General features: G+C 67.1%; 58 protein-coding genes and 2 tRNA genes (2 of these 60 only partly in view). 28 read left to right on the plus strand and 32 right to left on the minus strand.

Features of this window, described 5'->3' with window-relative positions; all coding sequences use genetic code 11:
* The 5 genes from yccS to AC3ITN_RS17940 form a co-directional block, all read left to right on the plus strand.
* Positions 1-277: the 3' end of a YccS family putative transporter gene (gene yccS / locus AC3ITN_RS17920; RefSeq protein ID WP_489391396.1), read on the plus strand. 1,901 nt of this gene lie to the left of the window's left edge; only the last 277 of its 2,178 coding nucleotides appear in the window; its start codon lies off the left edge, out of view; the stop codon is at positions 275-277.
* Between the two features lie 47 nt (positions 278-324).
* On the plus strand, positions 325-2,214 hold the full coding sequence (locus tag AC3ITN_RS17925; protein WP_489391397.1) for an MFS transporter: 1,890 nt from the start codon (positions 325-327) through the stop codon (positions 2,212-2,214).
* Between the two features lie 163 nt (positions 2,215-2,377).
* On the plus strand, positions 2,378-2,668 hold the full coding sequence (locus AC3ITN_RS17930; protein ID WP_489391398.1) for a CD225/dispanin family protein: 291 nt from the start codon (positions 2,378-2,380) through the stop codon (positions 2,666-2,668).
* A gap of 43 nt (positions 2,669-2,711) precedes the next feature.
* Positions 2,712-2,990, plus strand: coding sequence for a CD225/dispanin family protein (locus AC3ITN_RS17935; RefSeq protein WP_313345285.1), 279 nt, complete (start codon positions 2,712-2,714; stop codon positions 2,988-2,990).
* Positions 2,991-3,054: 64 nt separating this feature from the next.
* Complete coding sequence (locus AC3ITN_RS17940) at positions 3,055-3,474, plus strand: DUF2752 domain-containing protein (RefSeq protein WP_489391399.1); 420 nt, start codon at positions 3,055-3,057, stop codon at positions 3,472-3,474.
* On the opposite strand, the gene ampE is transcribed toward AC3ITN_RS17940, so the two are convergent.
* The 5 genes from ampE to AC3ITN_RS17965 all read right to left on the minus strand — a co-directional run bounded on the left by ampE (position 3,471) and on the right by AC3ITN_RS17965 (position 7,114).
* On the minus strand, positions 3,471-4,364 hold the full coding sequence (ampE, locus tag AC3ITN_RS17945; RefSeq protein WP_489391400.1) for a regulatory signaling modulator protein AmpE: 894 nt from the start codon (positions 4,362-4,364) through the stop codon (positions 3,471-3,473). The two genes, AC3ITN_RS17940 and ampE, sit on opposite strands and share 4 nt — an antisense overlap.
* Before the next feature lie 114 nt (positions 4,365-4,478).
* Positions 4,479-5,384 (minus strand): NAD(+) diphosphatase, encoded by a 906-nt coding sequence (nudC, locus tag AC3ITN_RS17950; protein WP_313345292.1) that lies wholly within the window; start codon positions 5,382-5,384, stop codon positions 4,479-4,481.
* Between the two features lie 69 nt (positions 5,385-5,453).
* A complete protein-coding gene (gene erpA, locus AC3ITN_RS17955) occupies positions 5,454-5,843 on the minus strand; it encodes an iron-sulfur cluster insertion protein ErpA (RefSeq protein ID WP_038685803.1) in 390 nt (129 codons plus the stop codon).
* Positions 5,844-5,889: 46 nt separating this feature from the next.
* On the minus strand, positions 5,890-6,357 hold the full coding sequence (locus tag AC3ITN_RS17960; RefSeq protein ID WP_489391401.1) for a bactofilin family protein: 468 nt from the start codon (positions 6,355-6,357) through the stop codon (positions 5,890-5,892).
* Positions 6,358-6,361: 4 nt separating this feature from the next.
* A complete protein-coding gene (locus AC3ITN_RS17965; RefSeq protein WP_489391402.1) occupies positions 6,362-7,114 on the minus strand; it encodes a DUF6776 family protein in 753 nt (250 codons plus the stop codon).
* Between the two features lie 183 nt (positions 7,115-7,297).
* Between AC3ITN_RS17965 and AC3ITN_RS17970 the strand changes: the two genes are divergently transcribed.
* From AC3ITN_RS17970 to AC3ITN_RS17980, 3 genes are all read left to right on the plus strand, one after another.
* Complete coding sequence (locus AC3ITN_RS17970; RefSeq protein WP_313345301.1) at positions 7,298-7,927, plus strand: DUF4126 domain-containing protein; 630 nt, start codon at positions 7,298-7,300, stop codon at positions 7,925-7,927.
* 75 nt (positions 7,928-8,002) lie between these two features.
* Positions 8,003-9,883, plus strand: a complete 1,881-nt coding sequence (locus tag AC3ITN_RS17975; protein WP_489391403.1) for an EAL domain-containing protein — start codon at positions 8,003-8,005, stop codon at positions 9,881-9,883.
* Positions 9,884-9,921: 38 nt separating this feature from the next.
* The gene (locus AC3ITN_RS17980; protein WP_489392966.1) at positions 9,922-12,207 is read left to right on the plus strand and encodes a hybrid sensor histidine kinase/response regulator; all 2,286 of its coding nucleotides are present in this window, start codon (positions 9,922-9,924) and stop codon (positions 12,205-12,207) included.
* A gap of 1 nt (position 12,208) precedes the next feature.
* On the opposite strand, the gene bfr is transcribed toward AC3ITN_RS17980, so the two are convergent.
* The 4 genes from bfr to AC3ITN_RS18000 form a co-directional block, all read right to left on the minus strand.
* Positions 12,209-12,679 (minus strand): bacterioferritin, encoded by a 471-nt coding sequence (bfr, locus tag AC3ITN_RS17985; RefSeq protein ID WP_313345308.1) that lies wholly within the window; start codon positions 12,677-12,679, stop codon positions 12,209-12,211.
* A 393-nt stretch (positions 12,680-13,072) separates the two neighbouring features.
* On the minus strand, positions 13,073-13,282 hold the full coding sequence (locus AC3ITN_RS17990) for a (2Fe-2S)-binding protein (RefSeq protein ID WP_313345311.1): 210 nt from the start codon (positions 13,280-13,282) through the stop codon (positions 13,073-13,075).
* A gap of 181 nt (positions 13,283-13,463) precedes the next feature.
* A tRNA-Gln gene (locus tag AC3ITN_RS17995) sits at positions 13,464-13,537 on the minus strand.
* Between the two features lie 49 nt (positions 13,538-13,586).
* Positions 13,587-13,663, minus strand: a tRNA-Met gene (locus AC3ITN_RS18000).
* A gap of 121 nt (positions 13,664-13,784) precedes the next feature.
* On the opposite strand from AC3ITN_RS18000, the gene AC3ITN_RS18005 reads away from it, so the two are divergent.
* Complete coding sequence (locus tag AC3ITN_RS18005) at positions 13,785-14,420, plus strand: RNA pyrophosphohydrolase (protein WP_313345314.1); 636 nt, start codon at positions 13,785-13,787, stop codon at positions 14,418-14,420.
* Between the two features lie 100 nt (positions 14,421-14,520).
* Here AC3ITN_RS18005 and rpsI read toward each other — a convergent pair whose 3' ends face one another.
* Positions 14,521-14,913 carry a 30S ribosomal protein S9 gene (gene rpsI, locus AC3ITN_RS18010; protein ID WP_017354549.1) on the minus strand — a complete coding sequence of 131 codons (393 nt, stop codon included), beginning with the start codon at positions 14,911-14,913 and terminating at the stop codon, positions 14,521-14,523.
* A gap of 2 nt (positions 14,914-14,915) precedes the next feature.
* Positions 14,916-15,344 (minus strand): 50S ribosomal protein L13, encoded by a 429-nt coding sequence (rplM, locus tag AC3ITN_RS18015; RefSeq protein ID WP_017354548.1) that lies wholly within the window; start codon positions 15,342-15,344, stop codon positions 14,916-14,918.
* A gap of 182 nt (positions 15,345-15,526) precedes the next feature.
* Between rplM and coq7 the strand changes: the two genes are divergently transcribed.
* Positions 15,527-16,171: a 2-polyprenyl-3-methyl-6-methoxy-1,4-benzoquinone monooxygenase gene (gene coq7 / locus AC3ITN_RS18020; protein ID WP_313345317.1), complete on the plus strand. Its 645-nt coding sequence runs from the start codon at positions 15,527-15,529 to the stop codon at positions 16,169-16,171.
* Positions 16,172-16,274: 103 nt separating this feature from the next.
* Here coq7 and AC3ITN_RS18025 read toward each other — a convergent pair whose 3' ends face one another.
* Together AC3ITN_RS18025 and speD are read right to left on the minus strand one after the other, a co-directional pair.
* A complete protein-coding gene (locus tag AC3ITN_RS18025) occupies positions 16,275-16,592 on the minus strand; it encodes a DMT family transporter (protein WP_313345320.1) in 318 nt (105 codons plus the stop codon).
* A gap of 168 nt (positions 16,593-16,760) precedes the next feature.
* Positions 16,761-17,555, minus strand: a complete 795-nt coding sequence (speD, locus tag AC3ITN_RS18030) for an adenosylmethionine decarboxylase (protein ID WP_017354544.1) — start codon at positions 17,553-17,555, stop codon at positions 16,761-16,763.
* Positions 17,556-17,726: 171 nt separating this feature from the next.
* On the opposite strand from speD, the gene crp reads away from it, so the two are divergent.
* Positions 17,727-18,392, plus strand: a complete 666-nt coding sequence (crp, locus tag AC3ITN_RS18035; protein WP_313345323.1) for a cAMP-activated global transcriptional regulator CRP — start codon at positions 17,727-17,729, stop codon at positions 18,390-18,392.
* Positions 18,393-18,599: 207 nt separating this feature from the next.
* Positions 18,600-19,358, plus strand: a complete 759-nt coding sequence (locus AC3ITN_RS18040; protein WP_313345325.1) for a sulfite exporter TauE/SafE family protein — start codon at positions 18,600-18,602, stop codon at positions 19,356-19,358.
* Between the two features lie 168 nt (positions 19,359-19,526).
* Here AC3ITN_RS18040 and AC3ITN_RS18045 read toward each other — a convergent pair whose 3' ends face one another.
* The 7 genes from AC3ITN_RS18045 to AC3ITN_RS18075 form a co-directional block, all read right to left on the minus strand.
* Positions 19,527-20,243 (minus strand): haloacid dehalogenase-like hydrolase, encoded by a 717-nt coding sequence (locus AC3ITN_RS18045; RefSeq protein ID WP_313345327.1) that lies wholly within the window; start codon positions 20,241-20,243, stop codon positions 19,527-19,529.
* Entirely contained in the window at positions 20,240-21,043 is an 804-nt protein-coding gene (gene trpC / locus AC3ITN_RS18050; RefSeq protein WP_313345329.1) for an indole-3-glycerol phosphate synthase TrpC, read from the minus strand. Before trpC ends, AC3ITN_RS18045 begins: the two co-directional genes overlap by 4 nt.
* 64 nt (positions 21,044-21,107) lie before the next feature.
* Entirely contained in the window at positions 21,108-22,145 is a 1,038-nt protein-coding gene (trpD, locus tag AC3ITN_RS18055) for an anthranilate phosphoribosyltransferase (protein WP_489391404.1), read from the minus strand.
* Between the two features lie 33 nt (positions 22,146-22,178).
* Positions 22,179-22,757, minus strand: a complete 579-nt coding sequence (locus AC3ITN_RS18060; RefSeq protein ID WP_489391405.1) for an anthranilate synthase component II — start codon at positions 22,755-22,757, stop codon at positions 22,179-22,181.
* A gap of 2 nt (positions 22,758-22,759) precedes the next feature.
* Positions 22,760-23,554 carry an SIMPL domain-containing protein gene (locus AC3ITN_RS18065; protein ID WP_489392967.1) on the minus strand — a complete coding sequence of 265 codons (795 nt, stop codon included), beginning with the start codon at positions 23,552-23,554 and terminating at the stop codon, positions 22,760-22,762.
* 60 nt (positions 23,555-23,614) lie between these two features.
* Entirely contained in the window at positions 23,615-25,090 is a 1,476-nt protein-coding gene (gene trpE / locus AC3ITN_RS18070) for an anthranilate synthase component I (protein WP_489391406.1), read from the minus strand.
* A gap of 210 nt (positions 25,091-25,300) precedes the next feature.
* Complete coding sequence (locus tag AC3ITN_RS18075; protein ID WP_489391407.1) at positions 25,301-27,703, minus strand: Tle-like phospholipase domain-containing protein; 2,403 nt, start codon at positions 27,701-27,703, stop codon at positions 25,301-25,303.
* 114 nt (positions 27,704-27,817) lie between these two features.
* Here AC3ITN_RS18075 and AC3ITN_RS18080 point away from each other — a divergent pair, with 114 nt between their 5' ends.
* The gene (locus AC3ITN_RS18080) at positions 27,818-28,684 is read left to right on the plus strand and encodes an ankyrin repeat domain-containing protein (RefSeq protein WP_489391408.1); all 867 of its coding nucleotides are present in this window, start codon (positions 27,818-27,820) and stop codon (positions 28,682-28,684) included.
* Positions 28,685-28,754: 70 nt separating this feature from the next.
* Here AC3ITN_RS18080 and yegS read toward each other — a convergent pair whose 3' ends face one another.
* From yegS to AC3ITN_RS18100, 4 genes are all read right to left on the minus strand, one after another.
* A complete protein-coding gene (gene yegS / locus AC3ITN_RS18085; protein ID WP_313345345.1) occupies positions 28,755-29,681 on the minus strand; it encodes a lipid kinase YegS in 927 nt (308 codons plus the stop codon).
* Positions 29,682-29,899: 218 nt separating this feature from the next.
* The gene (locus tag AC3ITN_RS18090; RefSeq protein WP_313345347.1) at positions 29,900-30,391 is read right to left on the minus strand and encodes a GNAT family N-acetyltransferase; all 492 of its coding nucleotides are present in this window, start codon (positions 30,389-30,391) and stop codon (positions 29,900-29,902) included.
* 2 nt (positions 30,392-30,393) lie between these two features.
* Positions 30,394-31,071, minus strand: coding sequence for a ribulose-phosphate 3-epimerase (gene rpe, locus AC3ITN_RS18095; protein ID WP_068854293.1), 678 nt, complete (start codon positions 31,069-31,071; stop codon positions 30,394-30,396).
* A gap of 39 nt (positions 31,072-31,110) precedes the next feature.
* Positions 31,111-31,440, minus strand: a complete 330-nt coding sequence (locus tag AC3ITN_RS18100) for a J domain-containing protein (RefSeq protein WP_313345351.1) — start codon at positions 31,438-31,440, stop codon at positions 31,111-31,113.
* 143 nt (positions 31,441-31,583) lie between these two features.
* Between AC3ITN_RS18100 and AC3ITN_RS18105 the strand changes: the two genes are divergently transcribed.
* The 8 genes from AC3ITN_RS18105 (at position 31,584) to AC3ITN_RS18140 (ending at position 39,620) form a co-directional block, all read left to right on the plus strand.
* A complete protein-coding gene (locus AC3ITN_RS18105; RefSeq protein WP_489391409.1) occupies positions 31,584-32,510 on the plus strand; it encodes a phosphoribosylaminoimidazolesuccinocarboxamide synthase in 927 nt (308 codons plus the stop codon).
* 290 nt (positions 32,511-32,800) lie between these two features.
* Positions 32,801-33,286: an Mpo1 family 2-hydroxy fatty acid dioxygenase gene (locus AC3ITN_RS18110; RefSeq protein ID WP_489391410.1), complete on the plus strand. Its 486-nt coding sequence runs from the start codon at positions 32,801-32,803 to the stop codon at positions 33,284-33,286.
* Positions 33,287-33,661: 375 nt separating this feature from the next.
* Complete coding sequence (locus AC3ITN_RS18115) at positions 33,662-36,490, plus strand: monovalent cation/H+ antiporter subunit A (protein WP_489391411.1); 2,829 nt, start codon at positions 33,662-33,664, stop codon at positions 36,488-36,490.
* Positions 36,490-36,876, plus strand: coding sequence for a Na+/H+ antiporter subunit C (locus tag AC3ITN_RS18120; protein WP_489391412.1), 387 nt, complete (start codon positions 36,490-36,492; stop codon positions 36,874-36,876). The genes AC3ITN_RS18115 and AC3ITN_RS18120 overlap by 1 nt, the downstream gene beginning before the upstream one ends.
* On the plus strand, positions 36,873-38,408 hold the full coding sequence (locus AC3ITN_RS18125; RefSeq protein ID WP_489391413.1) for a monovalent cation/H+ antiporter subunit D: 1,536 nt from the start codon (positions 36,873-36,875) through the stop codon (positions 38,406-38,408). Before AC3ITN_RS18120 ends, AC3ITN_RS18125 begins: the two co-directional genes overlap by 4 nt.
* Positions 38,405-38,911, plus strand: a complete 507-nt coding sequence (locus AC3ITN_RS18130) for a Na+/H+ antiporter subunit E (RefSeq protein WP_489391414.1) — start codon at positions 38,405-38,407, stop codon at positions 38,909-38,911. Before AC3ITN_RS18125 ends, AC3ITN_RS18130 begins: the two co-directional genes overlap by 4 nt.
* Positions 38,908-39,192, plus strand: a complete 285-nt coding sequence (locus AC3ITN_RS18135) for a K+/H+ antiporter subunit F (RefSeq protein ID WP_068854300.1) — start codon at positions 38,908-38,910, stop codon at positions 39,190-39,192. Before AC3ITN_RS18130 ends, AC3ITN_RS18135 begins: the two co-directional genes overlap by 4 nt.
* Positions 39,189-39,620 (plus strand): Na+/H+ antiporter subunit G, encoded by a 432-nt coding sequence (locus tag AC3ITN_RS18140; RefSeq protein WP_313345368.1) that lies wholly within the window; start codon positions 39,189-39,191, stop codon positions 39,618-39,620. Before AC3ITN_RS18135 ends, AC3ITN_RS18140 begins: the two co-directional genes overlap by 4 nt.
* Positions 39,621-39,747: 127 nt before the next feature.
* Here the strand turns inward: AC3ITN_RS18140 and AC3ITN_RS18145 are convergent, their stop codons facing one another.
* Together AC3ITN_RS18145 and AC3ITN_RS18150 are read right to left on the minus strand one after the other, a co-directional pair.
* Positions 39,748-40,698: a sodium:calcium antiporter gene (locus tag AC3ITN_RS18145; protein WP_489391415.1), complete on the minus strand. Its 951-nt coding sequence runs from the start codon at positions 40,696-40,698 to the stop codon at positions 39,748-39,750.
* Between the two features lie 66 nt (positions 40,699-40,764).
* Positions 40,765-41,388, minus strand: coding sequence for a hypothetical protein (locus AC3ITN_RS18150; protein WP_489391416.1), 624 nt, complete (start codon positions 41,386-41,388; stop codon positions 40,765-40,767).
* A gap of 131 nt (positions 41,389-41,519) precedes the next feature.
* Between AC3ITN_RS18150 and AC3ITN_RS18155 the strand changes: the two genes are divergently transcribed.
* A complete protein-coding gene (locus tag AC3ITN_RS18155; RefSeq protein WP_489392968.1) occupies positions 41,520-42,038 on the plus strand; it encodes a hypothetical protein in 519 nt (172 codons plus the stop codon).
* 22 nt (positions 42,039-42,060) lie between these two features.
* On the opposite strand, the gene hmgA is transcribed toward AC3ITN_RS18155, so the two are convergent.
* Positions 42,061-43,362, minus strand: a complete 1,302-nt coding sequence (hmgA, locus tag AC3ITN_RS18160) for a homogentisate 1,2-dioxygenase (protein ID WP_489391417.1) — start codon at positions 43,360-43,362, stop codon at positions 42,061-42,063.
* Between the two features lie 47 nt (positions 43,363-43,409).
* Positions 43,410-44,525, minus strand: a complete 1,116-nt coding sequence (gene hppD, locus AC3ITN_RS18165; RefSeq protein WP_489391418.1) for a 4-hydroxyphenylpyruvate dioxygenase — start codon at positions 44,523-44,525, stop codon at positions 43,410-43,412.
* A 130-nt stretch (positions 44,526-44,655) separates the two neighbouring features.
* On the opposite strand from hppD, the gene AC3ITN_RS18170 reads away from it, so the two are divergent.
* Entirely contained in the window at positions 44,656-45,147 is a 492-nt protein-coding gene (locus tag AC3ITN_RS18170) for a MarR family winged helix-turn-helix transcriptional regulator (RefSeq protein ID WP_313345383.1), read from the plus strand.
* Positions 45,148-45,215: 68 nt separating this feature from the next.
* On the opposite strand, the gene AC3ITN_RS18175 is transcribed toward AC3ITN_RS18170, so the two are convergent.
* Complete coding sequence (locus tag AC3ITN_RS18175; RefSeq protein WP_489391419.1) at positions 45,216-46,346, minus strand: hypothetical protein; 1,131 nt, start codon at positions 46,344-46,346, stop codon at positions 45,216-45,218.
* 229 nt (positions 46,347-46,575) lie between these two features.
* On the opposite strand from AC3ITN_RS18175, the gene AC3ITN_RS18180 reads away from it, so the two are divergent.
* Entirely contained in the window at positions 46,576-46,980 is a 405-nt protein-coding gene (locus tag AC3ITN_RS18180; RefSeq protein ID WP_313345389.1) for a DUF6795 domain-containing protein, read from the plus strand.
* Positions 46,981-47,016: 36 nt separating this feature from the next.
* Here AC3ITN_RS18180 and AC3ITN_RS18185 read toward each other — a convergent pair whose 3' ends face one another.
* The 3 genes from AC3ITN_RS18185 to AC3ITN_RS18195 all read right to left on the minus strand — a co-directional run bounded on the left by AC3ITN_RS18185 (position 47,017) and on the right by AC3ITN_RS18195 (position 50,257).
* Complete coding sequence (locus AC3ITN_RS18185; protein WP_489391420.1) at positions 47,017-47,625, minus strand: thioredoxin family protein; 609 nt, start codon at positions 47,623-47,625, stop codon at positions 47,017-47,019.
* Positions 47,626-47,633: 8 nt separating this feature from the next.
* Complete coding sequence (locus AC3ITN_RS18190) at positions 47,634-49,136, minus strand: peptide MFS transporter (protein WP_313345395.1); 1,503 nt, start codon at positions 49,134-49,136, stop codon at positions 47,634-47,636.
* Positions 49,137-49,378: 242 nt separating this feature from the next.
* The gene (locus tag AC3ITN_RS18195) at positions 49,379-50,257 is read right to left on the minus strand and encodes a tryptophan 2,3-dioxygenase (protein ID WP_313345398.1); all 879 of its coding nucleotides are present in this window, start codon (positions 50,255-50,257) and stop codon (positions 49,379-49,381) included.
* A gap of 333 nt (positions 50,258-50,590) precedes the next feature.
* On the opposite strand from AC3ITN_RS18195, the gene pdhA reads away from it, so the two are divergent.
* The 4 genes in view from pdhA to AC3ITN_RS18215 are tightly spaced (at most 1 nt apart) and all read left to right on the plus strand, a layout consistent with a single transcriptional unit that may run on beyond the window.
* Positions 50,591-51,673 (plus strand): pyruvate dehydrogenase (acetyl-transferring) E1 component subunit alpha, encoded by a 1,083-nt coding sequence (gene pdhA / locus AC3ITN_RS18200; RefSeq protein WP_313345400.1) that lies wholly within the window; start codon positions 50,591-50,593, stop codon positions 51,671-51,673.
* Positions 51,666-52,733, plus strand: coding sequence for an alpha-ketoacid dehydrogenase subunit beta (locus AC3ITN_RS18205; protein WP_313345403.1), 1,068 nt, complete (start codon positions 51,666-51,668; stop codon positions 52,731-52,733). Before pdhA ends, AC3ITN_RS18205 begins: the two co-directional genes overlap by 8 nt.
* Position 52,734: 1 nt before the next feature.
* Positions 52,735-53,088 (plus strand): SH3 domain-containing protein, encoded by a 354-nt coding sequence (locus tag AC3ITN_RS18210; RefSeq protein ID WP_313345406.1) that lies wholly within the window; start codon positions 52,735-52,737, stop codon positions 53,086-53,088.
* Positions 53,085-54,338, plus strand: partial view of a dihydrolipoamide acetyltransferase family protein gene (locus AC3ITN_RS18215; protein WP_489391421.1) — the 5' portion only. It continues 138 nt past the right edge of the window; only the first 1,254 of its 1,392 coding nucleotides appear in the window; its start codon is at positions 53,085-53,087; the stop codon falls past the right edge of the window. The genes AC3ITN_RS18210 and AC3ITN_RS18215 overlap by 4 nt, the downstream gene beginning before the upstream one ends.

Consider the following 54,338-nt stretch of genomic DNA (forward strand, 5'->3'; position numbering starts at 1 on the left):
TGCACAGCTGGACAGCTACGCCCAGGACCCGCTGGCCCGATCCGGTGGCGAACGCGTGCAGCAGGCCATGCAGCAGATCGCCACGGCCCTGGAGCAGCGTGAACCGGTGGCCGAGGATGGCAACGAGGCCGACCGTGCGCTTGCCGAGCAGCTCGAACAGATTCCCGACGACATGCCCCCGAAGCTGCAGCTGATCCGCACCCAGATGGGCCTGATGCTGCGCCTGCTGCCCAAGCTGCGCGCCGCCGCCAATGAAGCCGCGCGTACGTTGGCCTGATCGCCGATTGCCTCATGGTAGGCTGCGCCGGTTCGCAAGGAGTTTCCATGTCCGGCCACAGTCAGTTCGCCCTGCTCCGCCAACGCCGTTTCCTGCCGTTCTTCATCGTCCAGTCGCTGGGCGCGTTCAACGACAACGTGTACCGCCAGGCCATCATCGGCCTGCTGTTCTACCTCGGCGTCAGCCAGGAAGAACAGTCGCTGTACACCACCCTGGCACCGGCGATCTTCATCCTGCCGTACTTCCTGTTCTCCGCCCTGGCCGGGCAGATCGCCGAAAAACTGGAAAAATCGCGCCTGATCGTGATCACCACGACCATGGAGATCGCGATCATGACGCTGGCTGCGGTCGGTTTCCTCACCCAGAGCATGCCGGTCCTGCTGGTGGCGCTGTTCTGCACCGGGCTGCAATCCACCCTGTTCGGGCCGGTCAAGTATTCGGTGCTGCCCTCGGTGCTCAAGCCCGAAGAGCTCACTGGCGGCAACGGCCTGGTCGAGATGGGCACCTCGATGTCGATCCTGACCGGCATGATCAGCGGCGGCATCATCTTCACCCTCGCCGGCAGCTTCGGCCCGGTGGTCGCGGCCACGGCCGTGATCGCGCTGGCGATCGCCGGCAACGTCACCGCGCGCATGATCCCCAAGGTGGATGCCGGCGCGCCGGACCTCAAGATCAACTGGAACCCCATTCCGGAATCGCTGGCCGTGCTGCGCCTGGCCAAGAAGCAGAAGGCCGTGAGCAACGCCATCCTCGGCGTGTCCTGGTTCTGGTTCGTCGGCACCATGCTGACCTCGCAGCTGCCCACCTATGCGGTGGTCAATCTTGGCGGCGAGCCCACGCTGTACATCTTCGCGCTGGCACTGTTCTCGGTCGGCACCGGCGTGGGTTCGCTGCTGTGCGAGAAGCTGTCCGGGCGTACCGTCGAGATCGGGCTGGTGCCGCTGGGCGCGTTCGGCATGACCGCCTTCATGCTGGACCTGTACTTCGCCCGCGCCGGCACAGCGACCAGCGCCGGCCTGAGCGTGGCGGCCTTCGTTGCCGCGCCGGGCAGCGTGCGCATCATCATCGATCTTGTGGGCATCGGCCTGTTCACCGGCTTCTTCGTGGTGCCGCTGTTCGCGCTGATCCAGAGCCGCACGCCCAGATCGGAAATGTCGCGCGTGTTTGCCGCGCTCAACATCCAGAACTCCGGCTTCATCGTGGCCGCGGCAATGATCGCGCTGGCCACGCAGAAGTTCCTGCACTGGACCATCCCGCAGCTGTTCCTGGCACTGGCGATCGCCAATGCGGTGGTGGCGATCTACATCTTCACCATCGTCCCCGAATTCCTGATGCGGTTCCTCAGCTGGGTGATGGTGCGGGCGCTGTACCGCCTGCGCCCGCACGGGATCGAGGCCAACGTGCCCGACGAGGGCGCCGCCCTGATCGTGTGCAACCACGTCAGCTACATGGATGCACTGATCCTGTCGGCGACGATTCCGCGCCCGGTGCGCTTCGTCATGTACTACAAGATCTTCAACATCCCGGTCATGCGCTGGATCTTCCGCACCGCCAAGGCGATCCCGATCGCCGGCGCACGCGAGAACCCGGCGCTGATGCAGGCCGCATTCGATGAGGTGGACAAGGCGCTGGCCGAGGGCGAGCTGGTCTGCATCTTCCCCGAAGGCGCGCTGACCCGCGACGGCGAGATGGCCGCCTTCAAGTCCGGCGTGGAGAAGATTCTCGAGCGCCGCCCCGTTCCGGTGGTGCCGATGGCGCTGCGCGGCATGTGGGCCAGCATGTGGAGCCGGCGCGACAGCCGGCTGGGCCGCATGCGCGTGCCGCGCCGCATGCGTGCGCACATCGAAGTGGTGGCGGGACCCCCGGTTGACGGCGCCACGGCCACCGCCGAGGGTCTGGAAGCCCAGGTACGTGCACTGCGCGGCGACCGCGGCTGAGGCGTCAGCGGGCGCAGCCGTTCGCACCCGCATGGAACAAATCAATCGCCCCGGCCATGTAAACGCATACATCCCGATGCAACATCGGGTAAATTACCCGCCATAGGGGGTGTCACTCGGCTTTTGGCGATGCCGAGGGACAACCAATGGAATGGAGCAGTACGTGAATCACCCGCCGCCGCATTCTCCATCGGCTGTCGTCGTACCGAACCACCTTGTGTGGGCGATCCTGACGACGCTGTTCTGCTGCCTGCCGTTGGGCGTGGTGTCCATCGTGTATGCCTCGCAGGTCGATGGCCGCCGTGCGGCGGGCGACCTGGCAGGCGCATACGAATCGTCGCGCAAGGCAGCGGGGTGGGCGTTGGCATCGGCCCTGGCCGTGCCGGTACTGCTGCTGTTGTGGTTCGGTCTGTTCGGCGGCATTGCCGCGCTGGGCGCTCTTTCCGACCTTTGAAACACCCTTCGTTCAACCCACCCAAGAAAATGGAGCTTCACCCATGAACGCCACTGCCCCGCAAGTCCCCAACAATCTCGTCTGGGCCATCCTGACCACCCTGTTCTGCTGCCTGCCGGCGGGCATCGTGTCGATCGTGTATGCCGCCCAGGTCAACGGCAAGCTGGCCGCCGGTGATATCGCCGGTGCGCAGGAATCCTCGGCCAACGCCAAGAAGTGGGCCATCTGGTCGGCCGGCATCGGTGTCGCTGCCCTGGTGCTGTACATCATCCTGGTCGTGGTGATGGGCGTTGGCGGCGCGATGGGCGGCAGCAGCTACTGATCGCCGCCTGGACGGCCCGGTCCGGTGCCCCTGCGGGGTATCCGGCCCGGGCCGTTCTGCCGTCATGAAGATGCCTTCCCGCCCCCCCCTGGCGCGCTGGGCGCCACTGGCCATCAGTGCCGGCCTGGCCGCCGGCGCGGCTGTGGTGCTGCGCCATGTCAGCCCCTACGCCAGCAACAGCCCGCTGCCGGGCTGCCCGTTGTATGCGCTGACCGGGCTGTACTGCCCTGGCTGCGGCAGCACGCGCTGCCTGTATTCGCTGGTGCACCTGGATTGGGCCGGCGCGATGGCGATGAACCCGCTGCTGGTCATCTCGCTGCCGTTCCTGCTGGTGATGCTGCTCAACAACGCCGGCCTGCGCATGCGTGCGCTGGACCCGGTGATGCGCGTATTGGCCAACCCCACGTTCTGGCTGGTGCTGCTGGTCGGTTATGCCGTCATGCGCAACCTGCCGTGGATGCCGTTTGCGTTGTTGGCGCCTTAAGTCACCCAGCCGGCAATCACCAGCAGTGCCAGCGCGGCCATCCACAGCAGCAGCATGCGCCAGACCAGGCTCATTGCATCGCGGAGCTCCGGCAGGCGCCGCCACACCGGCACCATGCCCGCGTCGCTGTAATCGTGCGCGTCTTCACGCAGTTCCGCACTGACGCTGGCTCGTGCCACCGCGCCAAGAAACACCGTCGATGCCGCCCAGCGATTGCCGTGCGCTTCGCGCCAGGCCTTGTAGGCCGTATCGAAGTTGCCCACCAGCGCCATCGACAATGACATCAGCTGCGCCACCGGCCACTCCAGCCAGGACAGCACCACGCGCGCGCCTGCCACGGCTTCCACACTGGCCAGCGAACGCATCGGGCCGACCGCCAGCAGCGCGAGCAGGCGGTACGCCAGCGCCCCGACCGGGCCCAGCAACAGGAACCAGAACAGCACCGCGAACCAGCGCCGCAGCGCGTTGAGCACGGTCGCCTCCACCAGTGACGGCACATCCTCATGCAGGCTCCCGCCCGCAGACTGCAGGTGCGCAATGGCCACATGGCGGGCCGGCGCATCGTCGGCGTCGATCACCGCCTCCACGTCACGGTCCAGGTCGCGCGGACCCCAGCAGATCACCAGCGTGGCGATGCCCAGCAGCAGGGAGGGAAGCCCAAACAGGCGGTCGTGCAGACCCCACTGCAGCAACGCCAGCAGCAGCACGAACGGCAGCACCGCCAGCACCCAACCCTGGCGCCCGCCCCAAACGCCGTTCTCGGCGGCGTGTGCATCCAGCCACTGCAGCCAGCGGCGGTACACGCCGAACCGGCGCAGCGTCACCGCTGCGGCAGGCGCCACATGGCCCAGGGCCAGGGCGACCAGCACGGCGACGAGGGTGGTGAACATGAATGCCTCCGGCTCGGTTTCTGGCGGCTACTATGCCTTGCGGCCCGGCAATTCCCCGGGCCGTAGGTAATGTATGCCGCCCCGTGTTCAGGCAGCGGCAACACGGCGTACCGCTCAGCCCATCTGGCTGCGGTACCAGTGTTCGATCAGACTGCGTGAAATCGAGATCGGCGGGGACAGGCGGATGCCGATCCCGTCATCGTCGACGTCGCGGGCCAGCGCCGCGCCCACTTCGTCGGCTGTGAACCAGCGCGCGTCCTCCAGCTCACCGTCCACCGTGGGAACATCGTCCTCGGCGGTGGCGCTGAAGCCGAGCATCAACGCACCGGGGAACGGCCACGGCTGGGTGCCCAGGTAACGGCAGGCGCGGACCCGCACCTTGCTCTCTTCGAAGACCTCGCGCACCACGGTCTGTTCCAGCGACTCACCGGGTTCGACGAAGCCGGCCAGCACCGAGTAGCGGCGCGGGGCCCAGTTCGCCTGTCGCCCGAGCAGCAGCCGGCCATTGTTCTCCACCGCCACGATCACCGCCGGATCGACGCGCGGGTAGTGCTCGATGTTGCACTGCCCGCAGCGGCCGATGAAGCCACCCCGGGTGAAGGTCACCGCACCCCCGCAGACACCACAGAAGCGCGTGCGCGATTGCCAGTACGACATGCCGCGTGCATAGCAGAACGCGCTGGCATCGGCGGCCGACCAGGTGCTGGCCGACTCGCGCAGGTCCACGCGCTGCGGGGCGCTGACGTCGATGGCGCCGGATTCAATCGAGAACCACGCCTGCGGGCCACGCAGCCCCAGGAAGATGGCCGTGCCCGGGCCCCCGCCCAGCTGTTCGCCGGTCAAGGCCAGCGGCTGGCCGTCCTCGCCGGCCAGCGCGCGGCCGTCCGGATCAAGGACCAGCACATGCGCCTGCGGCCACAGGTGCAACAACGCCTCGGCGTCATCGCGCAGCGTGTCGGCGCGTTCAAGGGGATCGGTGGTGAAGGCGAAACCGCTCAGCGGCAGGGGAAATCTGGACATCCCCGAAGCCTGCCCACATTCATCGGCAGTAGCAAGCGGCAGCGCCCGTGAGAAACGCCGCCGTGCCGGTTACATGCTGAAACTGCTGCCGCAACCGCAGGTGGTCTTCGCGTTCGGATTGCGGATCACGAACTGCGCACCGGTCAGACTCTCGGTGTAGTCCACCTCGGCACCCATCAGGTACTGCAGGCTGAGCGGATCGACCAGCAGAGTGACCCCGTTGGTGTCCACGGCCAGGTCATCTTCGGCGCGGTTCTCGTCGAACTCGAAGCCGTACTGGAAGCCCGAACAGCCGCCGCCCTGGATATACACGCGCAGCGCAAGCGAGGTACTGGCCTCGTCCTGGATCAGTTCCTTGACCTTGGCCGCAGCGGCCTCGGTGAAATTGAGGGGACGGTCCAGCGACTGGTAGTTCGGCGCGGCGACAGGGGCGCCGGGCAGGGAAACAAGCGTGCTCATGCCCCCAGCATGGGGGTGCATGGGCACGCTTTCAAGCGTCGGGCGTTCAGGCCATGGCGTCGGCAAGCTTCTTGCGCGCGTTGCCGTCCTTGCCGTCCTTGCCGCTGGGGGCGGCATCCTCGGCCGGCGGCGGCAGCGCCATCTGGGCCGCGCCGTGGATCAGGCGGCCGGTCAGCTGGGCGCCGGCGTTCATCTCCACCACCTGGTAGTGGATGTTGCCGCTGACCCGCGCGGTCGGGGTCAGTTCAACCCGCTCCGTCGCATGCACATCGCCGTCCAGGCGACCACTGATGACCACCACCTGGGCGCGGATCTCTCCCTCGATCGCCCCCTGCTCGGCAAGGGTCAGGGTGGCATTGGCCGCGCCTTCCTGGGCAATCACCTTGCCCAGGATCGTGCCTTCCACGTACAGGCCGCCGCTGAATTCCACGTCGCCCCGGATCACCACCTGCGCGCCAATGAGCGCGTCCACGACCAGATGACCGTCGCGATTGGATTTATTGCTGCCAAACATGGGCTTACTCCCCTTCTTTTGCCGTTGCTGCAGCCGGTGCTCCGGCCTGCTTCCAATCGAATACCTGGGTGGCGCCCCCCGCACCGGATCCCAGCGTGACCCGCACACGTTGCGGGGTGAAGTCCTTGGGCAGCATGACGCTGCCGGTGAGCTGCTGGAAGTACCGGAAGGAATACTCCTGGCCCGGCACCTTGGTGCGCTGGTGCAGCTCGTCCCAGCTGACCGAAGTCAACTTGCCACCTTTGACGCCCTCGACCGTGAAGCGCATCTGGCCTTGGCTGATTGCCCCCCGGTTGAGGTTCTGGGTCAGCACCACGGCGTACTGCCAGGTGCCGCCGGCTTCCGGCGAGAACTCGATGGAATGGGTGTTCAGGCCCTTGCGCTGGCTGGTTGCCCCCACCAGCCGCTCATAGAAGGCCACGTCGGCGCGCAGGCCGGCGATCTCCTCGTCGCGCTCGCTCAGCGAACTCTGCACCTCGTTGTTGGCGGCGCGGCTGATGCGGTCGGAGGCCTGCAGGGTGGCCTGCCGCTGCTGCAGCTCGACCACCTGCTTCTGCAGGGTGTCGCCGCGCGCTTCGGCCGCGTCCAGCTCACGACCGACGTCGCCGCCGGGGCTGCCCAGCCAACGGCCCAGCAGCACGGCCAGGACCAGCGTGACCAGCCACACGCCGCCCAGGATCAGCAGGCGGCGGCGATCGGGCGCGGCCGGCGTGCCGGGACGGCGGATCTGGATCCGGGAAGGTGTCGGGTTGTTCATGGCGATTTCCGCGGCAGCGTCCTCTGGACGATACCGACACGGCCCTGTCGGAACGAGCGACTGGCTAGTGTAAGTCAGGGTTGGCACATTTTTCGCCCCGGGGGGCCTGCCGGGCAGTAGCGTTCATCGACGCCATCCCCGATAGTGTGGGCCTGTGCACACTTTGTCGCCGGAGCGCCTGCCATGACCGAGGCCCACCTGTTCGTGATTGGCATCCTGCTGGCCTGGCTGGCGGGCATCCGCGTGTACCTCACCGTGTTCGGGGTCGGCCTGGCCGGGCTGCTGGGCTGGGTCGAGCTGCCGCCCGCGCTGCAGGCCACCGAGTCCTGGTGGGTGCTGGGCACCTCGGCGGCGCTGGCCATCACCGAATTCTTTGCCGACAAGATTCCCGGGGTGGACTCGGCCTGGGACCTGGTCCAGACCCTGGCCCGGGTGCCGGCTGGCGCCTTCCTGGCGGCGGCCACGCTGTCCCCCAACGGTGAGCTCAGCGGCACCGCGCTGGCCGCCGGCGCCGGGGTGGCGCTGGCCAGCCACGGATTGAAGTCCGGTACCCGTGCCCTGCTCAACACGTCGCCCGAACCCGCCAGCAACTGGGTGGCCTCGGCCGCAGAGGACACCGTGGTGGTAGGCGGCCTGGCGCTGGCGCTGGCGCACCCCTGGATCGCGCTGGTGCTGGTGGTGGCCTGCAGCCTGGTCGGCGCGCTGGTGGTCTGGCTGGTCTGGCGCACGCTGTGGAAAGGCATGCGCTGGTTGTTGCGGCAGCCGGCGGGCAAGGCGGGAGCCCTGCCCGACCGCGATGCCTTGCCACCGTAACGCCGTAAAGGCAGTGCGGGTCACGACCAACGGTCGCGACCTGCCGCATAATTGCGCCGCAGACTGGGAGTACTGATGGCCGTTCACGACAACGCTGTTGCATCCGCCCGCGCCACCCGCGCCGAGACCCCGCCCGCCGACCACTGGCAGCGTTGGGTCGATCCGACTGCGCCCGTTGCCGCGGCGGCGCCCAGCAATGTGGTGCCGCTCAATACGGCTGCGGCGGTCGCCGCCCCCATGCCCATGCCGCCACAGCTGCCCCCGGCGCAGTGGCAGGACGACGCCGCGCCGCTGCCGCTGGGCAGTGACGCGCCGTACCGCGTGCTGATCGTCGAGGATGACCGCTCACAGGCACTGTTCGCGCAGAGCGTGCTGCATGGCGCCGGCATGGAAGCGATCGTGCACAGCGAAGCCGAGGGCGTGCAGCAGGTCATCAACGAACACCGCCCCGACCTGATCCTGATGGACCTGCACCTGCCCGGCCTGGATGGCATGCGCCTGACTGCGCTGATCCGCCAGCAGCCGGGCCAGCAACTGCTGCCGATTGTCTTCCTCAGCGGCGATCCGGACCCGGAGCGTCAGTTCGAGGTGCTCGACAGCGGCGCCGACGATTTCCTGAGCAAGCCGATCCGCCCACGCCACCTGATCGCGGCGGTGTCCAACCGGATCCGTCGCGCCCGCGCCCAGGCGGCTACCCAGCAGGGTGCGCACGGCGCGCCGGCCATGAACAACCCCGAGACCGGCCTGCCCACCCGCCACCACGTGATGCAGCAGCTGACCGCGTCGCTGGCGCACCGCGACCACGGCGGCCTGTTCTTCATCGAAGTGGCGAGCGCGCTTGGCCTGCGCGAACGCTACGGGTATGCCGCGTTTGAACGGCTGATGGTCCAGGCCGCGCAGCGCCTGGCCGAGACCGCGCATCCCCACCTGCTGGCGCGGTTGAACGACAACAGCTTCCTGGTGCTGGCCCGCGGCGTCGACGAGGAGTCGCTGGACGCGGTCGCGCACAACCTGCGCGACCAGCTGTCGGCGCGCGCCTTCGTGATCCGCGATGAGGAATCGGTGCACCTGCGCGGCGTGGTGGGCCATGCCCGGCTGTCGGGCGGGTTCGGCGATGCCGGCACGGCGTTGGAGGCGGTTGAGCGCACCACGTTGCAGGCGCGCCTGCTGTCCTCCGGCGTGGCCGCGCACGTGCATCGCGAAGAGGTTGCCGCGCAGGAACACCTGGCGCTGCTGGAAGGACAGCTGGAGCCGGCCTACCAGCCGATCGTCGCCGTGGCCGGTGGCAACACCGCGCAGTACCAGGTGCTGCTGCGCCTGCGCCAGGCCGATGGCAGCGTGCTCAACGCAGGCCAGGTCATTCCTGCGGCCGAAGCCGCCGGGCGCATCGCCGACCTCGACCAGCAGGTCCTGGACCACGCCCTCGGCCTGCTCGACCTGTACCAGCACGCCACCCAGCCGCTGAGTCTGTTCGTGTCGCAGTCGCTGCGCACGCTGGCCCGCGATGCCTTTGCCGACTGGCTGCTGGAAACCCTGCAGCAGCGCGGCCTCCCGGGCAGCGCGCTGGTCATCGATGTGCGCCTGCCGGACGCGCTGATCCACACCGTCACCCTGCAGCAGTTCTGCACGCGCATGAGCGCGGCGGGCGTCCGCTTCTGCCTGAGCCAGTTCGAACCGGGGGCCGAGGCCAATGCACTGCTCGGTCAGCTGCCGCTGGCGTTCGTGCGCATGGCCGCGCGCTTCTCCAGCAGCCACGCCAACCAGCAGACCCGCGATGAGCTGCGCGGCGCGATCGACGCGGCACACCGCGCGGGCGCGCTCATCATCGGCCAACAGATCGAGGATCCGCAGGCGGCGGCCGCGATGTGGATGGGCGGCGTGGACTTCATCCAAGGCAACATGGTGCAGTCCGCCGGGAGCGAACTGAACTTCGACTTCCACACCGCGGTGCTCTGAACATGGCGGCCCACGGACGGGTTCCCTTCACGCTGTGGCTGGCGGCGATCACGGCCGCGCTTGCGGCCACCTCCAGCGCCATGGCACTGGCCGGCGCCAACGGTCCGTGGACCGCCATTGCCGTCGGCACCGCTACGGTCGGGGTGGTCGCCACCCTCGTCGGCGTGAGCCGCTGGCGCGAGCAGCAGGCCCGCCTGGCCCTGCTGCAACGACGCAGCGAAGCGCTGGCCGGCGAACGCGACCACCTGCAACGCGCGGTGCAGCAACAGGACATGCTGGAACAGGAGCTGCTGCAGGCCAAGCAGGCCGCCGAGGCCGCTGCCCTGGCCAAGGGCGAGTTCCTGGCCACGATGAGCCACGAGATCCGCACCCCGCTCAACGGCATCCTGCCGATGCTCGACCTGATCGCGGGCGGCCAGCTCGGCACCGACCAGCGGCAGATGCTGCAGACCGCCACGGTCAGTTCGCAGCAGCTGCTGCGGATCGTCGACGACATCCTCGATTACTCCCGTCTGGAGGCCAAGGGCCTGGACCTGGAGATCACCACCTTCAACCTGCGCGAGCTGCTCGAGGGCCTGGTCCAGCTGATGCAGCGCAGTGCCGAGGCCAAGGGCCTGGCGGTGTCGCTGGAGCTCGACCCGGCGGTCCGGCTGTCGGTGCGCGGCGATCCGGTGCGGCTGCGCCAGGTGCTGGGCAACCTGCTGGTGAACGCGATCAAGTTCACCGAACGTGGCCAGATCCGCCTCCGCGTCACCCGCCAGGGCGAGACGGCCACCGAGCACCAGCTGCGTTTCGAGGTGATCGACACCGGCATCGGCATCGACGGCACCCTGCAGGCGCGCCTGTTCCAGTCCTTCAGCCAGGCCGACGCCTCCACGACCCGCATCTACGGCGGCACCGGCCTGGGCTTGGCCATCTGCAAGCGCATCATCGACCTCATGCACGGCAACATCGGGGTCAGTTCGACCCCGCGCCACGGGTCCACGTTCTGGTTCGAAATCCCGCTGCTCAAGGTGGCCGGCGACCTGCCCACGGCGCCGATCACCACCCGCGCGCTGCTGGTCAGCGAAGACCCGCTGCTGGTACAGCGCCTGCAGCGTGTGCTGCAGCACCACGACATCCGCCTGCACACGGTGGACAGCGCATCGTCCGCGCTGGACATCCTGCGTGCGCCGGTGCGCCCGGGCGTCGAGCCCGACCTGGTCTGGGTGATCGCCGATACGCACGCGCTGCGCCACGGTGCCACCGCCCTGCACCGCGCGGTGCTGCACGATCCCCGCAGCCCAAGCCCGCGCCTGCTCTGGCTGCAGGGCGACGAGCCGCTGGCCGCGCTGCTGGAACAGAACGCCCACCGGCTGCCACGCCAGGCCGGCGACGCCGATCTGCACGCCCTGCTGCGCCCGGTCGTCGCCAGCGCGCGACCGGCGCCGCTGCTGGCCAGCGTGGACGCACACAGTGGGCCGGTGGAGGCCCCGCAGCTTGGCCTGCGCCTGCTGCTGGTCGAAGACAACAGCGTCAACCTGCTGGTGGCGCAGCGCCTGCTGCAGGTACTGGGCTGCACCGTCACCACCGCCACCGACGGCGAGCAGGGCCTGCAGCAGATGCAGGCGCAGCGTTTCGACCTGGTGCTGATGGACTGCCAGATGCCGGTGCTGGACGGCTACACCGCCACGCGCCGCTGGCGTGAGGCGGAGGCCAGCCGCGGCGGCTCGCGCCTGCCGATCGTGGCGATGACCGCCAACGCGATGGCCGGCGACCGCGAGCGCTGCCTGCAGGCTGGCATGGATGACTACCTGTCCAAGCCGGTCAACCGCGAATCGCTGCAGGCCTGCCTGCTGCGCTGGCAGTTCAAGATGGAAGACAACGCGGCCGCCGCCCACCGCGCGCCCGCGCTGCAGCAGCGCACGCCGCGGCCACCGCCGCTGCCGCCGGTGGTGATGGACGACGGCAATGAGGAAACCGTCTCCATCGTGCTCGATACGGGCGTGCTGGATGAGCTGCAGGACGTGATCGGCGCGGAGACCGCGAACATCATCGCCGTGTTCCTGGAAGACACGCCGGTGCTGATCCGGCAGATGCAGGATGCGTCGGTCGCGGCGGACCTGGACCAGCTGCGCGCGTTGGCGCACAGCCTCAAATCGGCCAGTGCCAATGTCGGTGCGGTCGCGTTGTCGCTGGCGGCGCGCCGGATCGAACACGACGCACGCGCGGGCACGCTGGAGCGCCCGGCCGTAGCGGTGGCGCTGCTGATCGCCGAATACGCACGTGCGCGGCTGGCGCTGGCCGGCTACCAGGCCGGCGTGCGCGCCACCGCGCCGCAGTAACTCACTCTTCCAGCTTGGTGAGCAGGTAGTTCGGCTCGCCGATGCGTTCGATCAGCTCAAGCTGGGTTTCCAGCCAGTCGATGTGCTCTTCCTCGTTCTCGAGGATCTTCACGAACAGCTGGCGGCTGACGTAATCCGCAATCGAGTCGGCGTAGGCCACGGCCTCGCGCAGCGTCACCACGCCCTCGCGCTCCAGCGCCAGGTCGCACTGCAGGATCTCGAGGGGGTTCTCGCCGATGCGCAGCTTGCCCAGCGCCTGGAAGTTCGGCAGTCCCTCAAGGAACAGAATGCGATCGGACAGCACGTCGGCGTGCTTCATCTCCTCGATCGATTCCTTGTACTCGTGTTCGGCAAGTTCCTTCAGACCCCAGTTCTTCAGCATCTTGGCGTGCAGGAAGTACTGGTTGATCGCGGTCAGCTCGTTGTAGAGGACCTTGTTGAGGAATTCGATGACCTTGGCGTCGCCCTTCATGACCGTGCTCCTGCAGCGTGAAAACGCCGGCACTGTAGCGCGTCCCCGGGAAAGATGAGGGAACGCGAATCATGATCGGTACGCCCCGGCGTTCCGGGTGGCTGGACGCGACGCCCTCAGGGGCGCGGAAATGTTCCGGTGACGCCAACCGGACGGTAACGTTCCGGTGACGCCGACTGGACGGAAATGGTCCGTGACGCCGACTGGGTAGAGCCGACTGTTAGTCGGCTGGCCGTCGGGGAACCCGACTGCGTAGAGCCGACTGTTAGTCGGCTGGCCGTCGGGGAACCCGACTGCGTAGAGCCGACTGTTAGTCGGCTGGCCGTTCGCGTGGAAGAGCAGCCGACTAACAGTCGGCTCTACCCAGCCGGCTCTACCCAGCCGGTTTGTCTGTCAGGCGACCTGCGCCAGGCCCAGTACGGGCAGCGGCAGGTCGTGGGTGTTGCGGGCCTTGGCCAGCAGGTCCGCCGCCATGTCCAGGCAGGACCCACAGGTGGCGCCGCAACCGGTGCGCATGGTCAGCTCGGACACGCTGGCGACGCCGCTCAGGGCGGCCTCGCGGATCTGGTGGTCGGTTACCCCATTGCAGATGCAGACGTACACGTGCGGACTCGGCAGACAGGCCATATCGGCCTTTCGCTATTCCAATCGAAACGCGAATCGTTGTCAATTTCGTATCTGAATCATTCTCGATACGGTTCAGCGTGCGTGACCAAGGACCCGCGTGAAGACCGCCGCCGGAAACAAAAAAAGGCCGATCTTTCGATCGGCCTTCTTTCGTGTTTGGCTGCCCCGGATGGATTCGAACCACCGATGCCTGAGTCAGAGTCAGGTGCCTTACCGCTTGGCTACGGGGCAAAATGCGCGTGCAATTGTTGCACTTTTTCACTAGAAAACCAAGCGAACTTGGTGGCTATGGGTGGACTCGAACCACCGACCCCAGCATTATGAGTGCTGTGCTCTAACCGGCTGAGCTACATAGCCCTAGTGAGCCGGTAATTCTGGAGATGTAAACAGAATCTGTCAACACCTTTTCATCACGCTTGTGACTGGACACCGAGCGTGTCACAGTCCTGACCAGTAGATTTTTCTAGGAGTCCGCATCGTGATCGATCCGGACGGCTATCGACCGAACGTCGGCATCGTGCTGATGCGGCAGGACGGGCAGGTGTTCTGGGCACGACGAGTGCGCCGGGATGGCTGGCAGTTCCCGCAGGGCGGCATGAATACCGACGAGACGCCTGTCGAAGCCATGTATCGAGAGTTGCACGAGGAAACCGGGTTGTTGCCTGAGCATGTTGAAGTGCTTGGCGCGACACCCGGCTGGCTGCGCTATCGCCTGCCGGCCCGTGCCATCCGCCGCAATGAGCGGCAGGTCTGCATCGGCCAGAAGCAGGTGTGGTTCCTGCTGCGGCTGTCTGGCGACGAATCCCATGTGAAGCTGGACCACACCGACAGCCCCGAGTTCGATCAGTGGCGCTGGGTGGACTTCTGGTACCCGGTGGAGCACGTGGTGATGTTCAAGCGTGGCGTCTACGCGCGCGCGCTTCGCCACTTGGCGCCCTTGGCACGCGGCATCGCCGGCACCGGGGTGGAATCCATGCCCAAGTCGGCCCAGGAAGCCTGGATGCCCGGGCACACGGCCGGGCACGACCGCCCGCGCAAGCGCGCGCCGGCACCCAAGCGCGGCGGCGGCTACTGGCCGCGCAGCAAGACCAAGGGCGAGCCCGGGGCGGTGTAAGCCCCCGCGCCACCGCAGAAACGACAAAAGCCCGGCCGAAGCCGGGCTTTTGCGTTCCTCCCAGCGGGATCCCGAGGGATCCCACGCCAGGCGCGATGGATCAGCGCTTGGAGAACTGGGTGGCGCGACGTGCCTTGTGCAGGCCGACCTTCTTACGCTCGACTTCACGGGCGTCACGGGTCATGAAGCCAGCCTTGCGCAGCTCGGACTTCAGGGTTTCGTCGTACTCGACCAGTGCACGGGCGATGCCCAGACGGATCGCACCGGCCTGGCCGGTGGTGCCGCCGCCAGCGGCGGTGACCATGATGTCGAACGATTCGGTGTTCTTGGTCAGTTCCAGCGGCTGACGCACGATCATGCGTGCAGTCTCACGGCCAAAGAACTCGTCCAGCGGACGGCCGTTGACGGTGATGTTGCCGGCGCCCTTGCGCAGGAACACGCGGGCGGTGGAGGACTTGCGGCGGCCGGTGCCGTAGTTTTGCGTGATAGCCATGATTAGATATCCAGAACCTGAGGCTGCTGAGCGGCGTGCGGGTGCTCGGAACCCGAGTACACCTTGAGCTTGCGGTACATGGCGCGGCCCAGCGGGCCCTTCGGCAGCATGCCCTTGACGGCGGTCTCGATGACACGCTCCGGGTGGCGCTCGAGCGCCTGGGCCAGAGTTTCGGTCTTCAGGTTGCCGATGTAGCCAGTGAAGCGGTGGTACAGCTTGTCCTGCAGCTTGTTGCCGGTGACGGCAATCTTTTCTGCATTGATGACAACCAGGTAATCACCGGTATCAACGTGGGGGGTGTAGACCGGCTTGTGCTTGCCGCGCAGACGGCGGGCCAGCTCGGTGGACAGACGGCCCAGCGTCTTGCCGGAAGCGTCGACGAGATACCAGTCGCGCTGGACGGTCTCGGACTTTGCAGTGAAAGTGCTCATGAAAGAACTCAAGTAGGTCGGGCTCATTACGGCCTTGAAGCGGCCGGAACTCTGCCACGCGTTGTGAAGAGGCGGGATTGTACTGGCCATCCGGCGCACATGCAAGTTGGCCCCGGTGGCGGGTTGGCAGGCCGGTCCCGGGGGGCGAGAATCGACCCTCCCCCGCCGCGATGCCTGCCCGCATGACCGCGTTCCGCCAGATCACTCCGCTCGACCACCTGCTCACCGAGGCCCAGCGCGCACTGGACACGGTGTTCGGCAACCCGCCGGCCAGCCGCCCCTACCCGGCCGAGGCGACCCCGGACGTGCAGATGCCCGACCCGGCCCGCCGCCATGCGGCCGGCCTGATGCGGATCAACCATGTCGGCGAGGTCTGCGCACAGGGCCTGTACTTCGGCCAGGCCGCGGTTGCCCGTGAGCCGGAAACCCGCGCGCACCTGCTCGAGGCCGCCCAGGAAGAAACCGATCACCTGGCCTGGTGCGCGCAACGCCTGCGCGAACTGGACAGCCGCCCGAGCTTGTTCAACCCGATCTGGTATGCCGGCAGCTACACCATCGGCACCCTGGCCGGGCTGCGCGGCGACGGCTGGAACCTGGGCTTCGTGGTGGAAACCGAGCGCCAGGTCGAGGCGCACCTGGATGAGCACCTCGACACCCTGCCCCCGGTCGACCAGCGCAGCCGCGAGATCCTGAAGGTGATGAAGATCGACGAGGCCCGCCACGCCGATCATGCCGAGCACGCCGGCGCACGGAAGCTGCCATTCCCGATCCCAGGCGTGATGGCCTTGGCGTCCAAGGTCATGAAGACCATCGCGTACCGCCTTTAAGCCGTCACCGCGCCGGTTGCATCTGGTGGAAAGCCTCCTGAGTCGGGGGGGGGCCGCGGTTCGCGCAGCGAACCGTGGGAGCGCCAGCGCGAATGCGATGGCGTTATCCCGAAACGAGCTTCAGGCCGATCACACCGGCCACGATCAGGCCAATGCAGGCCAGGCGCGGCGCCGAGGCGCTGTCGCCAAACAGGAAGATGCCCAGCACCGCCACGCCCAGCGCGCCGATGCCGGTCCAGATCGCATAGCCGGTACCCACCGGGATGGTGCGCAGGGCCTGGGTGAGCAGGTACAGGCTGATGCCGGCCGAGATGAGGGTGGCCACCGTGGGCCAGGGCTTGCTGAAGCCGTCGCTGTACTTGAGGCCGAGCGCGAAGCCGATTTCAAACAGGCCGGCGAACAGCAGGTAGATCCAGGGCATGGGGTTGCCTCCTAAACAAAAACAAAACGGCCCGGTGTCTTCACACCGGACCGTCGTCGGTAACGTGCCGTGGAACATTAATTCTGCGCAAAACAGATGTTCCACAAGGCGGGACGTCCCGCCTTGTGCAGCACCGCCCGGGCCAGGCCCGGGCGGGTGTCATGGGTCTTACTCGGACAGATTGCGGCCGTGGAACAGCTCTTCGATCTCGCGCTTGAGCAGCGCTTCGATCTTCATGCGTTCCTTGAACGAGATGTTCTTGGCCTTTTCCTCGAACAGGTACTGGTCCAGGTCGAAGTCCTTCAGGTGCATCTTCGTGTGGAAGATGTTTTCCTGATAGACGTTGACGTCGAACATCTCGTACCGCGACTTGATGTTCTTGGCCAGGAAATTCTGGATCGAGTTGATCTTGTGATCGATGTAATGCTTCTTGCCCTTCACGTCACGGGTGAAGCCACGGACGCGGTAATCCATGATCACGATGTCCGATTCCAGACTCTCGATCAGGTAGTTCAGCGCCTTCAGCGGCGAAATCACGCCACAGGTAGCCACATCGATGTCCGCGCGGAACGTGGCGATGCCTTCCTGCGGGTGGGTTTCGGGGTAGGTATGGACCGTGATGTGGCTCTTGTCCATGTGCGCTACCACGGCATCGGAGATCAACTCCTTGCCCGCCAGCTTCTTGTCGATCACCGGTTCTTCGGAGATCAGGATCGTCACCGAAGCGCCCTGCGGATCGTAATCCTGGCGCGCGACGTTGAGGATGTTGGCGCCGATGATCTCGGCGACATCGGTCAAGATCTGAGTCAGCCTATCGGCGTTGTACTCTTCATCGATGTATTCAATGTAACGCTGACGCTCCTCTTCGGTGCGGGCGTAACACACGTCATAGATGTTGAAGCTCAGCGCCTTGGTGAGGTTGTTGAAACCCTGCAACCTCAGGCGAGGCAACGGCTTGACCACGGCGGTCGATCCTGTGTGTGGTGGGAAAGGATCAATTATGGGGCAAAGTGATCGAGGGCGAAACTTGCATTGAAACAAGTTGCTGTGTTGGGGTTTGCCCTTAACAACCCTGATCGTTAAGCTCGCGGCATATAGCCGTGAATTGTTCATGAGCAAAGGGAGCGCCTCAACGTGTCATCTGTGCGCCTTGCCACGAGTCCATTGGCCCTGGACATCGCCACCATTGATCGCTTTCTAGCCCACAGCCACCGTCGCCGCTATCCGGCCCGCACGGACGTTTTTCGGCCTGGGGACCCCGCCGGCACGCTGTACTACGTCATCAGCGGCTCGGTCTCAATAATTGCTGAAGAAGAAGACGACCGTGAGCTGGTCCTGGGCTACTTCGGCTCCGGCGAGTTCGTCGGCGAGATGGGCCTGTTCGTCGAATCGGACCGCCGCGAGGTCATCCTGCGCACCCGGACCCCCTGCGAACTGGCCGAAATCAGTTACGAGCGGCTGCACCAGCTGTTCCTGGGCCCGCTGTCGGCCGATGCCCCGCGCCTGCTGTACGCGCTGGGGCAGCAGATCTCCAAGCGCCTGCTGGACACCAGCCGCAAGGCCAGCCGCCTGGCGTTCCTGGACGTCACCGACCGGATCGTGCGCACCCTGCACGACCTGGCCCGCGAACCGGAGGCCATGAGCCACCCGCAGGGCACCCAGCTGCGCGTCTCGCGGCAGGAGCTGGCCCGCCTGGTCGGCTGCTCGCGTGAAATGGCCGGCCGCGTGCTCAAGAAGCTGCAGAGCGACGGGCTGCTGCATGCCCGTGGCAAGACCGTCGTTCTTTACGGCACGCGGTAAGCGCCGGCGCGGTGCGCCGTCACCCCACCCACGGTATGCCCACCCTACTGGCGGGCACCCTTCGGGCCGTCGCCATGCGACGTTGGCAACGGCTCCTGCCGTTCCCTTGGGGTGCTACCCCTTCGTAGTCCTGGAGGCCGGTAGGTGACAACCGTTGGTTGTCACGCCGTACCGCGGCCTTCACCGTCACCGGCTAGGCTGGGGAACATGGCACCTGGCAGCGAATTCTACTGGTTCATCCTGATCGGGCTTGGCGCGCAGCTTGTGGACGGCGCGCTGGGCATGGCGTTCGGGCTCGTCTCGTCCTCGGTGATGCTCAGCATGGGCCTGCCGCCGGCGGCGGTCAGCGCCAGCGTGCACACCGCCGAGGTGTTCACCACCGGCGCGTCGGGGGTTTCGCACCTGGCGGCCGGCAATGTGGACCGGCGGTTGTTCCTGCGCCTGGCCCTGCCTGGCGCGGTCGGCGGAATCGTTGGCGCCTATGTGCTCACCCAGCTGCCGGGCGACGCCATCCGGCCCTTCATCTACGCCTATCTGCTGATCCTGGCGATCTTCATCCTGCTGCGCGCGGCGGGACGGCTGGTACCCCGGCAGGAAGTGAAGCGGGTGCCGGTGCTGGGCTTCTTCGCGGGCCTGCTCGACGCCAGCGGCGGCGGCGGCTGGGGGCCGGTAGCCACCTCCACCTTGTTGGCCCGCGGCGGCCAGGCCCGGACCACCATCGGCACGGTCAATGCGGCCGAGTTCGTGGTGACCTTGGCGGTCTCGATCACCTTCCTGCTCTCGATGGGCCTGCAGTACCTGAACATCGTGGCCGGCCTGATGATCGGCGGCATGATGGCCGCCCCGCTGGCGGCCGTGCTGGTGAAGCGGGTGAAGGAGCGCTGGGTGCTGGTGGCGGTGGGCGTGCTGGTGCTCTCGATCAGCCTGTTCCAGATCAGCCGCGCCCTGCACGCCTGGTGGTCGTAGTGCCGGCCGCTGGCCGGCTCCTAGGTCAAGGTGGAATCCCGCGCGTACTGCCGGCCGCTGGCCGGCTCCTCGGTCAAGATGAAGTCCCGCGCGTACTGCCGGCCGCTGGCCGGCTCCTCGGTCAAGATGAAGTCCCGCGCGTCATCGGAGCTGCAGATTTCCGCCCCGTCAGGCCTTGTCCCCGCCCCGATCCACACAACCCCAGTTGAGGATGCGCGTCCCCGGCTTCAGCACCTGGCGGAAATAAGCCACGCGCGACACCTTCGGGTTCACCACCACCGGCTCCTTCGCCGCCAGCAGCAGCGGCAGGTCGGCGGTGCTGTCCGAGTAGGCCACGTCGATGTCGCCATAGCCGCGCTCGCGCAGCATGCGCATCTTCTCTTCGTTGTGGCAGTGGCGGGTGGCCCCCACCGCACCGAAGCGCGGCCCCACTTCACTGCCGATCACCGGCACGCCCTGGTGGGCGACGAACGCCAGGATGGCGCGGGCCAGCTCCGGCGGCGCGCCCGTGGCCACCACCACGCGGTCGCCCTGCGCGCGATGCGCCGCGAAGACGGCCAGCGCCTGCGGCAGCAGCTTGGCGCGCAGCTGCGCCTCGTGCTTGAGCACGTAGGCGTCGATGACCCGGTTGAAGTCGCGCGCGCGGTGCAACCCGAAGGTGGCGATCCAGACATAGGCCGAGATGCCGCGGCGGCGCGTCGGCAGCATCGCCACCAGCGGCCCGGCGATCGGCGTGACCAGCAGCGCCGCCAGCAACCGCAGCGGATTGCGCTTGATCAGCGACGCAAACAGGTGGCTGCCGGAATCGCCGTCGTAGAGGGTGTGGTCGAAGTCGAAGACCACCAGCGGCGCGTCATCACGCGGAGTCGGGTAGATCGCAGTCATGCGCTGAAGAATAGCTGACGCAGGCCCTCGCCGGGTTCCTCGACCCGCATGAAGGCTTCGCCCACCAGGAAGGCATGCACCCCGGCGTTACGCATCAGCGTGACGTCGTCAGGGCCCAGGATGCCGCTTTCGGTGACCAGCAGGCGGTCGCGCGGCACCGCCTGACGCATGTCCAGGGTGGTCTGCAGCGACACCTCGAAGGTGCGCAGGTTGCGGTTGTTGATGCCGATCAACGGCACCGGCACCTGGATGGCACGCTCAAGCTCGTCGATGTCATGCACCTCCACCAGCACGTCCATGCCCAGCTGCATGGCCAGGTCCGACAGTTCGGCCAGCTGGCGGTCATCCAGCGCGGCCACGATCAGCAGGATGCAGTCCGCGCCCAGCACGCGCGCTTCGTAGACCTGGTAGGCATCGATCACGAAGTCCTTGCGCAGCACCGGCAGGGTGCATGCCTCGCGCGCCTGCTGCAGGTAGGCATCCGACCCCTGGAAGAAATCCACGTCGGTCAGCACCGACAGGCAGCTGGCACCGCCGAACTCGTAGCTGACCGCGATATCGGCCGGGTGGAAGTCCGGGCGGATCACGCCCTTGGAGGGGCTGGCCTTCTTCACCTCGGCAATCACCGCCGGGTTGCCGGCCCTGATCGAGGCCTGCAACGCGTCGGCGAAACCGCGCACGGGCGAGGCATCGGCCAGGCGGGCCTGCAGCGCTTCCAGGGGTACCCGGGCACGGCGCTCGGCCACTTCGACGGCCTTGCGGGCCAGGATGGTCTCGAGGATGTCGCTCTTGTCGCTCATGTCGTTCGGGGTCCTTCAGGGCGGCCATTATCGGCCAGCCACGGGCAATGCGTGAAGGCGGGGCTCAGCCCGCGGTGCGGATACGGCGGGTGGCGTCGACGTATTCCTGCATGCGCTGGCGCGCGCTGCCGTCGGCAATGGCCGCGCGGGCGCGAGCCAGGCCGTCGGCGATGCTGCTCGCCACGCCGGCCACGTACAGCGCCGCGCCGGCATTGAGCGCCACGATGTCCAGTGCCGGGCCGGGCTGGTGGTCCAGCACCCCGCGCAGCATGGCGATGGATTCTTCCGGGTCGCTCACTTTCAGGTTGCGGCTGGCGGACATGGCGATGCCGAAGTCCTCCGGATGGATCTCGTATTCGCGCACCTTGCCGTCGCGCAGCTCGCCCACCAGGGTGCCGGCGCCCAGCGAGATCTCATCCATGTTGTCGCGGCCCCACACCACCATGGCGCGCTCGGCACCCAGTTCGCGCAGCACGCGCGCCTGGATGCCGACCAGGTCCGGATGGAACACGCCCATCAGCACGTTGGTGGCGCCGACCGGATTGGTCAGCGGGCCGAGGATGTTGAAGATGGTGCGCACGCCCATCTCGCGACGCACCGGCGCCACCACCTTCATCGCCGGGTGGTGCATCGGCGCGAACATGAAGCCGATACCGGTTTCGCTGATCGCACGCGCCACTTCTTCCGGACGCAGTTCGATGATCGCGCCCAGCGCTTCCACCGCATCGGCGCTGCCGGACTTCGACGAGACGCTGCGGTTGCCGTGCTTGGCTACCTTGGCCCCGGCCGCAGCGACCACGAACATGGCGCAGGTGGAAATGTTGAACGTATGCGAGCCGTCGCCGCCGGTGCCGACGATATCGATCAGGTGGGTACGGTCCTCGACCGGCACGGCCAGTGCCAGCTCGCGCATGACCGTGGCCGCGCCGGCGATCTCACCCACGGTTTCCTTCTTCACCCGCAGGCCGGTGAGGATCGCGGCGGTCATCACCGGCGAGACTTCACCGCGCATGACCTGGCGCATCAGGTCGACCATCTCGTCGAAGAAAATCTCGCGGTGCTCGATCGTGCGTTGCAGGGCTTCCTGGGGGGAGAAGGTCATGCGCGGGTTCCTTTGCGGTACGGGTGCGGCGCTTCAGCGCTGCAGGAAGTTCTTCAGCAGGGCGTGGCCGTGCTCGGTGAGGATCGATTCGGGGTGGAACTGCACGCCTTCGACCGGATGCTCGCGATGACGCAGCCCCATGATCTCCTCGACGGTGCCGTCCTCGTTCTCGGTCCAGGCGGTGACTTCCAGGCACGCGGGCAGCGTGGTCTTGTCCACCACCAGCGAGTGGTAACGGGTGGCCTGGTAGCGGTCCGGCAGGCCGGCGAACACGCCCTTGCCCTGGTGCCGGATCGACGAGGTCTTGCCGTGCATGATGGTGCCGGCACGGATCACGTCACCGCCGTACACCTGGCCGATGCCCTGGTGGCCCAGGCACACGCCGAGGATCGGCGTGGTCGGGCCGAGGCGCTGGATCAGCTCCAGCGACACGCCCGCTTCGTTGGGCGTGCACGGGCCGGGCGAGATCACGATGCGCTCGGGCGCGAGCGCGGCGATCGCATCGACGCTCAACGCGTCGTTGCGCACCACCTTCACGTCAGCACCCAGCGTCTGCAGGTATTGCACGAGGTTGTAGGTAAAGCTGTCGTAGTTGTCGAGCATCAACAACATGATCAGGATCCGTCTTTGATGAGGAAAATGGCGTACACGTTTTCGGTGTACGTAATGGGGGCAGCGGCAAGCAACTCGCCCACCGTGGACGGTGCTCCGGCGCGGGAGCCGGTGACCTGCACGCGATCCAGCGCGCGGCCCTCGGCATAGTCCTCACGGTCCGGTGCGCCGGGCGACGTCGGCCAGGTGCCGGCCTGGACACCGTAAGCGAAGCTCGGCGCCACGTCGGAAATGCTGTACAGCCCAGTGATCCGCGCGCCATAGGCCTCGGCGAGACCCTTCGCCGAAGCACGCGTCTGTGCTGCCGCTTCCGCCTTCAGCTCGGCACGCAGGCGGGCTGCGCCCGAGTAGGTCGGCGTTGCGGTGCTCACCTGCACTTCGCGGCTGGCTTTCAGTCCGCCGAGAAAAGCCTGCAGGGCCGGGGCGGTCGGGAACGCGGCTTCCAGGTCACGGCTTACGGCCGTGCCTTCAAAAACGTCCTTGCCGTCGTCGTAGCGCGTGGACGGCTCGATGCTGAGATTGTCAGCGCGCACCGTATCGGCAATGGCGCCATGCTGGGCAAACAGCTGCATCACCCGCTCGCTGTTGGCCTGCACGCGCTTTCTGGCGATGTCCGTCTGCATGTCCACCGACTCCAGCGCAGTCTTCACCACGAAGCGGTCTGGCAGTACGGTGCGGCTGGCGTTCCCCTTGACCAGCAGATGCGGTTCGGACGGAACGGTATTGGCCTGCGCCCACACATTCGGGGCCGCAACGGCCAGCGTGGACGACAACAGCAGTGCGCTCAGCAGCTTCATGCAGTATTCCCTGTCAATGGTTGCAGCGGTCGCCGTGGTGCTGGCCACGGCACGGAAGAATCACAGGCCCTTGGCGGCCTGCGCGACGGCGCGGAACAGCGCACGCCCCTTGTTCATGGTCTCGTCCCATTCCTTGCCCGGGTCGGAGTCGTAAACAATGCCGGCGCCGGCCTGCACGTGCAGGCGGCCGTCCTTGATGACCGCGGTGCGGATCGCGATCGCGGTGTCGGCGTCGCCGTGCCAGCCGATGTAGCCGATGCTGCCGGCATACACGTTGCGCTTGATCGGCTCCAGTTCGCGGATCACTTCCAGCGCGCGAATCTTCGGCGCGCCGCTGACCGTGCCGGCCGGGAACGTCGCGCGCAGCACGTCGGCATAGCTCAGGCCCGGCTGCAGCTGGCCGGTCACTTCGCTGACGATGTGCATGACATGGCTGTAGCGTTCGATCACGAACTGCTCGCCCACTTCGACGGTGCCGGCCTTGGAGACACGACCGGCGTCGTTGCGGCCCAGGTCGATCAGCATCAGGTGCTCGGCGCGCTCCTTCGGATCGGCCAGCAGTTCGGCTTCCAGCGCATTGTCCTCTTCCACCGTCGCACCGCGCGGGCGGGTGCCGGCGATCGGGCGCACGGTCACTTCGCCGTCCTGCAGACGCACCAGGATTTCCGGCGAGGAGCCGACCACCTGCACGTCGCCGGTATCGAGGAAGTACATGTACGGCGAGGGATTCAACGCGCGCAGCGCACGGTACACGTCAACCGGCCGCGCCTTGAACGGCACGCTCAGGCGCTGGCTCAGCACCACCTGGAAGATGTCACCGGCGCGGATGTATTCCTTTGACTTGTCGACCGCGGCAATGAAGCCTTCGCGGGTGAAGCCCGACACGAAGTCGTTCTCGTCCAGCACGTCGCGGGTGATCGGCGCCGGATAGCCCGCGCCCGGGGCGCGCAGCTTGGCCACCAGGCCGTCCAGCCGCGCCTGCGCCTCGTCCCATGCGCCGGTCTGGCTGGGGTCGGCATGCACGATCAGGTACAGCCGACCCTTGAGGTTGTCGAACACCGCCAGTTCTTCGGAGTGCAGCAGCAGGATGTCCGGGGTGCCCAGCTCATCGCGGCCACGCGGCGGGGCCAGGCGCGGTTCGATATAGCCGATGCACTCGAACCCGAACCAGCCCACCAGCCCACCGGTGAAGCCCGGCAGGCCCGCCAGTTTGGGGACCGAGTGGGCGCTGCGCAGCGCCTCGACCTCGGCGAACGGGTCGGCCACCTCGCGGGTTTCCACCGTCTGGCCGGACTCGCTGATGGTCAGGGTGTGGCCGTGGAAGGCGTACACCCGGCGCGCCGGCAGGCCGATGATGGAATAGCGCCCGAAGCGTTCGCCGCCTTCGACCGATTCAAACAGATAGGTATGCGGGCCGTCGGCGAGCTTCAGATAGACCGAAAGCGGCGTGTCCAGGTCGGACAGCACTTCGCGGACGACGGGGATGCGGGTGTGGCCTTCAGCGGCCTGCTGCTGGAACTGCTCGAACGTGATCAAGACGACTTTCCTTCCGGGAAACGGCGGTGGCGGGACGGACGACGGCAACAGGCCACCATCGCCACCAACGGCGAGCGGAAGAAAGGGTATGCGGGGTCGTCAGAATGGACACCCGGCGACTGTACCGCATTGGCGGCACCGGATGGAACCCGCCCGTGCGGGGCAAACCTGGCCCTGCCGGCGGTTCAGCCGCCAACAGAGCCAGAGGCGTCAGCCCATGCGGCGCGCGGCCTGCTGCTCCTGCTCACGCTGTTCGGCGCCCAGGTCGGCCACCGGTGCCGGGGCCGCCGCAGTGCGCTCCTGCTGCCGGCTGACCTCGGCCACCTGCTCGGTGCTAACGCTGAGCGGCTGCTGGCGGCCGGCCAGCACGTCCACCTGTGCCAGGTGGCGGTGCACGGAGGTGAGGTCCTGGGTATCGACCGCGAACACGCGGGTGCGGTCCTCGCTGAGCACCACCCGCTCGATGCTTTCCAGGCCTTCCTGGTTGGCCTTGGCCGCCAGTGCACCGGCCAGCTGGTCGCTCTGCAGGTCGGGCACGCGGTTGTGGGCGGCATCAATGCCGTGCACGCCGGACTGGGCGCCCTGGAAAAGATGGTAGTGCCGGTGGCCCGGGTCGTTGATGCCGAGCACCAGCGTGGACGGCTCGGCAGCGATGGCCGCATGCTTCTCCGCCGGCTGCTGGATGCGTTCGTGCTGTTCCAGCAGTTTCCGGGCCTGGGCTTCCTGTTTGGCCAGTTCCGCATCAAGACTGGGGATGACGGTATCGCCCATGCCATGGCGGGCCGCCGATTCGCCGAAGGAAGGGCTGAGCTCGTCGATCAAGCGCGCGGACCTGGCGAGGTTTGAGAGGTTGTGCAGCGCTACCGGTGGCGGCCCGGCGGGTATGTGGGTGGCCGCCGCCGTGGTGAGGCCTGCCCCTACTCCGCCCACCGTAGCGAAGACGGCCGGCGCATGCGAGCTGATGCCCTTCACATGTGACGCGGCCAGATCGTAACCGCTGTCCACATAGGCCCCGGCGGTGGCAAACCCGTTCTGCAGCTTGCCCGCCACCCACTGACCATTGTGGCCGATCACGGCGGCGCTTCTGTCGCCTGCCGCACGAATACCGTCTGCGTCGGACTGCGCGTGGCGGGTGGCGCCTTGCGCCCGGTGTTCGCCGTCGTTGCGGGTGCGCTCGGCCTCCTTGGCCAGACGCTCGGACACGCTGTCCAGGCCGACCTTGTCAGTGATCCACGACAGTGCCGACATGCCACCCGAGCGCGCCTGCGATTCGGCCCGATGCAGGGTGGCTTCGATGCTGCCGGTCAGTTCGCGTCCGGACGCGATCACGGTGGTACTGGCCTTGGTGCCGACCTGCAGGGTCGCAGAGCCGAAGTTCACCACCTGGCCAATCGCCATGCCCTCGGTCTTGAGCACGACCTCGGCACCATCGCCCACCCTGTCAAGCACGTGCGCGCCGGCGGCACCCACCCGCTCGACCTGTTCGCCGATGATGCGGCCACCGCGCATGCCGTAGCCCGTGGCATGCAGCGCATGTGACAGCGGCCCGGCCAGCTCGGCCACCTGGCTGGGTGGCGCCACGTTCGGGCGGTCGATGATTCCGTGGTTCTTGTCGTTCTTGTCGACCATCTTGGCGTCCAGCAACAGCTCCAGCTTGCCTGCCGCCACGGGAAAGTCCCGCAGCGCCTCCTGACCAGACTTGGTTGCCAGCTGTTCGACGAACTGCGCGGCCGAGGTCTGCGCGCCGGCCGGCATCATTTCGCGCAGCTTGTCGCCGACGAGCTTCTGCATGGCCGGTTCTTTCAGCAACATGCCCATTTCATTGGCGAGCACACCGTAGCCCCGGCGCTGTTCGTCGCTGAGCTTCTGCATGCCGTTCTGTACGTCATTCAACACCTCGCCAGCGGTCTGGTAGGTGTGCACGGTCTGCTGCGGATTGAAGGTGGGTAGACCGCTTTCTTTGGCGAAACGCGCAGGCGTGTCGGGATGCAGGCCTGCGGCGTTGAAGGTAGTGGCACGGGCACCCGTCACGGCGGAGGCGGCGGAAGCCATGCCGCCACCGAGGGAGTGGCCGGCGATTTCGAAGTTGCCGCCGGTCTTCTGATTCAGCATCGCACCCAACTGCATCGCGCGATCGTAGTAATCGCTGCGCATCCCGATGCCCTGCTGGCCATTGTTGAGGAAGTCCTCACCACCAGACTCTCGCCGGCCGCTCGGCGCGCCAGGGTCGACAATTTGCCCGGTCGAGCCTTTAAACACCACCACCGGTTTGGCGTGCTCGCCGAACACGCTTTTGTCGGGAATATAGATTTCCGCACGGAATCCGGAATCGGGCGGCTGCAGGCGCGTGCGGATTTCGACGTCTGACATCTCGATTCCAGCGGCGCGCAGCGCTGCGGGATCCAGACTCGCACGCGTCCAGCCCGCAGGCGGCTCACCATCATGGTTGGCCGAAGAATAGACGTCCGCAGCGAGGCCAGACATCTCGCGCGCGTGATAGGTTTCCTGGAGTCGGTCCGCCTCATTTTCATTGCCGCTGTCGCGCAGCTGCTGGACGAGAAGGTTCTGCTCCTGGATGGCGCGCGTGCGCGCCTCGTTATCGGGACCACTCATGGCATGCTCCATTGCTCAGTGAAGGCGCGCGATCCCCCCGAGCCGCGCTGGTTACCGAATACCAGAACACTTTGCTAATGTCACCCTCTTCAGGGGCTCAACATCAGGTTGGTCATGCGCATCAATCTTCACAACACGATGACAAAAGTCCTTGTAAGTGCGGCATGGCTCACACTTTTCCTCGTCAACGGGTGTGCGGCGTCGTCTTCACATGGTGCCGCTGACTACTTCGACGGAAATGCATTGCAACTGGCTATCGCCACCGAGAAGGGTGACGCGACAGCGATCCGACAGTGGATCAAGGATGAAGGTGTCAATCCCGATACAACGTTTGCCCGTCGGGATGGAATTCCACTACTCGCATGGCCGCTGCGTGCCCGCAATGTGGAAGGGCTGCGCGCGATGCTCGACAACGGCGCCGATCCGAATTCGCGGCAAGTGCGGGAGATAGACGGAAAACCTTTCAAGTTCAATAACGCAATGGTGTACGCCGTGCGTCTTGACGATCCGGTCTTCCTGCAACTGCTGCTCAAGCACGGCGGCGACCCCAATACGCGAAGCAGTGGCGGCGAGTCGCTGCTGTTCCAGGCATTCATCAACGGAAATCAGTGGACAAATGTTCAGCAGCTGGTTGAAGCGGGAGCGAAGGTAAACGAGAACAACCTAGGCAAGGCCGATACGGTGTTGAGCTGGTATACCGCCCGCGGTGGTTTCGACTCAGCATACTGGCTGCTGGAGCACGACGCGGACCCTACCCTTTCCGCACCAGCTGCTGCGGGATCCGCCCGTCCGGCACGCCAGATGATGGTGGAAGACATCTATTGGGAAATCACCACGCCAGACCTCCTGCCCTGGCAGAAGAAGTGCCAGCAATGGCTGATCGCGCGCAACATCCCACGGCCGCCGATGCCTGAGCACATCCGAAAGAAGCGCGAAGCCTTTGGATTCCCCACCAAAGAAGAAGACATCCCGCTGCTGTGAGGCAGCCGGGCAGGGCCCGGCTCTACGATCGAAGGGGTGCGCCGGGGCGCCCCTCAACGCGCGCCCGGCGTTACCGCAGCAGCGCGCTGCCGAGCGGCAGATGCATGCGCAGGCGCGCCGCCACGCAGTCGATGCGGAAGCGGCGCGCGCGCACCGGTTCGCCGTCCAGGTTCAGTGTCACCGGCTCATCCGCCTCGATCTCCACCCACGGCGCGCGCGTGCGCTCGGCCACCTGTTCCAGCGCGCCCGCCTTGCCACCCTTCACCAGTGCGGCGAGGGTCGAGGCCACTTCGCCGCTCAGTTCGGGGATGACGGTGACGTCCAGCAGGCCGTCGTCGACCAGCGCCTCCGGGCACAACACCTGCCCGCCACCGGCCTGGCGCCCGTTGCCGATGCCCAGCGCGATGAAGCCGCCTTCCCACTGGAAGTCGGGGGTGCGCAGCCGCGCCCGGATGGGGTCGATCCGGCCCAGCCGCGAGATGCCGGTGAGCAGATAGGCCAGGCCACCCAACACCTTCTTCAGGCCTTCGTCGGTCTCCACCGTCACCTCCGTGCCGAAGCCACCGCTGGCGACGTTGGCGCACCACCACAATTCACCATCGGCCTCGATGCGCAGCAGGTCGAGCGCGCAGGCCGGCTGGGCCTGGATCATCAGCAGCGCCTGCAACGGATCGTCCGGGATGCCCGCCGCCGTGGCGAAGTCGTTGGCCGTGCCCAGCGGCACCAGTCCGAGCGTGGGCAGCGCCTCGGCGGCCTCATCGCGATGCGCCAGGGTTTCCGCCACCTCGCTCAGGGTGCCGTCGCCGCCGGCGGCGATGATGGTGTCCACGCCGTGTTCAATGGCCTCGGCCACGTACCGCTCGGCGTCGCCGTCTTCCCAGGTGACCCGCACCTCCAGGGTCACTCCTTCCTCGCGAAGGGCATGGACGGCGTCCCGCAGCTCGTCATTGCCGGTGGACTTGCCGTTGAGGATCAGACGCCAGCAGGGACCACTCATGCAGCACTTCCACGGTAGGGGGAGGCGCAGGCTAGCAGTGCGGTGTTTCAGGCGCGGTGAACGTCATCAAACGGTCACCGACCATGCGGAGAATGGGAGTCCATAGCAAGGACGATGGATGGAGGCAGGATCAGCCTCCCGCTCTTCCCAGGGCCGCATCCGAAAGGGTGCGGTCTTTTTTTATCCGTGAACGTGGCGCATCGACCAACGGTCGATACCTACCGGGGCTGCGCGAACGTTTTCAGTGCTTCGCCTTCCAACCGGTACACCGTCCACTCGCTCTGCGGCTTGGCGCCCGCCGCTTCGTAGAACTTGATGGCCGGCTCGTTCCAGTCCAGCACCGACCATTCGAAACGGCCACAGCCTTCGGCCACGGCGATGCGCGCGATGTGCTGCAGCAGCGCCTTGCCGGCGCCGCTGCCGCGCTGGGCCGGGCTGACGTACAGGTCTTCCAGGTAGATGCCGTTGCGACCCAGCCAGGTGGAGTAGTTGTAGAAGTACACCGCGTAGCCGATGGCCTGGCCATCGGCTTCGCAGACCAGCGCGCGGGCCTTGGCGCCTTCCCCGAACAGGCTGTGGCGAATGCCCGCCTCGTCGGTCTGCACCGACGATTCCGCCTTCTCATAGATGGCCAGCTCACGGATGAAACGCAGGATCAGCGCGGCATCGTCAGCGGTGGCGTCGCGGATCTGCACGCTGGGCGCGCCCATGCTCAGCCCCGCGCCTTGGCGACGTTGTGGCGCATCTGGTCGATCACGTCCTTGTAGCTGATCGGCGCATTGAAGATGGCCGAGCCGGCCACGAACGCGTCGGCACCGGCGGCGGCGATCGCGCCGATGTTGTCGGCCTTGACCCCGCCATCAATCTCCAGGCGCACGTCGCGGCCGCTGGCATCGATCTTCTGGCGCACCACGCGCAGCTTGTCCAGCGCCGAGGGAATGAACGCCTGGCCGCCGAAGCCCGGGTTGACCGACATCAGCAGCACCAGGTCCAGGTCATCCAGCACCCAGTCCAGGATGTCCACCGGGGTGCCCGGGTTGAGCACCAGGCCCGGCTTGCAGCCCAGCGAGCGGATCAGCTGGATGGTGCGGTGGACGTGGCGGCTGGCCTCCGGGTGGAAGCTGATGTAGGTCGCGCCGGCCTCGGCGAAGTCCGGAATGATGCGGTCCACCGGCTCCACCATCAGGTGCACGTCGATCGGCGCGGTCACGCCGTGCTTGCGCAGCGCCTGGCAGACCATCGGGCCGATGGTCAGGTTCGGCACGTAATGGTTGTCCATCACGTCGAAGTGCACCCAGTCGGCGCCGGCGGCAAGCACGTTGTCCACTTCCTCGCCGAGGCGGGCGAAGTTCGCGGACAGGATGGAGGGGGCGATGATGCAGTTGGACATGGCCGGTGCCTTGAGGACGTAGAGAGGGGCCGCGCGCGCTCAGCGCTTGCGCAGGGTCTTGATGCGGTCGTAGGCGGCATTGAGCTGGCGCGACTTGCGCTCGGCCTGCTGGCGCAGCTCCGGGGCGGCGCCGACGACCTTGTCGGGGTGGTACTGGGACATCAGCCGGCGGTAGGCCAGGTCGACCTCGGCGTCGGTCGCCTCGGAGGTCAGCCCCAGGTCCCGGTAGGGGTTCTCCCTGTTCAGGCGGAACCAGTCGGCATCGAAGGCATGCCCGATCAACAGGCCGATGGCGGCCCCGAACAGCGGATTGGGCCTGAAAAGCAGGGCGCCAGCGATGAATCCGAGCAGTTTTCCGTACCAGCGCATGGGGGTCCGGGCGGCCGTGGCGACAAAGGGTCCTCATTTTACGTCACAGCGGGGCCAACCCGCTTTACACTAGGCCGCCCGCTGTCTCTGCGGGCCCTCCGGGTGCCCTGGACAGCTGTCTCGACGAAGCCTCAGGAGTGCCCGTGCCGACCACGTTGTTGCAATCCGATCTCCCCGGCCTGCCCTTGCGCCATCGCGGCAAGGTGCGTGATGTTTTCGACATTCCGCGCGAACGGCTGCCCGCCGGCACTCCGCCGGGGGACTACCTGCTGATGGTCGCTACCGACCGTCTGTCGGCCTTCGACGTGGTGCTTCCCGATCCGATTCCGGGCAAGGGCGAAATGCTCTGCCAGGTGTCGAACTTCTGGTTCGCCAAGACCGCGCACCTGATGCCCAATCACCTGACCGGCATCGACGTCGCCAGCGTGCTGCCCGAGGGCGTGGACGCGGCGCTGTATGCCAAGCGCGCGGTGGTCACCCGCAAGCTCAAGCCGGTACCGGTGGAAGCCATCGCACGCGGTTACCTGATCGGCAGCGGCTGGAAGGACTACCAGCGCACCGGCAAGGTCAGCGGGATTGAACTGCCCGACGGCCTGCGCCAGGCCGAGCGGCTGCCCGAACCGATTTTCACCCCCTCGACCAAGGCCGCCGTGGGCGACCATGACGAGAACATCGACTTCGATGCGATGGTGAAGGCAGTCGGTGCGGACCTGGCCGAGCGGGTGCGCGACGCCACGCTGCGCATCTATGCGTTCGCCGCCGACTACGCGCGTGAGCGCGGCATCATCCTGGCCGACACCAAGTTCGAGTTTGGTACCGATGCCGATGGCCGCCTGTACATCATGGACGAGATGCTGACGCCGGATTCCTCGCGTTACTGGCCGGCCGACGAGTACGAGGTGGGCACCAGCCCGCCGAGTTACGACAAGCAGTTCGTGCGTGATTACCTGGAGACGCTGGACTGGGGCAAGACCGCCCCGGGCCCAAGCATCCCGGCGGAGATCATTGAACGCACCCGCGCCAAGTACGCCGAGGCGCTGCAGCGTCTGGCGGGAATCTCCGTCGATTGATGGATGCCCCCGCCGCCTTGCAGGTGGCGGGGGAACCGCGGAGGTTCGGGGCCGGTGGGTCCGGGGCCTGTGGGTCCGGGGCCTGTGGGTCCGGGGCCTGTGGGTCCGGACCGGTAGAGCTGACTGTTAGTCAGCTGCGGCGCGCAGCGCCGCGTTTTGGGTCATCGCGTAAGGCAGCGGACTAACAGTCCGCTCTACACAGTCCGCTCTACCCCGTCAGCTGCGGGGCGCAGCGCTGCGTTTGGGGCCCTCGCGCTGCGGGAGTATCCTGTGCCCACTCCGGAGGCTCAATGTCCACGACGACCCAGCTTGTGCGGCCCATCGACCGCTACTTTGCCAGCTACTCTGATGACCACCGCAATGCACTCAACCAGCGCATCCATGTGGTGGCCGTACCGGCGATCCTGTGGTCGGTGGTGGCCCTGCTGTGGTGCCTGCCGCCGCTGATCACCTGGTTCCAGAACGGTATCTGGGCCGCCTTCGCGATGTTCACCGCCTGGAGCTTCTACAACCGGCTGTCGCGGCCGCTGGGCATCGGCATGCTGGTGGTGTTCTTCGTGTTCGGCTGCCTGTGCCGCCTGCTGGAGGCCGAAATCGGGCTGCAGCACCTGCTGTGGGTGGCGATCGGCGTGTTCGTCGTGGCCTGGATCGCGCAGTTCATCGGGCACAAGTACGAAGGCCGCAAGCCCAGCTTCCTGACCGACCTGACGTACCTGCTGATCGGCCCCGCCTGGGTCCTGGCCAAACTGTACCGCCGGCTCGACTGGCGCTATTGAGCATCCAGGCCGGGCCTCCCTCCGGCGATGCGGCATCAAACCTGAACGAGATGGATGCTCACTGAGGCTGCACACCCCGCCCTCCAGCATCGTCGTGCACGGCCCTTCCCGCCCGCAGTCCATTCATGCTGCAGCCAGCTCCAATGGCCTTTCAGGCCCTGCGGTTGCTGGGTGCGGCCGGTTTCAGGCACCACATCCGGCAAAGTCGCGCCGACGCTTCCATACGGCACGCACAGCTGCCGAATGGGGCCGTTTTTTGCCCAGAAAAAATGAATCACGCACGTTGCATGCAATTGGTGGCGTAATCGGGTGTATCGGCGACAAATGCCTGCCTGTTAGACTAAACGGCCTGCTCGTGAATCCCGCATTCCCTGCATGAATCCAAGCCTGCTCCTGCTGCTCGCCCTGCCCTTCCTGTTGGCAGCGGCGGTCGCCATCTTCCGCCGCAGTTCCCGCGCGACCGCCGCATGGCTGGCCGCCGCTGCCCCCGTGGGCGGGCTGGTGCTGCTGGCGACGATGACCCCCGACATCCTCAACGGCGGGGTCGTGCGCAGCTTCGGCGAATGGCTCCCGCAGATCGGGCTGGCCTTCTCATTGCGCCTGGACGGCCTGGCCTGGATGTTTGCCGGGATGGTGCTGGCCATCGGTGCGCTGGTGGTGATGTATGCGCATTACTACCTGAGCCCACGCGACAGCGCCCACCGCTTCTACTGTTACCTGCTGCTGTTCATGGGCGCCATGCTCGGCATGGTGCTCTCGGGCAACCTGTTGCTGCTGATGGTGTTCTGGGAAATGACCAGCATCAGCTCGTTCCTGCTGATCGGCTTCTGGTCGCACCGCCAGGACGCGCGCGAAGGTGCGCGGATGGCGCTGGTGGTCACCGGCGGCGGCGGCCTGGCCCTGCTCGGCGGCGTGCTGCTGATCGGCCGCATCGTGGGCAGCTTCGAGCTGGACGTGGTGCTGGCCGCCGGCGATGTCATCCGCGCCCACGCGCTGTATCCGTGGGCGCTGTTCCTGGTCCTGGCGGGCATCTTCACCAAGAGCGCGCAGTTCCCCTTCCACTTCTGGCTGCCGCAGGCGATGGCCGCGCCCACCCCGGTGTCGGCGTACCTGCATTCGGCCACCATGGTGAAGGCCGGTGTGTTCCTCCTGGCGCGGCTGCACCCGGCGCTGGCCGGCAGCGAGCTGTTCTTCTACACGGTCAGCGGGATCGGTGCGCTCACCCTGCTGATCGGGGCGTGGAACGCGATCTTCCAGCATGACCTGAAAGGCCTGCTGGCCTACTCGACGATCTCCCACCTGGGCCTGATCACCCTGCTGTTCGGCTTGTCCACGCCGATGGCGGTGGTGGCCGGCGTGTTCCACATCCTCAACCACGCCACCTTCAAGGCCTCGCTGTTCATGGCCGCGGGCATCATCGACCACGAGACCGGCACCCGCGACATGCGCAAGCTCGGCGGCCTGCGCCGGTTGATGCCCTTCACCAGCGCACTGGCGATCATCGCCTCGCTGGCCATGGCCGGCATTCCGCTGCTCAACGGCTTCCTGTCCAAGGAGATGCTGTTCGCCGAGGCGATCACCGCGCAGGGCCCCGAGCCGATGCGCATCGCGGTGTCCATTGCCGCGCTGCTGGCCGGCGTGTTCGGCGTGGCCTACAGCCTGCGCTTCGTGCACGACACCTTCTTCGGCAAGGGACCACACGACCTGGACCGCGTGCCGCATGAGCCGCCGCGCTTCATGAAGGTGCCGGTGGAAATCCTGGTGGTGGTCTGCGTGGCGGTGGGCGTTGCCCCGGCGATCACCATCGCGCCGGTGCTGCACGCGGCCGCGTCGTCGATCCTCGGCCCGGCCATGCCGGCCTACAGCCTGTCGATCTGGCACGGTTTCAACCTGCCGCTGGCGATGAGCCTGGCCGGCGTGCTGGGCGGCATCGCCCTGTACTTCGGCCTGCGCAGGCTGATCAACCTGCACGCGGTGGTCACCCGCACCATCGGGCGCAACATTTTCCACAAGCAGCTGGACCTGGTGTTCGGCTTCGCCCATCGGCTCACCCAGGGGCTGGCCAACGGCAGCCTGCAGCGCATGCTGATGGCGCTGGTGGTGGTGGCGATCGTGGTCGCGGCGGCACCGTTCGTGGCCAACCCGGTCTCGCCCAACTGGCCCTCGCCACAGCCGATTCCGCTGCTGGGCTGGGCACTGTGGCTGGTCATGATGTGCTGCGCGCTGGGCGCGCTGTTCGTCTACCGGCAGCGTCTGCTGGCGGTGCTGGTGGTGGGCGGCGTGGGGCTGATGGTGTCGCTGACGTTCGTGTTCCTGTCCGCGCCCGACCTGGCCTTGACCCAGTTGCTGGTGGAAATGGTCACGCTGGTCCTGATGCTGCTCGGCATGAACTACCTGCCGGTGCAGTCGCCGCCGGAGAAGTCGCGCTGGCGTAAGCGCCGCGACGCGCTGATCGCGGTGATCGGCGGCGGCGGCCTGGCCGCGATGGCATACAGCGCGATGACCCTGCCGCCCAACACCATGGCCGGTGAGATGCTCGCCCGGGCGCTGCCCGAGGCGTATGGCGAGAATGTGGTCAACGTCATCCTGGTCGACTTCCGCGGTTTCGATACCTTCGGCGAGATCACCGTGTTCGGCATCGCCGCGCTGGTGGTGCACGCCATGCTGCGGCGTTCGCGCATGGCACCGGAGCAGATCATGCCGGGACCCCCGATCAAGCTGCCGGTGCCGGCCGACCTGGCCCAGATCATGTTCCCGCTGACGCTTACCGTCTCGATCTTCCTGTTCCTGCGCGGCCACAACGCGCCCGGTGGCGGCTTCATCGCCGGCCTGGTGCTGGCCGTACCGCTGCTGATCCAGTACGTCATCCAGGGCACCACATCGGTGGAGTCGCGCTTCGGCTTCGACTATATCCGCTGCATCGGTGCCGGCCTGCTGATCGCCATCGTGAGCGGCAGCGCGTCGATGCTGTTCGGCGTGCCGTTCCTCACCAGCGGGCATCTGGATCTCGAGCTGCCGCTGATCGGCACGGTGCCGTTGGCCAGCGCGATCGGCTTCGATACCGGCGTGTACCTGGTGGTGTTCGGCGGCGCGATGCTGATGCTGTCGATGATGGGCACGATCAAGCCTTCGCGCACCCGCAATGCCCGCAAGGGAGAGATCGATCCCAACCGTCGTTCGGCACGTACCGGGGAGATGCACTGATGGAACTGGCCCTGGCAAGCGCGATCGGCGTACTGAGCGCCATCGGCATCTACCTGCTGCTGCGCGCGCGCAGTTTCGACGTCATTCTCGGCATGACCTTCCTGTCCTACGCCACCAACCTGCTGATCTTCGCGGGTGGCCGGCTGGTCAGCGGCAAGGCGCCGGTGTTGAAGGAAGGCCTGGACTACCACCTGGGCAATTACACCGATCCGCTGCCGCAGGCGCTGGTACTGACTGCGATCGTGATCGCATTCGCCATGACCGCGGTGAGCATCGTGCTGGCCATGCGCAGCCGCAGCGACAACCACAGCGACCACGTCGACGCGCATGAGGAAGAGCCCACCGGGGCGCCCGACACCGCACCTGGCCGGGAGGGCGGCGCATGAACCATGCGGTGATCCTGCCCATCCTGATTCCGCTGTTCGGTGCCGCGTGTTCCCTGTTCGTCGAACACCGCCGCTACGGGCCCACCGTGCAGCGCAGCGTGGCGTGGACCACGCTGGCCGCCCTGGCCGCCGCGGTGGGGCTGCTGTTCGCACAGACCGCCGATGGCACCATCGCGGTGTACCTGCTGGGTGACTGGCCCTCGCGCCTGGGCATCGCGCTGGTGGGCGACCGGCTGTCCAGCTGGATGCTGCTGACCACCCTGCTGCTGGCCATTCCCTGCCTGCTGCATGCGTGCTCGGGCTGGGACCGCCGCGCGCCGCACTTCCACGCCCTGTTCCAGTTCCAGCTGGTCGGGCTCAACGGTGCCTTCCTGACGGGCGACATCTTCAACCTGTTCGTGTTCTTCGAGGTGATGCTGATCGCCTCGTACGGCCTGCTGCTCAGCGGCGGGCGTGGGCTGCGCATGCGCATCGGCCTGCACTACGTGGTGTTCAACGTCACCGCCTCGACCCTGTTCCTGATCGCGCTGGGCCTGCTGTATGCCTCGCTCGGCTCGCTGAACATGGCCGAGCTGTCCCAGCGCATCGCCGAGGTGCCCGCCAGCCACCTGACCCTGGTCAAGGCCACGTTGGGCCTGCTGTTGCTGGTGTTCTGCAGCAAGGCGGCCTTGATGCCGCTGTACCTGTGGCTGCCCGAGGCCTATGCGCGCGCACCGGCGGCGGTGGCCGCGCTGTTCGCGATCATGACCAAGGTCGGCCTGTATGCGGTACTGCGCGTCAGCACGCTGTGGTTCGGCGAGGATGCCGGCCCGATGGCCGGCTACGGCAGCACGTGGCTGCTGTGGGCGGGCATCGCCACGCTGGTGCTCGGCGGGCTGGGCGTCCTGGCCGCCGCGCGCCTGCGCGTGCTGATCTCCTATCTGGTGGTGGTGTCGGCGGCAACGTTGTTCATCGCCTTCTCGATCCGCACCCCGCAGGTGCTGTCGGCCGGCCTGTACTACCTGCCGCACAGCACGTTCGTGGCGGCCGCGCTGTTCCTGGTGGCCGACCTGATCCGACGCCGCCGCGGCGGCGCCAGCGACCGCAAGGAAATCATCGCGCCGATGCCGGGCAAGGAAACCCCTGCCGTGCTGTTCCTGATCGCCGCGGTATCGGTGGCCGGGCTGCCGCCGCTGTCCGGCTTCCTGGCCAAGGCGGCGCTGCTGGCCGGCATGCCCGCGCCGTATACCGGCGTGGTCTGGGCGGCGGTACTGGGCAGCAGCCTGATGGTGATCGTCGGCATCACCCGCGGCGGCATCCGCTTGTTCTGGCGCGTGCCGGTGGTGGAGGAAGGCGTGCCGCCGCCGCGCAAGGCGCCCACGCGCACCGTTGAGCTGTTCGCCGCCGCGCTGCTGCTCTGCTACGGCATCGGCATGAGCGTGTTCGCCAATCCGTTGATGCAGTACACCGACGCCATGGCCACCCAGCTGCTGCAGCCTCACGAGTACGTGGGTGAGCTGCGCGCGACCACGCCGGAGATCCGCAACCCATGACGCGCCGACGCTCCCTGTACCGCCGCGTGTTCCCCTCGCCGTCGCTGAGCGTGATGGTGATGGGGTTCTGGGTGCTGATGTCCGACAGCTTCACGCTGGGCCAGATCCTGCTGGGCATGGTGCTGGGCGTGGCGGCGCCGCTGTTCGCCGCGCGGCTGGACCGCGAGTTCGCGCGCATCGGCTCGCTGCGCCCCGTGCCCAAGCTGATCTGCGTGACGCTGTGGGACATCCTGGTGTCCAACATCCGCGTCGCCATCCAGGTGCTGGGCCCGGAGCGCCGCATCCACCCCGGCTTCATCTGGTTGCCGCTGGACATCGCCAACATCCACGGCATTGCCGCGCTCACCAGCATGATCACCCTGACCCCGGGCACGGTGTCGGCCGCGCTGTCCGACGATCGCCGCTACCTGCTGGTGCATGTGCTGCACCTGGATGATCCGGACGAGCTCATCCGGCAGATCAAGCACCGCTACGAAGCCCCGCTGATGGAGATTTTCCCATGACCGGTTTCACGTTCATCCAGACCACCATGGCCGTGTGCATGCATGTGGTCGGTCTGGCGATGCTGCTGGCCACCTGGCGCCTGCTGCGTGGCCCCACGGTTCCGGATCGCATCCTGGCGCTGGACACGCTGTCGGTGACGGCCATCGCCGAGCTGATGCTGTTCGGCATGTACCTCAATTCGGCGGTGTATTTCGAAGCGGCGCTGGTGATTGCGATGCTGGGCTTCGGCAGCACGGTCGTGCTGAGCAAGTTCGTGCTGCGCCGGGACATCGTCGAATGATCACCTTCATCCAGATCGTGCTGTCGCTGCTGCTGCTGTTTGGCTGCTTCTTCATCCTGGTCGGCGCGCTCGGCCTGGTGAAGCTGTCCACGTTCTTCAAGCGCCTGCACGCGCCGACCAAGGCCAGCACGCTGGGCGTGGGCTGCGTGCTTCTGGGCTCGGTCTGCTACCACATCTTCCTGGGCGAGGACCCGCAGCCGCGCGAGCTGCTGATCACGGTATTCCTGTTCATCACCGCACCGATCAGCGCCCACATGATGGCCAAGGCCGCGCTGTCGCTGATGATGGAGAAGCGCCCGACGCTGCCGGGGCATGAGACCGCGAAGGAAGAGCAGCTGCCGCCGCCTCGCCCGCGCAATGAGAACGAAGAGCGCCCTTCCGACGAACGCGTCGCCACGCGTCCGGATCCAACCGCGCCCACGGAATAAAAGCTCTCTAATAATTCCGGTAGAGCCACGCCCTGCGTGGCTTCGCGGTGCCGAAACACAAAGCGCAGCCACGCAGGGCGTGGCTCTACGCATCTTCCGGCACCGCGAAGACACGCACGGCGTGTCTCTACCCGATGAGAGCCAGCTCCAGCGCGATCCACGCCGCGAAGGCCAACAGCAGGATCCCACCCTCGCGGCGGCTGATGGTCAGGTCGCCACGCAGCATCGGGTACAGCACCAGCACGAAGGCGATCGCGGCCGGCAGTTCCAGCTTCACGAACGACCCGGGCAGCGTCAGCGGGCGCAGCACGGCCATGCCGCCCACCACCACCAGCAGGTTGAACAGGCTGGAGCCGATCACGTGGCCCAGCACCATGTCGCCCTGGCCACGGCGCGCGGCCATGATCGCCGCCGCCACTTCCGGCAGCGCCGTGCCGATCGCCACGGGCAACAGGCCCACCAGCACCGGCGACCAACCCAGGCCGGCCCCCATCACCGGCGCGGCCGCCACGATCCAGCGCGCGCCGTAGTACAGGCACACCCCCGCGAACAGCACGCGCAGGACATTGAGAAACAGTCCGGTGCGCGTCATCGCGTAACCCGCAATGGCCTCGCGCACCGGCTCGGCTTCGCGCCGCGCGCTGCGCAGCAGGAACACCACGGTGGCAACGAAGCCCAGCAACAACAGGCCGCCTTCCCAGCGCGTGACCACACCGTCCAGGCCGAACACGATCAGCGCCAGGCTGGCCACGGCCAGCACCACCAGCAGCGGTGACAGCAGCCGCGCCCGCACCAGCAGCGGTGCCGCCAGCGCCGCCATGCCCAGGGTCAGGCCCACGTTGACGATGTTGCTGCCCACCGCGTTGCCCAGCGCCAGTTCTTCAGCGCCCACCACGAAGGCACGGCCATTGACCACCAGCTCCGGCAGCGACGTACCGAAGGCGACCAGCAACAGGCCGGCCACGAACGGCGATGCCCCGAAGCGCTGGGCCAACCCGGAGGCGGCCTTGACGATCGAGTCGCCGCCCAGTGCAAGCAGCAGCAGGCCAAGCAGGAACCAGGCAGTGGCAGTGATCATCAGGCGTTCCCCAGGGTGGCGTGGCCCGATTCTAGGGCCACTGCAGGTTCAGCGGGCAAACCCGGCTCAGGAGCAGCCTTCCACGTAGTCTACCTGCGGGGTCTTGCCGACCCGCCAGGCGGTGACGTTGCCGTCGCCGTTGATCTCGAAGTTGACCAGCGCCCCACCCTCGGTGGCCGGCCGCACGCGCAGGTTGTGGCCGCGCTCGTCATACTTGTGCGGCGTGAGGTCGCCGCGGTCGGGATACAGGGTCTGCAGCTGCCCCAGCGACATGCCGACCTTGCCGCCGCCCGGCGCCACGGTGCGGTCGTTGCGGACGTCATAGCGCACCAGGCGCTTGCCCTCGATCATCAGGATCACGTCCTCGGCCTGCGCGCCCTGCGGACGCAGCGCGTGACAGTAGTCGTCGGGCACGTCGCCCTGCAGCGGTGCCTTCCACGCGGCGCGAACCTGGTCCAGCGTGCTGCCCAGGGTCAGCGGACCGTACCCGTCCAGGCGCGCCGGCCCCTGTGCGGCAGCATCGGCGGCCTGCGGAGCGGCTGTTGCGGTCCCTGCTGCTGCCGGTGCCGGTGCGGGAGTGGATTCAGGCACCGCGGCCTCCGCATCGGTGGAGGGGGTCTCCGGCGCCCGCCCGCACCCCGCCAGCGCCAGTGCCACGCCCAACGCCATAACGCTTCCAAGCTGCTTCATAGGTTCGTCCTCCGGTCAGTGGCCGCAGGCTAGCGTGGCGGGCGTGCAGCCCGTGCATGCAGCCGGGGTCTGTCATCAGCGTTACACCTGCAGCGATCAGGCTCGGCCTGCACCGCTTCGACCCCACGCCCATGCAACCGCGCAAGACCGACCTCGCCCACGACGCCCTGCAGGCCCACCGTGCGCCGCTGGACATGCGCCAACGGCGCCTGCTGATCCTGTGCGACGGCCAGCGCGACCTGGCCCAGCTCACCGCCCTGATCGGGCCGGAAGCATCGGCGATGGTGATCCAGCTGATCCAGGCCGGCTACCTGGTCTCCACCGCGCCGACACCGGTGACCGCTCCCGTCGCCGCCGCAGCGGCGGTCAGCGCCCCCCCGGCCGAACGGCGCCGCTCGCTGGTGGCCGCACGCATCTACGTGCTCGGCATCCTCGAAATGCAGCGGCACCCGCAGGCCGCCGCGCTGCTGTACACGCTGCAGCAGGCGCGCAGCGACGTGCAGGTGGTGGCGGCGCTGCGCGGTGCACTGGAGGCCCTGCCCGGGCTGACCTCCGCCGGCTACTGCGAGCGGGTACGGCAGCGGCTGTTCGAAGTGCTGCCCGAGACGCATCTGGCACAGCTGGAGCAGGCCGGCGCCGTGGCCGGCTGACGCCGCGGTGGGTACGGAGGCATCAGGCCCGGAAGTGCTTCTTCAGCCCCTGCCAGCAGTGCTGGTAACCGCGCTGGCGGTGCGCGGCGTCCATCGCCTGCGCGGCAGGACGGATCACGCCGCGGGTCTCGAACATGAAGGCCATGGTGTCCTTGATCACGTCGGGCCGGCTCAGGTCCGCCGCCGACGCCTTCTCGAACGTCGCCGCATCGGGGCCGTGGCCACTCATGCTGTTGTGCAGTGATGCGCCGCCGGGCACGAAGCCCTCGGCCTTTGCGTCGTACGCGCCGTGGATGAGGCCCATGAACTCGCTGGCGATGTTGCGGTGGAACCACGGCGGCCGGAACGTATCCTGCGCCACCAGCCAGCGTGGCGGGAAGATCGCAAAGTCCATGTTGCTGGTGCCCGGGGTGTCGCTGGGCGAATGCAGCACCAGGAAGATCGACGGATCCGGGTGGTCGTGGCTGATCGAACCGATGGTGTTGAAACGGCGCAGGTCATAGCGGTACGGCGCATAGTTGCCGTGCCAGGCCACCACATCCAGCGGTGAATGGTCGATGTCGGCGCGCCAGAGCTGGCCCTGGAACTTGGCGATCAGCTCGAAGGCGCCGTCAACGTCCTCGTACGCCGCGTGCGGTGTTTCGAAGTCACGCGGGTTGGCCAGGCCGTTGGAGCCGATCGGGCCGAGGTCGGGCAGCTTGAGCAGCGCCCCGAAGTTTTCGCAGACATACCCGCGGGCCTGTCCGTCGGGCAGCTCCACGCGGAAACGCACGCCACGCGGAATCACCGCGATCTGCTGCGGCTCGATGTCGATCACACCGAATTCGGTGAGCAGCCGCAAGCGTCCCAGCTGCGGCACGATCAGCAGTTCGCCGTCGGCGTCGTAGAAGTAGCGCCCCTGCATGTCCGCCGTGGCCGCATACAGATGGATGCCAACGCCGCCATGGGCATCGGGTGAACCGTTGCCCCCCATCGTATACAGCCCATCAACGAAATCGGTGGGCACGGTGGGCAGCGGCAACGGGTCCCAGCGCAGCTGGTTGGGCGACACCGCGCCCTGCGCGAAGTCGCCGTGCAGCCGTGGCTGCGCGTAGGGCTGGAACTCCCCATGGGTCACCGCCGGACGGATCCGGTAGACCCAGCTGCGCCGGTTGCTGCCGCGCGGCGCGGTGAACGCCGTGCCCGACAGCTGCTCGGCATACAGGCCATGCGCCACCTGCTGCGGCGAGTTGCGGCCTACCGGCAGCGCGCCGGCGACCGCTTCGGTCGCGAACTCGTTGCCAAAGCCGGTCTGGTAACCGCGGGGTTCGATGGAGGTGGGCATGGTCTGGCTCTTAGGGTGCCGGACGACGCCGGCGCACGTGGTGGACGTTACAGCACGCCGCGCTTGATCTGGTCGCGCTCGATGCTCTCGAACAGCGCGGTGAAGTTGCCTTCGCCGAAGCCTTCGTTGCCCTTGCGCTGGATGATCTCGAAGAAGATCGGCCCGATGCAGTTGGTGGTGAAGATCTGCAGCAGTTTGCGCTGCTTGGTCTCCGGGTCGGCATCGATCAGGATCTTGTTCTTCGCCAGGCGCGCAACGTCTTCGCCGTGGCCCGGCACGCGCATGTCGATCACGTCGAAGTAGGTATCGGGCGTATCCAGGAATTCCACGCCCTGTGCACGCATCGCCTCGACGGTGTCGTAGATGTTTTCGGTGAAGCAGGCGATGTGCTGGATGCCCTCGCCCTTGTACGCATCCAGGTATTCGTTGATCTGGCTCTTGGGATCGGACGATTCGTTCAGCGGAATGCGCACGATGCCGTCCGGCGCGGTCATCGCCTTGGACACCAGGCCGGTCTTGAGGCCCTTGATGTCGAAGTAGCGGATCTCACGGAAGTTGAACAGGCGCTCGTAGTAGTCCGACCACTGCTGCATGTTGCCGAAGTACAGGTTGTGGGTCAGGTGGTCGATGAAGGTCAGGCCGAACCCGGTCGGACGCGGGTCGACGCCTTCAATCGGGGCATAGTCGGTGTCGAACATGCTGCCGTTGGCGCCATAGGTGTCCACCAGGTACAGCATGCAGTCGCCGATGCCCTTGATGACCGGCGCCGGCACGGCCTTGGATTCGGGCTTGAAGTCGATCGGCTCGGCGCCGTTGCCCAGCGCCATCTGGAACACCTCTTCACCGGGCTTCTGGAAGCGGATGGCGAAGCCACAGGCGCACGGTCCGTGCTTTTCGGCGAAATCCGACGCGAACGAATCGGGCTCTTCGTTGACCAGGAAGTTGACGTCGCCCTGGCGATATACGGTGATGGCACGCTGCTTGTGGCGCAGCACGGCGGTGAAGCCCATCTTGCGGAAGTAGGCATGCAGTTCGGCGCCACGACCGGCCGGCGCGGCGAATTCGACGAATTCGAACCCATCGATTCCCATCGGGTTCTCGAAGGTGGTGACCTGCATGCCCGGGTTGGGGGCGTGCGACGCGGTGCTGGGCTGGCTGCTCATGACATGGCTCCAAAGCGGCCCACCCCCGGAAAAAAACCAGGTGCGGGCGGAAGGCAGACCCGCGAGAATGCGGGGTCCGGAAAGAAGGGTTATAGTTTCACATGAAACCACCATCAAGGTGCACCGCAGCATGAGCCCGCCCGATCCCAGCAGCCACAGCATCCGCGCGTCGCACGCCCTGCTCGATCTGGAGCAGTTCCTGCCGTACCGGCTCAGCGTCTTGTCCAACCGGGTCAGCGGCAACATCGCCAAGCTGTACGGCGACCGGTACGGACTGGCCATCCCCGAATGGCGGGTGATCACCATCCTGGCGCTGTACCCGGGCTCCTCGGCCAGCGAGGTCTCCGACCGCACGGCCATGGACAAGGTCGCGGTCAGCCGGGCCGTGGCCAGACTGCTCGAACGCGGCTTCATCAAGCGTGAAACCCATGGCGACGACCGCCGCCGTTCGGTGCTGGCGCTGTCGGCGGCCGGTTTCGAGGTCTACGAGACCATCGCCCCGCTGGTGATCGAGATCACCCGCAAGCTGATGTCGGTGCTCAGCGAGGAAGAGGAACAGCTGCTGGAAACGCTGATCCTGCGCCTGGCCGGCGAAGGCCTGCAGAAGATGGACGAGGGCTGAGCGGAGCACGTACCGGGCAACGCCTGGTACCTGCCGCGGGTGGGTGACGACCGTTGGTCGTCACACATTCAACTGAGGTGTTTCCGACGCGCATGCACCCACGGTGCCGCCAGGGCGCCGATGGCACCGGCCGCCAGCCCCAATGACGCCGCCACCGCAGCGGCTTCCAGCGCACCCGGCAGGGCCAACGCCGCGATGACCAGCAGGGCGGCCGGCAACGCGATGAAGGTGGCCAGGAAGTAGCGCCAGCGCGGTGCCCAGGTGCCCACCTGGAGCAGGCTTACCGGCATCCAGGTCTCGCCGGAGGCGTCCTGTGCCACCTTGGCCGCCACCTTGACCAGGTCCACCTCCACCGGCCCCTTGCCGGCCCGTACCGTGGCCAGCATCTGCGCCACGTCGTCCACCGGCGGGTAGGAGCCCGGCCAGGCCACGGGCGCGGCGACGCCATAGGCGGTGAGCAGTGGCAGGCTGAGCCAGGGCGCCAGCAGCGGGCGCAGCTTGCGCCGGTCCAGCACGCACCAGACCTGCGCGACGCCATGCGCCACCACGCTGTACAGGGCCAGCTGGCCCGGTTCCGGGTAGGGCAGCAGGTGCACGCGGGCGGCCATGCTGTCGTACCCCATGTGGCGCAGGAAGCCAGGGCGGGTGCGGCCCTCGTGGGCCCACGCCAGGCCGAGGGCGCCGATCAGATACGCCTCGGCGGGGTCCTTCACCCCGGCGCTCGCGCGGTCATCGCTGGCCAGGAAGAACGCCAGCGACTTGGGTTCGGCCACGTCGCTGTGGTCCCAGCGGCCGTTGTCGCCCAGCACGTGCCGCAGCGGCAGGCGCGCGGGTGCGGTTTCGGCCTTGGCCGCGTTCTGCAGGAACGGCAGCACCGCCAGCACGAAGGACTGCAGGTCCACCGCACGGCTGCCACTCCCCTGCCACTCGGCGGGCAACAGCCCGGTCAGCGCCGGATTGCGCGCCAGCGCATCCAGCTGCGCCTTCTGCTCGACCAGCTTCTGCACCGCCGCCTTCAGCAGCACGTTGTCCGGCACCGCCACCAGCGGCAGCCGGTAGTGGATGCTGCCCGCGGCCGGCACGTCGGCGGCGTCGAGCGCGCCGTGGTCGTCCAGCAGCGCGTCGACCGGCGGCAGGCTCACGCCCGTCGGTGCATCAAGGGTGGTTTCGGCGGTGCTGTCACTGGTGCCCGTCTGCATGCGTGTCGATCCGTCGGTTGTGCGCCACGAACAGCGCGGCATGAGGTCCTTGGAGATAGCGGCAGTGCCGCGCGGAAGTTGAGGGGGCGGGTTCCGCTCGCGAGGCCAATGATGCGACCATGGCCGCTTGACCAGGGAGGCAGGCAACAGGATGTTCGCAATCACCAAACGGATGCGGTGCACGTGCGTCTGCCTGCTGCTGGCAGGACTTCTCACACCAGGATGGGCGATGGCTTTTTCGAAGACGCTGTATCTGTTTTCCGAGGTGCAGGGCACGGTGCTGTTGAACGGCCAACCGGTGCAGGGGGTGGAGGTCGAACAGGACTACCACTGGCGCTGGGGCGACCTGAAACGCACCCACACCGTGACGACAGACGCGCAGGGGCGTTTCCACTTTCCCGAAGCAACCGGCAGGTCGTGGACGGCCGGACTGATTCCGCACGAGCCGGTCATCGTCCAGCGCATCACGCTGCGATACCAGGGCAAGGAGCACAAGGGCTGGTTCCTGGCCAAGCACAACTACGACCGGCTGGGCGAGGTAGAGGGACGACCGTTGCGGTTCGTCTGCCACCTCGAGCGCGAGGCGGGCCCGCATCCGGAGACGGAGACGTTTGGCAGCTGTGAGCTGGTGTAAAAAAAATGCCGCGATGATCGCGGCATTTTCGTTCCATCACGGCGCCTTGGCGGGCGCCCAGTCCTTCATGAAAGCGACGAACCGCTCGCGGTTGTAGCCCTTGGGCTGGCCCTTGTCGGCCTCCAGCTCGCCGGTGAACTGCGAATGCAGCAGTTTGCCCTGCGCGTCGAGCACGAACAGGTGCGGGTAGCCCTTGATCGTCGGGAACTGCGCGAGGAATGCCGCGTTCTCGTTGTCTTCGCTGTAGTTGACCTTCATCCACACGTAGTTGGCATCGCGGAAGCTGCGGATCTCCGCATCGCCCTCGATGAACGCGTCGAGCAGGTGGCACCAGGAGCACCACTCACCGCCCACGTCCAGCACGATGCGCTTGCCGCCGCGCTGGGCCTCGACCTTGGCCGTGGCCAGGTCCGCGACGGGATCGCGGGCCGGGTCGAACTGCGCGTTGAGCCCGGCGACCGCGGCGACATCCGCCGCGGCCGGGGTGTTGCCCGACGCCACCGGTTGGCCGGGATCGGCCACAGGTGGCGTCTGCTCGGTGGTATCCAGCGGTTGCGCACGCTCGGCAGTGGGCGCCGGGGAGGGCGAGCAGGCGCACAACAGGCCGGCCACCATCATCGAGGAACACCACGTCTTCATGCGCATCGCCGACCTCACTTGACGCCGTGCATCAGCTTGTTGATCAACGGGGCGATCAGGAACAGCACCGCGCCCGAACCAATCAACGCCCAGAAGCCGAAGGTGTAGCCCTTCAGCGCGGACTCGACGGTCATGCCACTTTCGCCGCTCACCGCGCCGGCAAAAATGCCCGACAGGTTGTTGCCGATGCCGGTGGACAGGAACCAGCCACCCATGCCGAAGCCGACCAGGCGCACCGGGGCCAGCTTGGTCACCATCGACAGGCCGATCGGCGACAGGCACAGCTCACCGACCGACTGGATCACGTAGACCATGAACAGCGTCCAGAACGGGATCTTGCCGTCCACGACCATGGAGGACAGCGCCAGCATCAGCAGTGCGAAGGCCGCGCCGTTGAACAGCAGGCCCAGGCCGAACTTGCGCGGGATGGACGGATTGGCACGACCCAGCTTGATCCAGGTCCAGGCCACGATCGGGGCCAGCGCGATGATGGCGACCGAGTTCACCGACTGGAACCACGCGGTCGGGAAGGTCCAGCCACCGAGGTTGCGGTTGACGATGTTGTCGGCCAGGAAGGTGAAGGAGCTGCCGGCCTGTTCGAAGAACATCCAGAACATCACGTTGAAGGCGAAGATGATCAGCATGGCGATCACACGATCGCGCTGCACCTTGCCCTCGCGGATGCCTTCCACCAGCAGCAGCACGCCCAGCGCCACGAACAGCACCCCGAGGATCCAGGCCAGCGCGGTGGCGCCGGTGGACAGAAGGAAATAGGCAACCGGAATGGCGACCAGCGAACCGACGAACACCATCACCACGCGGCCCATGCCTTCGCCGCCGGCCGGCGGCGCACCGATCCCCTTCAGGCCGGCGCGGCCGATGTAGAACCACACCAGGCTGAGCAGCATGCCGATGCCCGATGCGATGAACACCATCTTGTAGGACGGCATCGCCTCGGTACCGAAGACCTTCTCGGCCAGGAACTGGGTGAGCACCGGGGCGATCATCGCGCCGACGTTGATGCCCATGTAGAAGATGGTGAAGCCCGAATCGCGGCGCTCATCCTTCAGGCCGTACAGCTTGCCGACCATGGTGGAAATGTTCGGCTTGAACAGGCCGTTGCCGATGATGATCGTGGCCAGGCCGAATTCGAACACCTCCTTGTTGGGCATGGCCACCATGAACAGGCCGGCGGCCATGATCACCGCGCCGGTCAGGATCGAGCGTTGATAGCCCAGCACCCGGTCGGCGACATAGCCACCGAAGATGGCGGCGGCGTACACCAGCGCCAGGTAGGCGCCGTAGGTGCGGCTGGCGGCCGCTTGGCCGGCCGAATCGCCATCGAAGAACTGGGCCACGATGTACAGCACCAGCGCCCAGCGGATCCCGTAGAACGCGAAGCGCTCCCAGAACTCGGTCATGAACAGCATCCACAGCGGGCGCGGATGGCCCAGCGTGGTCTTGAACTCCGGCAGCGCCGGATCGGGAACGGATTTCGCGGCGGCGTCTACGCTCATGCGGGATTCCTGGGTTCGGTGGAAGACATGCACGTCCGATGTGCGAGACAACGCGGGAGAATCCCAGAACAACGGCGTTCACGTCAAATACACACCGATGGCTGCCGCTGGCGGCACGGTCGCTGAACTTGCATCTGAAACTGCCCGCCTGCCCCGCCAGCGCAGCAACGGCGGGGCCTGCCGCACCCTAAGGCGGATGCCGGGGTAAAACATGAATAGGCCAGCCCCGGCGTACCGCCGGATCAGGCGTCCGGCGGCATCGGGTCGTCGTTGCGGATCGTGGTGCGCACCTGGAACAGCTCCGGGAAGAACGTCAGCTCCAGCGCCTGGCGCAGGAACCCCACCCCGCTGGAGCCGCCGGTACCGCGCTTGAAGCCGATCACCCGCATCACCGTGCGCATGTGGCGGAAGCGCCACAGCTGGAAGGCGGTCTCCAGGTCCACCAGGTCCTCGCACAGCGAGTACTCGCGCCAGAAGCGGTCGGTGTTCTGGTAGATCCGCTCGAACACCGGGTGCAGGGCGTCGTCGGCCACGTGCGGCAGCTGCCAGTCGCGGGCCTGGTACCCGGCCGGAATGGGATGGCCGAAGCGCGCCAGGTAGCGCAGGAACTCCTCGTACAGGCTGGGCGCGTCCAGCACCTGCTGCAGCTGCGCCTGGCCGGCCGGGTCGTGCGAGAACACCTGCAGCATCTGGGCGTTCTTGTTGCCCAGCAGGAACTCGATGTAGCGGTACTGCAGCGACTGGAAGCCCGACGACGGGCCCAGCACGTCGCGGAAGCCCATGTATTCGGACGGGGTCAGGGTCTCCAGCACCGACCACTGCTCGGTCAGCTGGCGCAGCACCTGCTTGCTGCGCGCCAGCACCTTGCGGCACTGCCAGACCTCGTCGCGCTGCAGGAACCCGATCGCCGCACGCAGCTCATGGGCCAGCAGCTTCAGCCACAGCTCCGAGGTCTGGTGCTGGATGATGAAGAGCATCTCGTCGTGGTGCGGCGGGTTGGACAGCGGCTGCTGCGCCGAGAGCAGCTGGTCCAGCCGCAGGTAGCCGCCATACGTCAGGCGCCCCTCCAGGTCGGTGTGGATACCGGCTTCGAGGTCGCGTTGGTTCTTGTCGACAGACATGGCGGGGACCGCTTGAGGGGGTCAAAGGGTAGCGCAGAGCATGCGCTCCCGGGCGACCGGGTCCATGCGCCGGCGTCTGGTGCCGGCACGCGCCGGATTTCTGCGCGCCCGGGCCAGCGACCCGGCGTCGCACCCCCGCCCGTCCAGTACCCGCTCATGCCCCGTTGGAGCAACTGAATACGTTGCAGGTATTGGCATTTCCGGCCCCGGAGGCGTATACCGGCAGCCTGTCCACCGGGACACTTGCTGCGCCGCAGGACGGCTTTTTCGTACGCCTTCCTTAACATGGCAATTCATATCATTTGTAACTTCCTGTCGAAGGTGCAGTACGCAATGACGGTTGCCGCTGAGTTCAAGATCGAATATCTCCAGTACCTGGACACGGACGGCACGCTCGTCCGCGATGACCTGCCTGAAGCCCTGCGCGATCCGCGCGCCCTGCTGCCGATGTTCAAGCAGATGCTGTTCGTGCGCGTGTTCGACGGCAAGTCGATCGCGCTGCAGCGCACCGGCAAGCTGGGGACCTACGCGGCCTGCCTGGGCCACGAAGCCGCGCACGTGGGCATCGGTGCCTCGATGCAGAAGGACGACGTGTTCGCGCCCTCCTACCGCGAGTACGGCGCGATGTTCATGCGTGGCGTACGCCCGCGTGACGTGCTGATGTACTGGGGCGGCGATGAGCGCGGCAACGACTACGGTGGCAATGCCGCCAAGGACTTCCCGTTCTGCGTGCCGATTTCCACCCAGTGCCTGCATGCCGCCGGTGCCGCGCTGAAGTTCAAGCTCAACCAGGAGAAGCAGATCGCCGTGGCCGTCTGCGGCGACGGTGGCAGCTCCAAGACCGACTTCTATGCGGCGCTCAACTCGGCCGGTGCCTACAAGCTCCCGCTGATCCTGTGCATCGTGAACAACGGCTGGGCCATCTCGGTGCCCCGCTCGGCCCAGACCGGTGCCGAGACGCTGGCGCAGAAGGGCCTGGCCGGTGGCCTGTTCTGCCTGCAGGTGGACGGCAACGACCTGATCGCGGTGATGGCCGCCATGCTGCAGGCGCGCGAGCGCGCGCTGGCCGGCGACGGCGGCACCGTGCTGGAACTGATGACCTACCGCCTGTCCGACCACACCACCGCCGACGACGCGCGCCGCTACCGCGACGACGCCGAAGTGAAGGACGCGTGGCAGCGCGAGCCCATGCTGCGCCTGCGCAAGTACCTCACCAATGCGGGCGTGTGGAGCGAAGAAGAAGAAGCCGCGTGGACCGTCGAGTGCGGCAAGCGCGTGGACGAGGAAGTGAACCTGTACCTCAACACCCCGGTGCAGCCGGTCGAGGCGATGTTCGACTTCCTGTATGCCGATCCGCCGCAGGACCTGCTGGCCCAGCGTGCGCAGGCGATCGCCCTGGAGCAGCGCCATGGATGAGATCAAGAACGGCGCGGCCAGCGCACAGACCAATGCCGCCGACAGCGCCGCCATCGCGCGCGGAGAAGAAACCATGACCACGACCCCGATCACCCTCATCGAAGCCATCACCCAGGCGCTGGCCTGGGAGCTGGAGCACGACAAGTCGGTGCTGGTGCTGGGCGAGGACGTGGGCGTCAACGGCGGCGTGTTCCGCGCCACCGCCGGCCTGCAGCAGCGCTTCGGCGCCGACCGCATCCTGGACACCCCGCTGGATGAAACCACCATTGCCGGCCTGACCATCGGCCTGGCCGCGCAGGGCATGAAGCCGGTCGCCGAAGCGCAGTTCGACGGCTTCATGTACCCGATGGTCGACCACATCATCTGCCATGCCGCGCGCCTGCGTTACCGCACCCGTGGCCGCCTGCACTGCCCGATGGTGCTGCGCGTGCCGTGGGGCGGCGGCATCCGCGCCCCGGAGCACCACAGCGAGGCCAACGAGTCGATCTTCACCAACGTGCCGGGCCTGCGCGTAGTGCTGCCGTCCTCGCCGCAGCGTGCCTATGGCCTGCTGCTGGCCGCGATCCGCGAGCCGGATCCGGTGATCTACATGGAGCCCAAGCGCATCTACCGCCAGTACAAGGAAGTCGTCGTCAATGACGGCGAAGCCCTGCCGCTGGACGTGTGCTTCGTGCTGCGCGATGGCACCGACGTGACCCTGGTGACCTGGGGCGCGCAGGTGAAGGAAGCGCTGGAAGCGGCCGACAAGCTGGCCGGCGAAGGCATCAGTGCCGAAGTGATCGACGTGGCCACGCTGCGCCCGCTCGACTTCGCCACCATCGCCGAATCGGTGGCCAAGACCGGCCGCTGCGTGATCGTGCAGGAGGCCCCCAAGACCGCGGGCTTCGGCGCGGAAATCGCCGCGCGCCTGGCCGAGGAATCGCTGTACGACCTGCTGGCACCGGTCGAGCGCGTCACCGGCTATGACACCCACATTCCGCTGTTCCGCCTGGAAATGAAGTACCTGCCAAGCGTGGACCGGATCGTCAGCGCGGCCAAACGCGCGGTGGCGGCGGGCTGACATGCGGGCCCGTCTTCTAGGCCCGTACCGCAGCCAGTATCCCAACCCGCTCCGGTTCCGCACCGGCCAGATCGTCGAACTGGGTGTTCGTGACGAGGAATGGCCGGCGTTTGCCTGGGTACGCACCGATGACGGGCGTGCCGGCTGGGCACCGGTAGCGTGGTTGCAGCGGTTGGACGAGGGTCGCGCGGAGGCACTGCGCGACTACGACGCCCGCGAACTGGATGTGGACAGCGGCGAACTGGTCAAACTGCATCATGAACACGGCGGCTGGTGGTGGTCCGAACGCGCGAACGGCGCGACGGGTTGGCTGCCGGCCCGCGATCTCGAACTGCTGGAAGAGAACTGCACATGAGTGAGAACAAGAATTTCCACCTGCCCGACCTCGGCGAAGGCCTGCCCGACGCCACCATCGTCGAGTGGTTCGTCAAGGAAGGCGACGTGATCACGCTGGACGAGCCGCTGGTCTCGATGGAGACCGCCAAGGCCGTGGTCGAAGTGCCCTCGCCGTTCTCCGGCAAGGTACTGAAGCTGGCCGGCGGCGCCGGCGACATCATTCCCACCGGTAGCGTGCTGGCCCAGTTCGAACTGGACCCGAACCTGCCGCAGCGCGCCGATGGCCAGGACACCGGCCACAGCCACGGCCATGCCGCCCCGGCGCCGACGCCCAGCACCGGGCAGACCGCCGCGGCCCAGCCGGACAAGGTCGTGGCCTCCGATGACGGCGGCGAGATCGCCAAGCCCGGCGCCGAGCGCGATGACGCCGGCACCGTGGTCGGCGCGATGCAGAGCTCCAACGCCGTGCATGCCGAACAGGCGGTGGCGGTGGGCGGAGTGAAGGCCGTGCCGGCCGTGCGCGCCACCGCGCGCAAGCTCGGCGTGGACCTCACCCGCGTGCGTGCTACCGGCAGCGATGGCGCGGTGACCATGGCCGACGTCAAGCAGGCCGCCGCCGATGGCAGCGCGAAGATCGGTGCCGCACCGGCAGCGGTCGCCGCTGCGCCGGTTGCCGCCCCCGCGCCGGCCGCCCGTCCGGGCGAGGCACGCGCGCCGCTGTCCGCGGCCGGCAAGCCGATGCGTACGCAGCCGCCGGGTGTGGTCGTCAAGGGCCAGCCGGAACAGCTCAAGGGCGTGCGCCGCAACATGGCGCGGGTGATGGCCGACGCGCACAGCAAGGTCGTCCCGACCACCCTGAACGACGATGCCGACATCCACGCCTGGGTGCCGGGCAACGACGTGACCGCGCGCCTGGTGCGTGCCATCGTGGTCGGCTGCCAGAAGGTGCCCGCCTTGAATGCGTGGTTCGACGGTGATGCGCTGACCCGTACGCTGCACGCGCACGTGGACGTGGGCATTGCGGTAGACACCGACGACGGCCTGTTCGTGCCCGCCCTGCGCAATGCCGACGTGCTCGATGCGCGTGGCATCCGCGAGGGCGTCAACCGCCTGCGTGAGCAGGTCGAATCGCGTGCGATCGCGGCGTCCGAACTCAGCGGCTACACCATCTCGCTGTCCAACTTCGGCATGTTCGCCGGCCGCTACGCGACCCCGGTCGTGGTGCCGCCGTGCGTGGCCATCGTCGGTGCCGGCCGTGCCCGCCACCAG

This window comes from Stenotrophomonas sp. KH_036_B (assembly GCF_057839485.1).

Bases quoted from the DNA above. Each gene is read 5' to 3' on its own strand.
- bfr (WP_313345308.1), bottom strand. From the start codon at position 12,679: ATGAAGGGCGACGCCAAGGTCATCGAATTCCTCAACAAGGTCCTCTAC.
- ampE (WP_489391400.1), bottom strand. From the start codon at position 4,364: ATGTTCACCACCCTCGTCGCCGTGCTGGTCGCCCTGGCCCTGGGCCAT.
- AC3ITN_RS18130 (WP_489391414.1), top strand. From the start codon at position 38,405: ATGACGCGCCGACGCTCCCTGTACCGCCGCGTGTTCCCCTCGCCGTCG.
- AC3ITN_RS18080 (WP_489391408.1), top strand. From the start codon at position 27,818: ATGCGCATCAATCTTCACAACACGATGACAAAAGTCCTTGTAAGTGCG.
- yegS (WP_313345345.1), bottom strand. From the start codon at position 29,681: ATGAGTGGTCCCTGCTGGCGTCTGATCCTCAACGGCAAGTCCACCGGC.
- AC3ITN_RS18060 (WP_489391405.1), bottom strand. From the start codon at position 22,757: ATGTTGTTGATGCTCGACAACTACGACAGCTTTACCTACAACCTCGTG.
- trpC (WP_313345329.1), bottom strand. From the start codon at position 21,043: ATGAGCGACAAGAGCGACATCCTCGAGACCATCCTGGCCCGCAAGGCC.
- AC3ITN_RS17935 (WP_313345285.1), top strand. From the start codon at position 2,712: ATGAACGCCACTGCCCCGCAAGTCCCCAACAATCTCGTCTGGGCCATC.
- AC3ITN_RS18175 (WP_489391419.1), bottom strand. From the start codon at position 46,346: ATGCAGACGGGCACCAGTGACAGCACCGCCGAAACCACCCTTGATGCA.
- AC3ITN_RS18115 (WP_489391411.1), top strand. From the start codon at position 33,662: ATGAATCCAAGCCTGCTCCTGCTGCTCGCCCTGCCCTTCCTGTTGGCA.
- AC3ITN_RS18100 (WP_313345351.1), bottom strand. From the start codon at position 31,440: ATGCGCTGGTACGGAAAACTGCTCGGATTCATCGCTGGCGCCCTGCTT.
- rpe (WP_068854293.1), bottom strand. From the start codon at position 31,071: ATGTCCAACTGCATCATCGCCCCCTCCATCCTGTCCGCGAACTTCGCC.
- AC3ITN_RS18190 (WP_313345395.1), bottom strand. From the start codon at position 49,136: ATGAGCGTAGACGCCGCCGCGAAATCCGTTCCCGATCCGGCGCTGCCG.
- erpA (WP_038685803.1), bottom strand. From the start codon at position 5,843: ATGAGCACGCTTGTTTCCCTGCCCGGCGCCCCTGTCGCCGCGCCGAAC.
- pdhA (WP_313345400.1), top strand. From the start codon at position 50,591: ATGACGGTTGCCGCTGAGTTCAAGATCGAATATCTCCAGTACCTGGAC.
- AC3ITN_RS18210 (WP_313345406.1), top strand. From the start codon at position 52,735: ATGCGGGCCCGTCTTCTAGGCCCGTACCGCAGCCAGTATCCCAACCCG.
- AC3ITN_RS17970 (WP_313345301.1), top strand. From the start codon at position 7,298: ATGACCGAGGCCCACCTGTTCGTGATTGGCATCCTGCTGGCCTGGCTG.
- AC3ITN_RS17925 (WP_489391397.1), top strand. From the start codon at position 325: ATGTCCGGCCACAGTCAGTTCGCCCTGCTCCGCCAACGCCGTTTCCTG.
- AC3ITN_RS18025 (WP_313345320.1), bottom strand. From the start codon at position 16,592: ATGCCCTGGATCTACCTGCTGTTCGCCGGCCTGTTTGAAATCGGCTTC.
- AC3ITN_RS18065 (WP_489392967.1), bottom strand. From the start codon at position 23,554: ATGAAGCTGCTGAGCGCACTGCTGTTGTCGTCCACGCTGGCCGTTGCG.
- hmgA (WP_489391417.1), bottom strand. From the start codon at position 43,362: ATGCCCACCTCCATCGAACCCCGCGGTTACCAGACCGGCTTTGGCAAC.
- AC3ITN_RS17960 (WP_489391401.1), bottom strand. From the start codon at position 6,357: ATGTTTGGCAGCAATAAATCCAATCGCGACGGTCATCTGGTCGTGGAC.
- AC3ITN_RS18195 (WP_313345398.1), bottom strand. From the start codon at position 50,257: ATGTCTGTCGACAAGAACCAACGCGACCTCGAAGCCGGTATCCACACC.
- AC3ITN_RS18120 (WP_489391412.1), top strand. From the start codon at position 36,490: ATGGAACTGGCCCTGGCAAGCGCGATCGGCGTACTGAGCGCCATCGGC.
- coq7 (WP_313345317.1), top strand. From the start codon at position 15,527: ATGACCGCGTTCCGCCAGATCACTCCGCTCGACCACCTGCTCACCGAG.
- AC3ITN_RS18040 (WP_313345325.1), top strand. From the start codon at position 18,600: ATGGCACCTGGCAGCGAATTCTACTGGTTCATCCTGATCGGGCTTGGC.
- AC3ITN_RS17940 (WP_489391399.1), top strand. From the start codon at position 3,055: ATGAAGATGCCTTCCCGCCCCCCCCTGGCGCGCTGGGCGCCACTGGCC.
- AC3ITN_RS18075 (WP_489391407.1), bottom strand. From the start codon at position 27,703: ATGAGTGGTCCCGATAACGAGGCGCGCACGCGCGCCATCCAGGAGCAG.
- AC3ITN_RS18150 (WP_489391416.1), bottom strand. From the start codon at position 41,388: ATGAAGCAGCTTGGAAGCGTTATGGCGTTGGGCGTGGCACTGGCGCTG.
- AC3ITN_RS18180 (WP_313345389.1), top strand. From the start codon at position 46,576: ATGGCTTTTTCGAAGACGCTGTATCTGTTTTCCGAGGTGCAGGGCACG.
- AC3ITN_RS18145 (WP_489391415.1), bottom strand. From the start codon at position 40,698: ATGATCACTGCCACTGCCTGGTTCCTGCTTGGCCTGCTGCTGCTTGCA.
- trpD (WP_489391404.1), bottom strand. From the start codon at position 22,145: ATGACCTTCTCCCCCCAGGAAGCCCTGCAACGCACGATCGAGCACCGC.
- rpsI (WP_017354549.1), bottom strand. From the start codon at position 14,913: ATGGCTATCACGCAAAACTACGGCACCGGCCGCCGCAAGTCCTCCACC.
- AC3ITN_RS18045 (WP_313345327.1), bottom strand. From the start codon at position 20,243: ATGACTGCGATCTACCCGACTCCGCGTGATGACGCGCCGCTGGTGGTC.
- rplM (WP_017354548.1), bottom strand. From the start codon at position 15,344: ATGAGCACTTTCACTGCAAAGTCCGAGACCGTCCAGCGCGACTGGTAT.
- AC3ITN_RS18125 (WP_489391413.1), top strand. From the start codon at position 36,873: ATGAACCATGCGGTGATCCTGCCCATCCTGATTCCGCTGTTCGGTGCC.
- AC3ITN_RS18185 (WP_489391420.1), bottom strand. From the start codon at position 47,625: ATGCGCATGAAGACGTGGTGTTCCTCGATGATGGTGGCCGGCCTGTTG.
- AC3ITN_RS18135 (WP_068854300.1), top strand. From the start codon at position 38,908: ATGACCGGTTTCACGTTCATCCAGACCACCATGGCCGTGTGCATGCAT.
- nudC (WP_313345292.1), bottom strand. From the start codon at position 5,384: ATGTCCAGATTTCCCCTGCCGCTGAGCGGTTTCGCCTTCACCACCGAT.
- AC3ITN_RS18110 (WP_489391410.1), top strand. From the start codon at position 32,801: ATGTCCACGACGACCCAGCTTGTGCGGCCCATCGACCGCTACTTTGCC.
- AC3ITN_RS18155 (WP_489392968.1), top strand. From the start codon at position 41,520: ATGCAACCGCGCAAGACCGACCTCGCCCACGACGCCCTGCAGGCCCAC.
- AC3ITN_RS18140 (WP_313345368.1), top strand. From the start codon at position 39,189: ATGATCACCTTCATCCAGATCGTGCTGTCGCTGCTGCTGCTGTTTGGC.
- AC3ITN_RS18205 (WP_313345403.1), top strand. From the start codon at position 51,666: ATGGATGAGATCAAGAACGGCGCGGCCAGCGCACAGACCAATGCCGCC.
- hppD (WP_489391418.1), bottom strand. From the start codon at position 44,525: ATGAGCAGCCAGCCCAGCACCGCGTCGCACGCCCCCAACCCGGGCATG.
- AC3ITN_RS18090 (WP_313345347.1), bottom strand. From the start codon at position 30,391: ATGGGCGCGCCCAGCGTGCAGATCCGCGACGCCACCGCTGACGATGCC.
- AC3ITN_RS17965 (WP_489391402.1), bottom strand. From the start codon at position 7,114: ATGAACAACCCGACACCTTCCCGGATCCAGATCCGCCGTCCCGGCACG.
- AC3ITN_RS17975 (WP_489391403.1), top strand. From the start codon at position 8,003: ATGGCCGTTCACGACAACGCTGTTGCATCCGCCCGCGCCACCCGCGCC.
- AC3ITN_RS18170 (WP_313345383.1), top strand. From the start codon at position 44,656: ATGAGCCCGCCCGATCCCAGCAGCCACAGCATCCGCGCGTCGCACGCC.